The 57,671-nt window shown below is 37.5% G+C and carries 63 protein-coding genes, 2 pseudogenes and 2 other annotated features (1 of these 67 running past the window's edge); of the genes and pseudogenes, 44 read left to right on the forward strand and 21 right to left on the reverse strand.

Translation table 11 applies throughout. The annotated features are described in order from the left end of the window. The first annotated feature begins 684 nt into the window (after window positions 1-684). The 15 genes from FEZ33_RS04185 (at window position 685) to FEZ33_RS04250 (ending at window position 13,012) form a co-directional block, all read left to right on the forward strand. The gene (locus tag FEZ33_RS04185) at window positions 685-1,323 is read left to right on the forward strand and encodes a DNA alkylation repair protein (RefSeq protein ID WP_138404149.1); all 639 of its coding nucleotides are present in this window, start codon (window positions 685-687) and stop codon (window positions 1,321-1,323) included. Between the two features lie 419 nt (window positions 1,324-1,742). After that, the gene (locus FEZ33_RS12975) at window positions 1,743-2,024 is read left to right on the forward strand and encodes a putative immunity protein (protein WP_438943003.1); all 282 of its coding nucleotides are present in this window, start codon (window positions 1,743-1,745) and stop codon (window positions 2,022-2,024) included. Then, window positions 2,021-3,382 (forward strand): aldehyde dehydrogenase, encoded by a 1,362-nt coding sequence (locus tag FEZ33_RS04190; protein ID WP_138404150.1) that lies wholly within the window; start codon window positions 2,021-2,023, stop codon window positions 3,380-3,382. Before FEZ33_RS12975 ends, FEZ33_RS04190 begins: the two co-directional genes overlap by 4 nt. 15 nt (window positions 3,383-3,397) lie before the next feature. Beyond that, a complete protein-coding gene (locus tag FEZ33_RS04195; protein ID WP_138404151.1) occupies window positions 3,398-3,940 on the forward strand; it encodes a DUF1697 domain-containing protein in 543 nt (180 codons plus the stop codon). A 16-nt stretch (window positions 3,941-3,956) separates the two neighbouring features. Then, window positions 3,957-4,829 carry a Rossmann-fold NAD(P)-binding domain-containing protein gene (locus tag FEZ33_RS04200; RefSeq protein WP_138404152.1) on the forward strand — a complete coding sequence of 291 codons (873 nt, stop codon included), beginning with the start codon at window positions 3,957-3,959 and terminating at the stop codon, window positions 4,827-4,829. 6 nt (window positions 4,830-4,835) lie between these two features. Next, window positions 4,836-5,168 (forward strand): putative quinol monooxygenase, encoded by a 333-nt coding sequence (locus FEZ33_RS04205; protein ID WP_138404153.1) that lies wholly within the window; start codon window positions 4,836-4,838, stop codon window positions 5,166-5,168. A 717-nt stretch (window positions 5,169-5,885) separates the two neighbouring features. After that, complete coding sequence (locus FEZ33_RS04210; protein ID WP_138404154.1) at window positions 5,886-6,689, forward strand: ATP phosphoribosyltransferase regulatory subunit; 804 nt, start codon at window positions 5,886-5,888, stop codon at window positions 6,687-6,689. After that, complete coding sequence (hisG, locus tag FEZ33_RS04215; protein WP_138404155.1) at window positions 6,686-7,294, forward strand: ATP phosphoribosyltransferase; 609 nt, start codon at window positions 6,686-6,688, stop codon at window positions 7,292-7,294. The genes FEZ33_RS04210 and hisG overlap by 4 nt, the downstream gene beginning before the upstream one ends. Beyond that, window positions 7,295-8,536: a histidinol dehydrogenase gene (gene hisD / locus FEZ33_RS04220; RefSeq protein WP_235888767.1), complete on the forward strand. Its 1,242-nt coding sequence runs from the start codon at window positions 7,295-7,297 to the stop codon at window positions 8,534-8,536. After that, window positions 8,533-9,522 carry a pyridoxal phosphate-dependent aminotransferase gene (locus FEZ33_RS04225; RefSeq protein WP_138404156.1) on the forward strand — a complete coding sequence of 330 codons (990 nt, stop codon included), beginning with the start codon at window positions 8,533-8,535 and terminating at the stop codon, window positions 9,520-9,522. Before hisD ends, FEZ33_RS04225 begins: the two co-directional genes overlap by 4 nt. Then, the gene (hisB, locus tag FEZ33_RS04230) at window positions 9,515-10,099 is read left to right on the forward strand and encodes an imidazoleglycerol-phosphate dehydratase HisB (protein WP_138404157.1); all 585 of its coding nucleotides are present in this window, start codon (window positions 9,515-9,517) and stop codon (window positions 10,097-10,099) included. Before FEZ33_RS04225 ends, hisB begins: the two co-directional genes overlap by 8 nt. A gap of 14 nt (window positions 10,100-10,113) precedes the next feature. After that, on the forward strand, window positions 10,114-10,815 hold the full coding sequence (locus tag FEZ33_RS04235) for a HisA/HisF-related TIM barrel protein (RefSeq protein ID WP_138404158.1): 702 nt from the start codon (window positions 10,114-10,116) through the stop codon (window positions 10,813-10,815). A 1-nt stretch (window position 10,816) separates the two neighbouring features. After that, a complete protein-coding gene (gene hisF / locus FEZ33_RS04240; RefSeq protein WP_138404159.1) occupies window positions 10,817-11,575 on the forward strand; it encodes an imidazole glycerol phosphate synthase subunit HisF in 759 nt (252 codons plus the stop codon). Then, window positions 11,568-12,194, forward strand: coding sequence for a bifunctional phosphoribosyl-AMP cyclohydrolase/phosphoribosyl-ATP diphosphatase HisIE (gene hisIE, locus FEZ33_RS04245; RefSeq protein ID WP_138404160.1), 627 nt, complete (start codon window positions 11,568-11,570; stop codon window positions 12,192-12,194). The genes hisF and hisIE overlap by 8 nt, the downstream gene beginning before the upstream one ends. Window positions 12,195-12,205: 11 nt before the next feature. Further along, window positions 12,206-13,012 (forward strand): PHP domain-containing protein, encoded by an 807-nt coding sequence (locus FEZ33_RS04250; RefSeq protein ID WP_138404161.1) that lies wholly within the window; start codon window positions 12,206-12,208, stop codon window positions 13,010-13,012. A gap of 163 nt (window positions 13,013-13,175) precedes the next feature. Here the strand turns inward: FEZ33_RS04250 and FEZ33_RS04255 are convergent, their stop codons facing one another. The 5 genes from FEZ33_RS04255 to argF form a co-directional block, all read right to left on the reverse strand. Continuing rightward, on the reverse strand, window positions 13,176-14,366 hold the full coding sequence (locus tag FEZ33_RS04255; protein ID WP_138404162.1) for an aspartate aminotransferase family protein: 1,191 nt from the start codon (window positions 14,364-14,366) through the stop codon (window positions 13,176-13,178). A 4-nt stretch (window positions 14,367-14,370) separates the two neighbouring features. Then, entirely contained in the window at window positions 14,371-15,270 is a 900-nt protein-coding gene (argB, locus tag FEZ33_RS04260) for an acetylglutamate kinase (RefSeq protein WP_138404163.1), read from the reverse strand. Window positions 15,271-15,280: 10 nt separating this feature from the next. Beyond that, window positions 15,281-16,495, reverse strand: coding sequence for a bifunctional glutamate N-acetyltransferase/amino-acid acetyltransferase ArgJ (gene argJ / locus FEZ33_RS04265; RefSeq protein WP_138404164.1), 1,215 nt, complete (start codon window positions 16,493-16,495; stop codon window positions 15,281-15,283). A 22-nt stretch (window positions 16,496-16,517) separates the two neighbouring features. After that, window positions 16,518-17,555 carry an N-acetyl-gamma-glutamyl-phosphate reductase gene (gene argC, locus FEZ33_RS04270; RefSeq protein WP_138404165.1) on the reverse strand — a complete coding sequence of 346 codons (1,038 nt, stop codon included), beginning with the start codon at window positions 17,553-17,555 and terminating at the stop codon, window positions 16,518-16,520. A gap of 48 nt (window positions 17,556-17,603) precedes the next feature. After that, window positions 17,604-17,818: a binding site (T-box leader), on the reverse strand. Between the two features lie 2 nt (window positions 17,819-17,820). Further along, a complete protein-coding gene (argF, locus tag FEZ33_RS04275; protein WP_138404166.1) occupies window positions 17,821-18,825 on the reverse strand; it encodes an ornithine carbamoyltransferase in 1,005 nt (334 codons plus the stop codon). A gap of 55 nt (window positions 18,826-18,880) precedes the next feature. After that, window positions 18,881-19,092 (reverse strand) — a binding site (T-box leader). Window positions 19,093-19,458: 366 nt separating this feature from the next. Between argF and pyrR the strand changes: the two genes are divergently transcribed. The 4 genes from pyrR to FEZ33_RS04295 all read left to right on the forward strand — a co-directional run bounded on the left by pyrR (window position 19,459) and on the right by FEZ33_RS04295 (window position 23,178). Beyond that, complete coding sequence (pyrR, locus tag FEZ33_RS04280) at window positions 19,459-19,965, forward strand: bifunctional pyr operon transcriptional regulator/uracil phosphoribosyltransferase PyrR (protein WP_138404167.1); 507 nt, start codon at window positions 19,459-19,461, stop codon at window positions 19,963-19,965. A 112-nt stretch (window positions 19,966-20,077) separates the two neighbouring features. Further along, entirely contained in the window at window positions 20,078-20,974 is an 897-nt protein-coding gene (locus FEZ33_RS04285; RefSeq protein ID WP_138404168.1) for an aspartate carbamoyltransferase catalytic subunit, read from the forward strand. After that, window positions 20,971-22,236 carry a dihydroorotase gene (pyrC, locus tag FEZ33_RS04290; protein WP_138404169.1) on the forward strand — a complete coding sequence of 422 codons (1,266 nt, stop codon included), beginning with the start codon at window positions 20,971-20,973 and terminating at the stop codon, window positions 22,234-22,236. The genes FEZ33_RS04285 and pyrC overlap by 4 nt, the downstream gene beginning before the upstream one ends. Before the next feature lie 12 nt (window positions 22,237-22,248). Next, on the forward strand, window positions 22,249-23,178 hold the full coding sequence (locus FEZ33_RS04295) for a dihydroorotate dehydrogenase (RefSeq protein ID WP_138404170.1): 930 nt from the start codon (window positions 22,249-22,251) through the stop codon (window positions 23,176-23,178). Window positions 23,179-23,874: 696 nt separating this feature from the next. Here FEZ33_RS04295 and FEZ33_RS04300 read toward each other — a convergent pair. Next, window positions 23,875-24,183: an MGMT family protein gene (locus FEZ33_RS04300; protein WP_138404171.1), complete on the reverse strand. Its 309-nt coding sequence runs from the start codon at window positions 24,181-24,183 to the stop codon at window positions 23,875-23,877. A 133-nt stretch (window positions 24,184-24,316) separates the two neighbouring features. Here FEZ33_RS04300 and FEZ33_RS04305 point away from each other — a divergent pair, with 133 nt between their 5' ends. Both FEZ33_RS04305 and FEZ33_RS04310 read left to right on the forward strand, forming a co-directional pair. Further along, a complete protein-coding gene (locus FEZ33_RS04305; RefSeq protein WP_138404172.1) occupies window positions 24,317-25,198 on the forward strand; it encodes a macrolide 2'-phosphotransferase in 882 nt (293 codons plus the stop codon). Between the two features lie 41 nt (window positions 25,199-25,239). Then, on the forward strand, window positions 25,240-25,524 hold the full coding sequence (locus tag FEZ33_RS04310) for a DUF1294 domain-containing protein (protein WP_171031278.1): 285 nt from the start codon (window positions 25,240-25,242) through the stop codon (window positions 25,522-25,524). Window positions 25,525-25,588: 64 nt separating this feature from the next. On the opposite strand, the gene FEZ33_RS04315 is transcribed toward FEZ33_RS04310, so the two are convergent. Next, complete coding sequence (locus tag FEZ33_RS04315; protein WP_138404174.1) at window positions 25,589-26,287, reverse strand: PspA/IM30 family protein; 699 nt, start codon at window positions 26,285-26,287, stop codon at window positions 25,589-25,591. Between the two features lie 24 nt (window positions 26,288-26,311). After that, window positions 26,312-27,376 (reverse strand): hypothetical protein, encoded by a 1,065-nt coding sequence (locus FEZ33_RS04320; protein ID WP_212746666.1) that lies wholly within the window; start codon window positions 27,374-27,376, stop codon window positions 26,312-26,314. 177 nt (window positions 27,377-27,553) lie between these two features. Between FEZ33_RS04320 and FEZ33_RS04330 the strand changes: the two genes are divergently transcribed. The 5 genes from FEZ33_RS04330 (at window position 27,554) to FEZ33_RS04350 (ending at window position 31,589) form a co-directional block, all read left to right on the forward strand. Next, on the forward strand, window positions 27,554-28,381 hold the full coding sequence (locus tag FEZ33_RS04330; protein ID WP_138404176.1) for an exodeoxyribonuclease III: 828 nt from the start codon (window positions 27,554-27,556) through the stop codon (window positions 28,379-28,381). 136 nt (window positions 28,382-28,517) lie between these two features. Then, window positions 28,518-29,288 carry a M15 family metallopeptidase gene (locus tag FEZ33_RS04335; protein WP_138404177.1) on the forward strand — a complete coding sequence of 257 codons (771 nt, stop codon included), beginning with the start codon at window positions 28,518-28,520 and terminating at the stop codon, window positions 29,286-29,288. Between the two features lie 31 nt (window positions 29,289-29,319). Further along, a complete protein-coding gene (locus FEZ33_RS04340; RefSeq protein WP_138404178.1) occupies window positions 29,320-29,667 on the forward strand; it encodes a zinc ribbon domain-containing protein YjdM in 348 nt (115 codons plus the stop codon). Window positions 29,668-29,733: 66 nt separating this feature from the next. Next, entirely contained in the window at window positions 29,734-30,666 is a 933-nt protein-coding gene (locus tag FEZ33_RS04345) for a serine hydrolase (RefSeq protein ID WP_138404179.1), read from the forward strand. Window positions 30,667-30,716: 50 nt separating this feature from the next. After that, window positions 30,717-31,589 (forward strand): DMT family transporter, encoded by an 873-nt coding sequence (locus FEZ33_RS04350; protein WP_212746665.1) that lies wholly within the window; start codon window positions 30,717-30,719, stop codon window positions 31,587-31,589. 488 nt (window positions 31,590-32,077) lie between these two features. On the opposite strand, the gene FEZ33_RS04355 is transcribed toward FEZ33_RS04350, so the two are convergent. Next, a complete protein-coding gene (locus FEZ33_RS04355; protein WP_138404180.1) occupies window positions 32,078-32,728 on the reverse strand; it encodes an SDR family oxidoreductase in 651 nt (216 codons plus the stop codon). A gap of 604 nt (window positions 32,729-33,332) precedes the next feature. Between FEZ33_RS04355 and recQ the strand changes: the two genes are divergently transcribed. Continuing rightward, the gene (gene recQ / locus FEZ33_RS04360; RefSeq protein ID WP_171031279.1) at window positions 33,333-35,486 is read left to right on the forward strand and encodes a DNA helicase RecQ; all 2,154 of its coding nucleotides are present in this window, start codon (window positions 33,333-33,335) and stop codon (window positions 35,484-35,486) included. 196 nt (window positions 35,487-35,682) lie between these two features. Beyond that, complete coding sequence (locus tag FEZ33_RS04365) at window positions 35,683-35,841, forward strand: zinc-binding dehydrogenase (RefSeq protein WP_138404181.1); 159 nt, start codon at window positions 35,683-35,685, stop codon at window positions 35,839-35,841. 26 nt (window positions 35,842-35,867) lie between these two features. On the opposite strand, the gene FEZ33_RS04370 is transcribed toward FEZ33_RS04365, so the two are convergent. Next, window positions 35,868-36,611 carry a cyclase family protein gene (locus FEZ33_RS04370; protein ID WP_138404182.1) on the reverse strand — a complete coding sequence of 248 codons (744 nt, stop codon included), beginning with the start codon at window positions 36,609-36,611 and terminating at the stop codon, window positions 35,868-35,870. Between the two features lie 105 nt (window positions 36,612-36,716). Between FEZ33_RS04370 and FEZ33_RS04375 the strand changes: the two genes are divergently transcribed. Then, a complete protein-coding gene (locus FEZ33_RS04375) occupies window positions 36,717-37,028 on the forward strand; it encodes a YqfO family protein (protein WP_138404183.1) in 312 nt (103 codons plus the stop codon). A 110-nt stretch (window positions 37,029-37,138) separates the two neighbouring features. Here FEZ33_RS04375 and FEZ33_RS04380 read toward each other — a convergent pair whose 3' ends face one another. Beyond that, window positions 37,139-37,579 carry a YtoQ family protein gene (locus FEZ33_RS04380; RefSeq protein WP_138404184.1) on the reverse strand — a complete coding sequence of 147 codons (441 nt, stop codon included), beginning with the start codon at window positions 37,577-37,579 and terminating at the stop codon, window positions 37,139-37,141. Window positions 37,580-37,799: 220 nt separating this feature from the next. On the opposite strand from FEZ33_RS04380, the gene FEZ33_RS04385 reads away from it, so the two are divergent. From FEZ33_RS04385 to FEZ33_RS04405, 5 genes are all read left to right on the forward strand, one after another. Further along, a complete protein-coding gene (locus FEZ33_RS04385) occupies window positions 37,800-38,582 on the forward strand; it encodes an IclR family transcriptional regulator (protein ID WP_138404185.1) in 783 nt (260 codons plus the stop codon). A gap of 318 nt (window positions 38,583-38,900) precedes the next feature. Continuing rightward, a complete protein-coding gene (locus FEZ33_RS04390; RefSeq protein WP_171031280.1) occupies window positions 38,901-40,130 on the forward strand; it encodes a hypothetical protein in 1,230 nt (409 codons plus the stop codon). 174 nt (window positions 40,131-40,304) lie between these two features. Next, window positions 40,305-40,937: a replication initiation protein gene (locus FEZ33_RS04395; RefSeq protein ID WP_268951500.1), complete on the forward strand. Its 633-nt coding sequence runs from the start codon at window positions 40,305-40,307 to the stop codon at window positions 40,935-40,937. Between the two features lie 55 nt (window positions 40,938-40,992). Next, window positions 40,993-41,178 carry a hypothetical protein gene (locus tag FEZ33_RS04400; RefSeq protein ID WP_138404188.1) on the forward strand — a complete coding sequence of 62 codons (186 nt, stop codon included), beginning with the start codon at window positions 40,993-40,995 and terminating at the stop codon, window positions 41,176-41,178. Window positions 41,179-41,238: 60 nt separating this feature from the next. Beyond that, on the forward strand, window positions 41,239-41,466 hold the full coding sequence (locus FEZ33_RS04405) for a hypothetical protein (RefSeq protein ID WP_138404189.1): 228 nt from the start codon (window positions 41,239-41,241) through the stop codon (window positions 41,464-41,466). A 474-nt stretch (window positions 41,467-41,940) separates the two neighbouring features. Here FEZ33_RS04405 and FEZ33_RS04410 read toward each other — a convergent pair whose 3' ends face one another. Next, window positions 41,941-42,489: a chloramphenicol acetyltransferase gene (locus FEZ33_RS04410; protein ID WP_138404190.1), complete on the reverse strand. Its 549-nt coding sequence runs from the start codon at window positions 42,487-42,489 to the stop codon at window positions 41,941-41,943. Between the two features lie 70 nt (window positions 42,490-42,559). Beyond that, a pseudogene (locus FEZ33_RS04415) lies at window positions 42,560-42,694 on the reverse strand (site-specific integrase); the annotation flags it as partial. 125 nt (window positions 42,695-42,819) lie between these two features. On the opposite strand from FEZ33_RS04415, the gene FEZ33_RS04420 reads away from it, so the two are divergent. The 6 genes from FEZ33_RS04420 to FEZ33_RS04445 all read left to right on the forward strand — a co-directional run bounded on the left by FEZ33_RS04420 (window position 42,820) and on the right by FEZ33_RS04445 (window position 47,409). After that, on the forward strand, window positions 42,820-43,431 hold the full coding sequence (locus FEZ33_RS04420; protein ID WP_138404191.1) for an ECF transporter S component: 612 nt from the start codon (window positions 42,820-42,822) through the stop codon (window positions 43,429-43,431). A 12-nt stretch (window positions 43,432-43,443) separates the two neighbouring features. Next, window positions 43,444-44,211, forward strand: coding sequence for an energy-coupling factor transporter transmembrane component T family protein (locus FEZ33_RS04425; RefSeq protein WP_138404192.1), 768 nt, complete (start codon window positions 43,444-43,446; stop codon window positions 44,209-44,211). Further along, window positions 44,208-45,053: an energy-coupling factor ABC transporter ATP-binding protein gene (locus tag FEZ33_RS04430; RefSeq protein WP_138404193.1), complete on the forward strand. Its 846-nt coding sequence runs from the start codon at window positions 44,208-44,210 to the stop codon at window positions 45,051-45,053. The genes FEZ33_RS04425 and FEZ33_RS04430 overlap by 4 nt, the downstream gene beginning before the upstream one ends. After that, window positions 45,046-45,849, forward strand: a complete 804-nt coding sequence (locus FEZ33_RS04435; RefSeq protein WP_138404194.1) for an energy-coupling factor ABC transporter ATP-binding protein — start codon at window positions 45,046-45,048, stop codon at window positions 45,847-45,849. Before FEZ33_RS04430 ends, FEZ33_RS04435 begins: the two co-directional genes overlap by 8 nt. A 414-nt stretch (window positions 45,850-46,263) precedes the next feature. Further along, entirely contained in the window at window positions 46,264-46,473 is a 210-nt protein-coding gene (locus tag FEZ33_RS04440) for a hypothetical protein (protein WP_138404195.1), read from the forward strand. 378 nt (window positions 46,474-46,851) lie between these two features. Next, the gene (locus FEZ33_RS04445; protein WP_138404196.1) at window positions 46,852-47,409 is read left to right on the forward strand and encodes a GNAT family N-acetyltransferase; all 558 of its coding nucleotides are present in this window, start codon (window positions 46,852-46,854) and stop codon (window positions 47,407-47,409) included. 867 nt (window positions 47,410-48,276) lie between these two features. On the opposite strand, the gene FEZ33_RS12705 is transcribed toward FEZ33_RS04445, so the two are convergent. From FEZ33_RS12705 to FEZ33_RS04460, 4 genes and pseudogenes are all read right to left on the reverse strand, one after another. Beyond that, window positions 48,277-48,411, reverse strand: coding sequence for an ATP-binding protein (locus tag FEZ33_RS12705; RefSeq protein WP_235888768.1), 135 nt, complete (start codon window positions 48,409-48,411; stop codon window positions 48,277-48,279). 68 nt (window positions 48,412-48,479) lie between these two features. After that, a pseudogene (locus FEZ33_RS04450) lies at window positions 48,480-48,707 on the reverse strand (tyrosine-type recombinase/integrase); the annotation flags it as partial. 1,380 nt (window positions 48,708-50,087) lie between these two features. After that, window positions 50,088-50,492 (reverse strand): nucleoside-diphosphate kinase, encoded by a 405-nt coding sequence (gene ndk, locus FEZ33_RS04455; protein ID WP_138404197.1) that lies wholly within the window; start codon window positions 50,490-50,492, stop codon window positions 50,088-50,090. Window positions 50,493-50,554: 62 nt separating this feature from the next. Beyond that, window positions 50,555-51,151 (reverse strand): rhodanese-like domain-containing protein, encoded by a 597-nt coding sequence (locus FEZ33_RS04460; protein WP_138404198.1) that lies wholly within the window; start codon window positions 51,149-51,151, stop codon window positions 50,555-50,557. Between the two features lie 244 nt (window positions 51,152-51,395). Between FEZ33_RS04460 and FEZ33_RS04465 the strand changes: the two genes are divergently transcribed. The 4 genes from FEZ33_RS04465 to FEZ33_RS04480 all read left to right on the forward strand — a co-directional run bounded on the left by FEZ33_RS04465 (window position 51,396) and on the right by FEZ33_RS04480 (window position 55,193). Continuing rightward, window positions 51,396-53,201 (forward strand): alkaline phosphatase, encoded by a 1,806-nt coding sequence (locus tag FEZ33_RS04465; protein ID WP_138404199.1) that lies wholly within the window; start codon window positions 51,396-51,398, stop codon window positions 53,199-53,201. Window positions 53,202-53,282: 81 nt separating this feature from the next. Continuing rightward, window positions 53,283-53,900, forward strand: a complete 618-nt coding sequence (locus FEZ33_RS04470) for a hypothetical protein (protein ID WP_138404200.1) — start codon at window positions 53,283-53,285, stop codon at window positions 53,898-53,900. Between the two features lie 26 nt (window positions 53,901-53,926). Then, window positions 53,927-54,976, forward strand: a complete 1,050-nt coding sequence (locus FEZ33_RS04475) for a hypothetical protein (RefSeq protein ID WP_138404201.1) — start codon at window positions 53,927-53,929, stop codon at window positions 54,974-54,976. Between the two features lie 25 nt (window positions 54,977-55,001). Beyond that, on the forward strand, window positions 55,002-55,193 hold the full coding sequence (locus tag FEZ33_RS04480; protein ID WP_138404202.1) for a hypothetical protein: 192 nt from the start codon (window positions 55,002-55,004) through the stop codon (window positions 55,191-55,193). Window positions 55,194-55,531: 338 nt separating this feature from the next. On the opposite strand, the gene FEZ33_RS12400 is transcribed toward FEZ33_RS04480, so the two are convergent. The 4 genes from FEZ33_RS12400 to FEZ33_RS04495 all read right to left on the reverse strand — a co-directional run. Continuing rightward, on the reverse strand, window positions 55,532-55,681 hold the full coding sequence (locus FEZ33_RS12400; RefSeq protein ID WP_171031281.1) for a hypothetical protein: 150 nt from the start codon (window positions 55,679-55,681) through the stop codon (window positions 55,532-55,534). Between the two features lie 172 nt (window positions 55,682-55,853). Beyond that, window positions 55,854-56,501 carry a tRNA (guanosine(46)-N7)-methyltransferase TrmB gene (gene trmB, locus FEZ33_RS04485; protein WP_138404203.1) on the reverse strand — a complete coding sequence of 216 codons (648 nt, stop codon included), beginning with the start codon at window positions 56,499-56,501 and terminating at the stop codon, window positions 55,854-55,856. Between the two features lie 14 nt (window positions 56,502-56,515). After that, window positions 56,516-57,304 (reverse strand): phosphotransferase family protein, encoded by a 789-nt coding sequence (locus FEZ33_RS04490; protein ID WP_138404204.1) that lies wholly within the window; start codon window positions 57,302-57,304, stop codon window positions 56,516-56,518. Window positions 57,305-57,392: 88 nt separating this feature from the next. After that, a protein-coding gene (locus tag FEZ33_RS04495) for a hypothetical protein (RefSeq protein ID WP_138404205.1) crosses the window boundary here: on the reverse strand, window positions 57,393-57,671 show its 3' portion. 90 nt of this gene lie beyond the right edge of the window; only the last 279 of its 369 coding nucleotides appear in the window; its start codon lies beyond the right edge, outside the window; it ends in the stop codon at window positions 57,393-57,395.

The following is a 57,671-nucleotide window of genomic DNA, read 5'->3' on the forward strand; positions in this document are numbered from 1 at the left end:
ACCAATGTCTATCCTTTAGCAGATATTTATTCAACACCTGCATTACCGCACATCAGAACGATTGAAATTGAAGAGTAGCTGCACTCAAAATGTGGCTCAAATAGTCCTTGACTATAGGACCAGTTCACTCATTCGTCTTTAGTTTGCTTAACTCAAGCCAAATGAAGTTGTCATTCGTCTTTAGTTTGGCCAACTCACGCCAAATGGAGTTGTCATTCGTCTTTAGTTTGGCCAACTCGAGCCAAATGGACTTGTCATTCGTCTTTAGTTTGCTGAACTCGCGACAAATGGAATCGCCATTCGTCTTTAGTTTGCTTATCTCACGCCAAATGGAGTTGTCATTCGTCTTTAGTTTGGCTAACTCAAGCCAAATGGAGTTGTCATTCGTCTTTAGTTTGCTTATCTCACGACAAATGGAGTTGTCATTCGTCTTTAGTTTGCTTAACTCAAGCCAAATGAAGTTGTCATTCGTCTTTAGTTTGCTTATCTCACGCCAAATGGAGTTGTCATTCGTCTTTAGTTTGCTTAACTCACGCCAAATGGAGTTGTCATTCGTCTTTAGTTTGGCCAACTCGAGCCAAATGACACACATTTGTCTCAAGTTCACATTTTAAATGAGTTGGTTTTGAATATGATATAATTAATTCGCGAGAACAAAGAATTCAAATACAAAGGAGTCGAATTATGACAACTAAAGCTAAAGAATTACTAGCTGAAATAAAGCCGGATACGAAACTAGGCGACTTAAGAAAAATAGCCAAAGAAATAAAAAAAGATCATGATTTAGCACTAGAATTATGGGAGAGTGAAGAGTTTAAGCCAAGACTTTTAGCCATCCTCATTATGGATAAAAAAGAACTTTCAGAAGAAGCCTTGGATGCTCTATGTCAAGATATGGCAATACATACTTATGATGAGCGTAATAATTTAATGGACTGGTTAATGACAAATCACTTAACAAAAACTAAGCGAGAAAAAGCCATCTTAGAATCTTGGAAAGACAGTTCGATTGTCCTGCAACGCCGCGCTTTCTGGAGTTATCAAGGGCGTCAACGCTGGACAGGAAAGAATATGACGGATGATACTGAAGCGCTGCTAGATGATATCGAAGAAAGAATTATGGACGAAGAGCCAGAAGTTCAGTGGGCGATGAATTTTACTGCAGGTTGGATTGGTGTTTATGATGAAACCTTGCGTGACCGTTGTGTTTCTCTAGGTGAGGAGACAGAATTATACAAAGGCGATTTTGTTTCAAAAGGATGTACACCAAATTACTTACCTGAATTCATTCGTATTGAAACGGATAAACGTGCAACGAAGTAAACGTCCAATCAAATTAATGCTTTAAAAATTTATCGATGGAAAATCATATTTTTAGAAATACAATTAAACAATTATTGGAAAAAATATAATCGAAGTTACTGGTAAAGGTCGATCAACTCGGTATATTTTAAAGTTATCATCAACTGAACAATCATTTAGAATGAAAAAATTATTGAGATCACTAGAAGGTAATATTCTGTATCAAGAGTCAGCTGACTTAAGACTTGAGTTAGAGGAATTACTCGAGAAATACCTCAAAAAGATTTAGCAACATGGGCAATCCAAAATTCAAAAGACTTCCTCAAATACATTGATATCGAAGATGAGAGTTTAAAAGACAGTATCATCACAGAAGCAAGTAAAGTGCGCATCAACTGTGTCAGACAGGCTTTCTCGCTAACAAGCTAGGCCAACAGTCCATTAATTACATCAGCAAGTTTTCAGTCAGAGTCTTTGCTCAAGTCGTGGCAACCGGACATATGCAAGGAGACGCGATAGTCTCTTCAGATTATGCGATTAAAGTAGTCAATATACTCTATTACCATGATGAACAAGCTGCCATTAACGAAATTATTTTGATAAATCTTTTTACAGGCAAGATCTCTAGAAGGGTTTTTATTTATTTTCAAACAATCCACTCACATGTTTGGAGGTTAATTTCGGTCAATGATATACTTTTAACTGAAAGGGGCGTTTCATGATGCAAGTTAAAGCAGAACAAGAAATGTTTTTAAGAAGTGGCATAACCTTGGATGTGAAATTTAGAATTAGACAATTAAAACGATTAAAAGAGGCAATTAAGGCGCATGATGTTTTGATTTATGATGCGCTGAAAAAGGATTTAAATAAACCCGTATTTGAAAGTTATGTGACAGAGTTAGGCTCGGTCTATGGTGAAATTGATTATATGATTAAACATGTAAAAGATTGGGCTAAACCTAAACACGTTCCAACGTCTCTGGCGCATTTTTATTCTAAAAGCCACATATATCAAGAACCATATGGGCGTGTCTTAATTATTGCACCATGGAATTTTCCTATTCAGTTAAGTTTCGTACCACTTGTTGGGGCGATTGCGGCAGGGAATTGTGTCGTATTAAAGCCTTCCGAATTAGCACCACATACAGCTATGGTAATTCAACAAATTATTGAATCAGTGTTCGCACGTGAATATGTTGCAGTTGAACAAGGTGATGGGAAAGTATCTCAGCAATTACTCAAAGAAGGCGTCGATTATTGTTTCTTTACTGGAAGTACTCAAGTTGGAAAAGTAATTATGGAGACAGCGAGTCAAACATTAACGCCAGTAACACTAGAACTTGGCGGAAAAAGTCCAGTCATTGTCGCAAAAGACACCAATATCAAACATGCTGCTCAACGGATTGTTTGGGGGAAATTCACCAATGCTGGTCAGACTTGCATCGCGCCTGATTATCTTCTCGTTGATGAAGCGATTCGTGATGACTTGATCAGCGCCCTAATTGAAGTCATTGAAGAATATTACACGAAGAAACCTTTAGAGAATTCAGATTATTCTAAGATGATTAATAAAAGCCACTTCAAGCGTGTGAAGAAATTAATGAGAAATCAAAGTGTTATTTATGGCGGAGGCAGTAATAAAGAGATGCTAACTATTGAACCCACGTTAGTCTTGGAACCGGAACTCGATACAGAATTAATGCAAGAAGAGATCTTTGGTCCGATATTACCGATATTAACTTATAGAGAAGTGAGTCAAGCAGTAGAATTTATTCGTTCGAAAGACAAACCGCTTGCTTTATATTTATTTACGCAGGATAAAGCTTTGAAAGAGTATATAATAAAAAATCTATCTTTTGGTGGCGCAGCGATAAATGACACGCTGATTCATCAAAGTAATTACAATCTCCCATTTGGGGGAGTTGGCGCGAGTGGGATGGGGCAATATCACGGCAGATATAGTCTCGAAACCTTCTCACATCCAAAAAGCGTGATTGAGAAGACTGACTTGTTTGATATTAAATTACGCTACCCGCCCTATAAAGATTGGGCCCTAAAATTAATTCAAAAAATTATGTAAAAAGGAGTCCAAACTATGCGCTATGTACTTTTACTCAGAGGAATTAATGTCGGTGGTAAGAATCGAGTGGTGATGGCGGAACTTAGGGAAAAACTAGAAGCGCTTGGATTTACCGAAGTGACTTCCTATATCAATAGCGGTAATCTTTTCTTTAATAGTGAGGAAGATATCAATTCGATTAGAGAAAAAGTTCAAACTCATTTAAAAGAGTCATATGATTTTGATTTACTTTCAATTATTATTAGCGTTGAAGCTTACAAAGTAGATTACTTAAATTTACCGGCGTGGTGGAATGAGGAATTTGCTCGTCGAGATGTTTTATTTTATACAGAAGCTGTAGACCGAGACGCTTTTAAAGAAGAAGTAGCAAGTATGAGTTTAGGGAATGAAGAAATTCATTTTGGTGAGTTAGCAGTTTATTGGGGGAAATACGACGAAGCCAATTACAAAAAGACGGCGTATGCAAGATACTTAGTGAAGTCTCCATTTTATAAGCAAATTACTGTTCGAAATGGAAAAACATACGAAAAGATTTATCAAAAACTAATGGATAATTAAAGAAGGCAGGTACAAAATGAAATTATTAGTATTAGGTGGAACCAATTTCTTTGGAATGAAGGCAGTACAACAATTATTAGATAACGGTCATGACGTGACGATTGCAACACGTGGAAATAAACCAAATCCCTTTGAAGGTAAAGCTATGCACATTACTCTAGATGCGCGCGATGCGAGCCACGAAGGATGGACTGAAGTGACGGACCAGCAATGGGACGCAGTCTTTGACAATATTTGTTATACGGCAAATGATGCGCGAATTATTATGGATAAATTCAAGGATTCTATTGATCATCTTTACTTTACTTCGTCTATGGCGGTTTACAATGGGGATATTGATGGCTATTCTGAAGCAGATTTTGATCCTTTAACTTATCACATTGACCCAAATATCGAAGTGAATTATGGCGAAGGAAAAAGGCAAGTTGAACAAGTATTATATACTGAGGCACCGTTTAAGCTCACAGCATTTCGCTTCCCAATTGTCCTAGATTTAGATGATTATACTGAGCGACTGCATTTTTATGTTGAGAAAGTAATGAATGACGAAGTTGTTTACTTTATGGATCCAAAGAATAAAGTAAACTACGTCAAAGGAATGAAAGCTGCAGAGTCGATTGTGTGGGCGATTGAGAACCAAAAAGAAGGCATCTATAATATTAGTTCACGCAACGCAATCACTGTCGAAACTTTTATAGCTTGGTTAGAAGAGATGACTGGTAAAGAAGTGAAGGTTGAATATACGAATGACCGGACACATGAATCACCATTTAGCACCGTTCACGACCAATACTTGCGTTCAGATAAGATTGAAGCTGAAGGTTTTGAATTAAATAATCTTGAAGACTGGCTGAAACCTCTAATGAAAGAAATTGCACAGGAAGGGTAGAGTTGCATGGCAATTACAATTAATATTTATTACACAGGCAAGGAAGGCAATGCTCTAAAATTTGCGAAAGAGATGATGTCAAAAGGTGTTGTTGATAGAATCCGAAGCGCTGAAGGGAATTTAAAGTATGAATACTTTGCGCCATTAGAGGACAAAACGACCATTCTATTAATTGATAGTTGGACCGATCAAGCAGCCATTGACCGACATCACGCCTCTTCAATGATGCAAGAAATTACAGACTTGCGCGAAAAATACGACCTCACTATGAAAGTTGAACGCTATGTGAGTGATGAAGATGGTGTGCCTGAGACAGATCAGAAATTTATTAGAGAATAGAAGAAAGTAATAAAGACGTAAATGCGAGCTTAGAAGCTACTTGCATTTACGTCTTTTTTAAATTATTGAAATGTTAATAGTTCTAGACTCGAACATTTTAATAAATTAGACATTCACAAAAATACGAATTAAAACAAATTAACTTGACTATATTATTAAAATTAGATAAGATAGATTAAAATAAGCTGATATATGCAAGGACAAAGACTAGTTAAAGTGACGACAGAGAATTTGCGGTTAGCTGAGAAGCAAAGCATCATAGACTAGTTAGACACACCCTTGAAGAGTGGTTAGCACCCGGTAGTCCCGTTATCGCTGGAGTATTTATACTCCTTGAGGCTATAATTGTGAGATTATAGTGAACAAAAGGTGGAATCACGTCGCGACGTCCTTTAATCCTACATGGATTTTAGGGCGTCTTTTTTAGCTTTATAATTAAAATGTATCTAGAGACAAATGATAACTGGATCATATTAAAGAGAGTTTACTAGGTGGTGAGAAGTAAACATATGATAGTTATCATGACACAACTCTACGGCAGATGAATGGAAATCCGGTAGCCCCGTTATCGCTTCAGTAGTCAGTGACTACTGTCAGAGATAGGTGTTGTGAAATACCTGTAAACGAAGGTGGCACCACGTTGTGAAACGTCCTTTCAATCCTTTTTTAGGGTTGAAAGGTTTTTTTATATGAAGTGAATAGAAAGTGAGGTTTCTAATGGAGAATACATCGATTTTAAAACGAATTAGCTTAGCGAATGACTACTTACAACTTATTGATGAAGCGGGGTATGAGTTGATTGATTTGAATATGGTGGAACCATTCAAGATGGAGAATAAAAACTATCATCCGGATAGTATTGTTTTTGAACGGAACCATCAATTATTCGCAATGCGTAGTGATTGGACGCGAAGTATTTTGAATTATAATAATACCTTTCAATTATCGCAGCAAAAATTTGGTTATTTTGGTCCTGTATTAAGGCAGTTCAATACACAGTATCAAGCGGGCGTAGAGCTATTCCAACCATCTGTGACAGATATTATTGAGAGTATAGAGTTGCATCTTAACTTTGTTGAAAAGATAAGTGAGTCACCCTTTACAATTCTAGTAGTCAATAATGACGTTTTATTAGATATGTATATTGAATTGTATGATTTACCAGATCAAGTTAAGTCTTATGTGATTGATAAGAACTTATCAGCTATGCGAGACATGTTGGGTGAAGACCATCCTTTCTATCAATTGATGATTCTCCCTGTGAGTCAGCAGTTCGATCGTGTTGATGAGCAGTTTGGCGAGAGTGAACCTATGCAAATTATTCACCGTCTTAAAGACAAGTTGCCAAGTTCACAGACCCGATTTGTTTTAGACTTATCTTTCCGTTCATCACAGTTATATTATAATGGGTTTTATTTTCAAGCCTTTTTAACTAGTAATACGCCCATCCTTTCTGGTGGTCAGTATGCGGAAGGTGCCTTTGGAATAGGGATTAACTTATCAACGGGAGGGTTATTATGATTACAGTTGCTTTATCTAAAGGTCGTCTCTTCAAAGATTTTATAAAGTTTTTAAGTACTAAGGGGTTAAACCACTATGCGAGTCCATTGCAAGAGAACGGGCGATACTTATATAAGATTATTGGCGATGTAAAGTTTATCTTCGCTAAAGGATCTGATGTGCCTACTTACGTCGAGCAGGGGATTGCTGATTTGGGGATTGTTGGGCAGGATATTATTACAGAGAATTTTTTTGATGTGTTGAATGTATCTAAGTTGCCTTTTGGTCAGTGTCGTTTAGCAATTGCCAGTTCGCCTAATCTTAATCAACATGAGTTTAAAGTAGTAGCAACCACTTTCACTAATATTACGCGCCAGTACTTTAACAAACAAAGGCAAGATGTTGGGCTTATTCATCTTCACGGATCGGTGGAATTAGCGCCCATCTTAGGTTTAGCGGATGCCATAGTGGATATTGTTCAGACGGGGACTACCTTAAAGGAGAATAACTTGGTGGAATACAGTACTATCATGAATATTCAAGCGCGACTGATTGCTAACAAGCAGTCCTTTTATATTAAGGACGAAGCGATCTATCGATTTATTAAAGAGATTGGGGTGATATAGTTGGATGCTAATGAATTTATTAAGCAAAATAAAATAAAAACTAAAAGCTCCAATGTCGATCAGATGATTGCTGTGCAAGCAATTATTGACAAAGTTAAAGTAGACGGCGACCAGGCATTGTACTCCTTAACTAAGGAGTTTGATCAACAAGACTTAGACGATTTAAGAGTTGACCCAGCTTTATTGAAAGCAAGTTGGGATGCTTTAGAGCCTGACTTACAACAAGCATTGAAGCTAACTAAGCAACGCATTGAAGATTATGAGACAAAGATACTGTATAAAGACCACCAAGATGATGAGTTAAGTTACGTCTATCGTCCTCTTGAGCGAGTAGGTATTTATGTTCCTGGTGGCACAGCACTCTATCCATCAAGTGTGTTGATGACAATTGTGCCAGCTTTAGTAGCTGGAGTTAAAGATATTATTGTTACGACACCTGTCTTTCAACCGAACAATATCACTTTTGCGGCACTTTATCTATGTGGTGTGACTGATTATGTGTTCACGGTTGGAGGGGCTCAAGCCATTGCAGCGCTGGCCTATGGAACTGATTCCATTCCTAAGGTCGATAAAATTTGTGGGCCAGGGAATGCTTATGTAGCAATGGCCAAGCGACTAGTCTTCGGGGATGTCGGAATTGATAGTATCGCAGGTCCAAGCGAGATTTTATTATATGTAGATGAATCAACACCAGTTGATGCTGTTGTCTATGATTTATTTGCCCAAGCTGAGCACGACGCTAATGCTCGCACTTTTCTACTGAGTGAGTCACAAGAATATGTGGATAGAATCGAAGAACGAATGGAGGAACTAGTAGAAAGCCAAGTGCGTGAGGATATTATTAAAGCATCGTTGGCCAATAATCACTTTGCCATTGTTGACAGTCGCGATAAGTTATTAGAAGTGATTGATTATATCGGGGCTGAACACGTATCAATTCAACATAAGGATCAAGATAGCATAGTTGATTCTATAAATTATGCGGGTGCAGTCTTCAAAGGCTTCTATTCTATGGAAGCTATTGGAGATTACGTAGCGGGACCGTCCCATGTTCTACCAACCAATCGTAATGCTCGCTTTAGTCATGGACTTAATGCCAATGATTTCAGAACAAGTCACGCCATTATTAGTATTAATGAAGCCACTTATAATCAGATTGCTCCTGCGGCTGAGAAGATTGCAAAGAGCGAAGGATTATTTGCGCACCAAAGATCTGTATCGATTAGGAGGGAAAGTTTATGACAGTATTTATGAACCGTAATATTAGTCCTAAAAGGCCTCTCAATGATGAGCAATTAATAGAAGTAGTTACCCAAACTGCCTTTCATGAATACCCTGAAAAAGAGTCCACTCGCTTTAAAGAATTATATGCTAGCTATAATCAATTGGATCTTAATCAGATTGAATTAGCTAATGGAGCGGATGAGTGGTTGCAGAAGCTGATGATTCAATTCGGGCAAGAGGGTGTCTTGACTATTAGTCCAGACTTCTTTATGTATGAAGATTACGCTCGACAAATTAATCGCCCCTTTTGGAAAGTGGAGAGTGACGAGAACTTTGACTTTGACTTAGAAAAGGTCTTAGAAGAGATTCAAAAACTTCGACCGTCATTACTTCTAGTGTCGAATCCACAAAACCCAACGGGTAAGCAATTTAGTTATGAATTTCTGCAAGCTATCGCAGATGGGATGGAAAGTATAGGAGGATATTTCGTTATTGATGAGGCTTATGTGGAGTTTGGTGACGATTATCATAGACCATCAAATGATAATGTTATTATCATTCGCACACTCAGTAAGATATATGCTATGGCAGGACTGAGAATTGGTATTGCTATTGCTAAGGGAGAAACCTTCGCGAAGTTAATTGATATTAATCATCCTTATCCTGTTAGTAACTTAGCTTTGAATGTGGCCAATGCCATGTTCTCTAATAAGGAACAATTGGATGCATGGGTAGCTTATCAAAAAGAATGTCAATTGAAGCTCATTCAGGCGCTTACCTTAGTGGACGATGTCATCAAGGTAAAGCCTACTCAAAGTAATTTTATTATGACTTACGGAAAATCTGCACGTGATCTTGGAGAATATTTGAGTGAAAATGGCTTTGTAGGTAGAACATATGATGCAGATCACTTAAAAGATGTTGTTCGTTATTCAATCTTAGATATAGATAAATACGACGAATTTGAAGACTTATTAAAGACTTGGAGGAAACAAATTGATTAAAAAAGACCGACAAACATTGGAAACTCAGATTAAGTTAGAACTTGCCCAAACTCTTGGAAGCAACGATGTAGACATGGGTATTGAGACAGGAGTAGGATTCTTTAACCATATGTTAACTTTATTCAAGTTTCATTCTGGACTCTATATTGGGGTAGAGGCTCAAGGAGATACGGACGTGGATGACCATCACACGGTTGAAGATATTGGGATTTTACTCGGGGAAGCGATTCGAGACTTCTACCAATCCCTTAATAGTTATCAGCGCTATGGCTCATTCTACTTGCCTATGGACGAATCCTTGGCACGTATTGTCTTAGACTTATCAGGTCGTCCGCACTTGAATTTTAATGCTGACTTTTCAAAAGGGAAGGTAGGTTCTTTTGATACAGAATTAGTGGAAGAATTTTTCAATGCGATAGCTATGAATGCACGAATGACATTACATATAGATTTATTGAAGGGTGGCAATACCCACCATGAGATTGAAGCGATATTCAAGGGCTTTGCCAGAGCCTTAAGTATTGCTTTAACAGAGACTGAGGGTGGCGTACCATCATCTAAAGGACTTATTGCATAAAGGAGAAGAAAACAATGAAAATTATTCCTGCTATTGACTTAATTGATGGACAAAGTGTACGACTGTCACAAGGAGATTATGATGAGAAGATTATCATGCCAAAAACGCCACAAGAAGCTGTCATGTATTATAGCCAATTCCCACAAGTATCCCGGATTCATGTCGTGGATTTGATAGGAGCAGCAGAACAAGAGTCAGTGGAAGCGCCATTGATTGGACAAATAAAGAAATTAACTAATATTCCGCTTGAATTAGGGGGCGGCTTAAGATCGCTTGAAACGATTGAACTATACGATGACTTGGGTATCGATTACTTTATATTAGGCTCGCGAGCCATCCTAGATGTTCCTTGGTTGATTGACGTAGTCGAAAAGTATCCTGGCCGTATCTTTGTTGGGATTGATGCGCGGGGTGAGGACATCTATGTGAATGGATGGAAAGAAAATAGCCAGCGCCAGATTGAAGAATATGTTAAAGAAATTGAGTCGTTGAATCTAGCTGGAATTATCTATACGGATATTAACAAGGATGGAATGGAGCAAGGCCCTAATGTGAATCGTACGGCTCAGCTAAATAACTCAACCCGCCACTTGGTTGTTGCAAGCGGGGGCGTCCGCGGTCAAGCTGATTTAAAGCAATTGGAAGCGGCAGGGATAACAGAAGCAATTGTTGGAAAAGCTGCTCAGAATGATTCATTCTGGAAAGGATTGAGTTAATATGAAGAAAATAATTCCATGCTTAGATACAAGAGACGGCAAGTTAGTTAAGGGTGTCAACTTTGTGAATGTCAAAGAATTAGGTGACCCGGTTGAATTCGCTGAACAATACGATCAAGAAGGAGCCGATGGTTTAGTAGTCTTAGATATTACTAAGACCTTGGATGGCCACGAATTACGTACTCAGATGATTGAAGCTATCGTAGCTAAGATTTCTATTCCTTTAACCGTAGGTGGTGGGATAGCCAGTCTTAATGACATCGAGGCGGTCTTAAAAGCTGGCGCGAGTGGCGTAGGAATCAATTCAGCTGCTGTAAAGAATCCTGATTTGATTAATCAAGCTTCTGAAGCTTTTGGATCAGAAGCAATTACAATTGCAGTAGATGTGGCTTATGATGATGAGCAGGAGGATTACTTTGTTTATACACAAGCAGGTCAACACCAAGAACCAGTCCCCGCCTTTGAGTGGATCCAAGAATGCCAACACCGTGGTGCTGGCGGGTTATTGATTACAAGTATTGACCATGATGGTGTCAGAGGAGGCTTTGATATACCATTTCTAAAGCAAGCAGCAGAATTGGTAGATATTCCAATTATTGCAAGTGGAGGTGCTGGGAATAGCCAACATTTTATTGATTTATTCAAAGAAACAGCGGTAGACGCAGGGTTAGCCGCTTCTATCTTCCACCAAGGTGAAGTGACAATTAAAGAACTGAAAGAAGCGATTAGTGTAGAAGGGATTGAGGTAGACATTGACTAAAATTGATTTTGAAAAGGCAGGTGGCCTAGTCCCTGCAATATTACAACATCACCAGACTGGGCAAGTCTTAATGCTTGGTTATATGAACCGAGAATCCTTTGATAAGACTCGTGAAGAAGGTGTGGCATGGTTCTATTCTCGTTCCAAAGAGCGTCTCTGGAAAAAGGGTGAAGAGAGTGGTAATGTGCAGAAGGTTGTAGACATTGCATTAGATTGCGATCAAGATACAATCTTGCTTCAAGTTGATCCTCTAGGGCCAACTTGCCATACAGGTCAGACAAGTTGCTTCGGTGAAGGTCATTTTAACCTTTCTGTCTTAGAGCAGACAGTTTCAGAAAAGATTAAACACCCGCAAGAAGGTTCTTACACTAAATATCTAATTGATGAGGGCCAGGATAAAATCATCAAAAAATGCGGTGAAGAAATGACTGAAGTAATTATTGCGGCTAAAAATAATGATAAAGAAGAATTAATTAATGAAGCCAGTGACCTTGCCTACCACTTATTAGTATTGCTTCAGCAGCAAGGTGTTAGCCTTGCTGAGGTAGAGGCAAAGTTGGGTGAGCGTCATGGACAAAAGCAACACTACTCCATTCGTTCAGAAATTAATGAGTGGTAAGGAGGGAGAACATGAATTTTTATGATCAACATTGTCATACACACTTATCTTTTGACAGCGAAGAAAGCATAGATAATTACTTAGCTTTAGGGCTAGAAAAATTAACCTTCACGGAACATCTAGACTTAGACAATCCAGTGAATGGTGGGCACGATGATATTCCCGACTTTGATCAAGCCGTTATTTGGCAACAGGAAATGAAAGAAAAGAACGATGTAGACTTATTATTAGGTATGGAAGTAGGTTATGTTCCTGGTCAAGAGGATCGCCTCAATGAGATATTATCTAGCTATGATTTTGATATTAAACTCTTAAGTTGTCACCATAATCGCATCTATGATTACATGGACACAAAGGAAACAAATGCAAAGGTAGAGTCCAGCGAGCAAATGATGGATCAATATGTCGATCAATTATTAGAAGCTGTAACTCATATGACCGATGTTCAAATTATGACTCACTTTGATTATGGCTTTAGAGTGCATGATGCCAGTTTGGAGACCATTCAAGAACGATACACTGAGAAAATCACTGAGATTTTCCAGCAAATTATTAAGCATGAGATTGCTTTTGAATTAAATAGTAAAAGCATCGTAAAGTATAAAAACTTAGACTTATACAAATGGGCAATCCCCCTTTACTTATCCTTAGGTGGGAAGTTATTCACCCTAGGTTCAGACGCGCATCTTGCGAGTGATTATATGCTGGCCTTTAATGATTTGAGAAAGTTATTGCAGCAGTATGGTGTGGATGAAGTAGCTCTCTATGAGAAAGAGCAAGCTAAGATGGTAAAGCTATCTGAATTATCATTTGTTTAATGAGACTAGCTTTTTACGGACTTAAATTAGAAACACTCAACAATTATTTGGTCATTAACCAAATTGTTGAGTGTTTTTTACTTTGAAAAGAATGAATTGAATGATTGAAACAAAAGATATAAATATCCCAAAACAAGTGAAAAATACAGCTTATAGCCTGAAGTTATTGCGTTGAGAGAACCGCCCCAAAAATATCTAGCGCCTGGCTGATTTCTTCTTCTGAGACATTCAACGGCGGCAGGAAACGAATAACATTTCCCTTGGCGCTAATCACTAATAAGCCCTGGTCGAAACAATCATTAATGATGTCATCTACAGCCTGGTCAAATTGAATACCAATTAATAGACCGCGACCTTTAATGGAACTAATCGTGGGATGCTTAGCTTGTAATACTTGTAGTCCTTCAACCAATTGTTTGTGGCGTTGGTTGACATTATTTAGTAAGTTGTCTTCATTTATGGTGTCTAAGACAGTATTAGCACAGGCAGTTGCTAGTGGATTGCCTCCGAATGTCGTGCCATGATCACCCACTTGGAAGTGAGTAGCTAAGTCATCTTTGGCGAGGAAGGCGCCAATAGGAAAACCTCCACCCAGACCTTTAGCAAGAGTTATGATGTCAGGGTCTAAATCGAATTGTTCATAGGCAAAGTAGCTTCCTGTTCGTCCAATTCCTGTTTGGACTTCATCAATGATAACTAGAACTTGCTTTTCTTGTTGAATCTCATTAATGGCTTGGACGAAGTCCTCAGAGAGCGTATTGACACCACCTTCACCTTGAATAACTTCGATAAGTACGGCACAAGTCTGGGGTGTAATTGTTGCCTTCAATTGGTCAATATCATTGAAAGTCACATAGTCAAAGCCAGGTAAGTTCGGTGCATAATCTTTATGCATAGCCTCTTGACCCGTGGCTGCCAATGTTGCCATAGTTCGACCGTGAAAGGATTTCTTCATTGTAACAATGGTTGTTGCATTAGGGCCTTTAACTTCTCGCCCCCACTTCCGAGCAAGCTTGATGGCACCTTCATTGGCTTCAGCTCCTGAATTGGCAAAGAATACTTTACCTAAGCCAGAGAGTTTTGTTAGTTTCTCAGCCAGTTGAATAGAAGGAGTATTCCAAAATAAGTTGGAACTATGAATGAGTTGTTGACCTTGATTGACCAGTGTTTCTACTAATTTCTCATTGGAGTGGCCGAGTGAGTTGACGGCGATACCTGAGATAAAGTCAAGGTAAGTTCGGCCCTCTGCATCAGTCAGAAAACTACCTTGACCAGAGACCATTACCTTACCATCGCGTTTGAATGTATTCATAAGTACGGCTTCGCCACGTTGTGGCCAGTTGTGTTTTTCCATGATATTAAACCTCCTTATTATCGTCATTACTGTGAGCTAACATCGTTCCAATTCCCATGTCGAAGAATAATTCTAGCAGAAGGGAATGACTCATACGACCATCAATGATATGAACTTTATCAACTCCGTTAGTTATAGCCTCTAAGCAACAATTTATCTTAGGTATCATGCCTTCAGTAATAACTTTGTTCTCAATGAGTTGATTGGCTTCGTCTATACTTAGTTTAGAAATAAGACTGTCAGGGTCTTGGCTATCAGCTAAGAGTCCCGGGGTGTTAGTTAAAAATATTAACTTGCTGGCACCTAAGGCAATGGCCACAGCGCTTGCAACCTCATCTGCATTGATATTATAACTATGACCGTCACTACCAATTCCCACTGATGAGATAATTGGGACATAATCTGCCTGGATAAGGTTGGTTAATAATAAGGTGTTGACTGATTCGACATTACCTACGTAGCCCAAATCAACTTGAGTCTCAGAATCTGGATCAATCACTTTCTTTTTAGTGACAGTAATAAGGTGGTCATCTAAACCTGATAAGCCAATGGCATTTCCACCTAAATGGTTGAAAGTTCGTACAATATCATTATTAACTGAGCCTGATAAGACCATCTCTGCCACCTTCATGGCTTCCTCACTGGTAGAGCGAAGTCCATCCACAAAGTGACTTTCAATGGATAAATTATCTAACATCTGTGAGATGAAGGGACCACCACCGTGAACGACAATGGGGATCATACCAACCGACTTCATCATAAGAATATCTTGCATGACCGAGTGTCTTAAGTCGGCATTAATCATGGCATTACCACCGTACTTGATGACGATGATATGTTTTCTAAACCGATTGACGTAGGGTAGAGCCTCAATGAGAACGTTTATCTTTTCTGTATAATTCATTCAATCACTCCTAAGTGTGGTAGTCAGCATTAATTTCAATATAATCATGCGTTAAATCACAAGTCCAAACAGTAGCTTGACTTGTGCCTTGGTTGAGTTCGACAATCATTTCAATATCAGTGGCAGTGAGAATCTTTTGGGCAAATTGAGGATCAAAGGGATGATAAGCGCCGTTACGGCACGGTTGAATAGAACCGATGTCAGATTTAAATATGATATCGATCAGCCATGGATCAAGAGTTTCAACGCCACTATTACCAATGGCTGATAGGGCGCGACCCCAGTTAGGGTCTTGCCCAAAAAGTGCTGCCTTCAGGAGGTTGGAAGTGGCCAGGGACTTAGCGACTGCTTTGGCATCTTCTGTTGATTGAGCCCCACCTACAGTTATTGTAATGAATTTCGAGGCACCTTCTCCGTCTCTGGCAATCATTTGAGCTAAGTCTTGGCTGACTTTTGTTATAAGGGATTGGATTGTTGCAAGATTGTGGTCTGTTAAGTCAATTGAGTTTTCCCCTGTTGCACAAAGTAAGACTGTATCATTGGTACTAGTATCGCCATCAACAGTCATGCTATTGAAAGATACGTCTACCGCATTCTTTAATAGTTGGTTGAGTGTCACTTGATCACAGGCGATATCGGTAACAATATAAGCTAACATAGTGCCCAAATTAGGATGAATCATGCCTGAGCCTTTAGCCATTGCGCCGATGTGAACAGTCTGTCCATCAATCTCCAATGAATAAGCAGTTTCTTTTGCGACAGTATCGGTAGTCATAATCGATTCACTGACCGCTTGACTAGACTCTGACTGCAAGGAATTCACTAATGTTGGTAGTGCCTTTTTAAAAGGAAAGAAATCAAGAGGAGCCCCGATGACCCCCGTAGAACTCATCAGTATCTCTGACGGTTTAATCGCGCATAAATCTGCTAATTCTTGAATGGCTTGATGCATCGTTTTCTCACCATCTGGACCATTACAAGCATTGGCATTGCCACTATTAATCAGAATCGCTTTGAAGTTAGAATGATGCTTCAGACTCGCTTGACCGTGAATAACTGGCCAAGCTTTGACTAAGTTTTGGGTAAAGACACCTGATACAGTAGCCCCAGTGGGGAAATAAATTAAAGCCAGGTCATTGTGGGCGGCATCACTTTTAAAGCCAGCATGTAAGGCTTGCGATTGTATATTGGCTACAGCATGAATACCTTTGTCTAATTGTTTCATATGCTTCTCCTTTGTATAGAAATTATGGCATCACGCCAGATTGACTTAAGCCTAATGATTCATCCAATCCCAACATCACATTCATATTCTGAATAGCTTGGCCGGAAGCGCCTTTGACTAGGTTATCAATGACTGAAAAGATAATGATGCGACCTGTTCGTTGGTCTACCTTAACTTGGATGTGACAATGGTTGGAACCACGGACCGCTTTGGTTGTAGGAAGTTGCTCTGGATCCAATAGATGGACAAAAGCTTCCTCGGCGTATTTATCTTTATATAATTGGCGTAATGCTTCTTCACTTATATTACTCCTTGGTTGAACATAGATAGTTGAATATATGCCGCGTTCTGTAGGTAATAGATGCGGAGTGAATTGAATTTGCACTGTTTGGCCAAAGCGTGACAACTCCTGTTCGATTTCAGGGATATGACGGTGCTGGAGTGGGTTGTATGCTTTGAAGTTATTTCCTGCTTCACTAAGTAAATTATCTACATTGGCACTTCGACCGGCACCGCTGATTCCTGATTTGCTATCAATAATAATTGATTCAGAGTCAATCAGATTAGACTCAACTAGAGGAGAAAGAGCTAAGAGTGCATTGGTAACAAAGCAACCTGGATTTGCAATCAGCTGAGCTCCTTTAATGGCCTCACGATGGTATTCCGTTAGGCCATACACTGCTTTCGCTAATAAGTCTGGTGCTGTTTGCGGTAATTTATAAAAAGCTTCATAAGTATCTGAATCCTCTATCCGAAAATCAGCGCCAAGGTCAATGATTTTAATATCCTCGCCTAATTCTTTAGCTAAGGTCATTGCGTGACCGTGAGGTAGACAAATAAAGACGATATCGCTATCTTGTTTAATTTGCTCTATATCTAAGGTGACAAAGCACTTATCTTTTAAGAAAGATGTGAGGGAAGGGAAAGTATGTGATATCTTCTGTCCAGCTAATTTCCGTGCAGTTAGATGTTTGAGGGTTACCTCAGGGTGATTGACCAATAAGCGCATCAATTCAGAACCTGTATAGCCTGTCGCGCCAATAATACTAACATTAATCATATGTTTTCCTCCTAAAAATATGTATATAAAAAGCACACTCATCTCATTGATAGAGACGAATGTGCTTCGTGGTGCCACTCTAATTCAAAGATTATTTGACATAATCTTTCTTTAGTGAATGTTAACGTTATTCCAACGAAGATACTTAGTAATTCTAATATCTTACCTCAAAAGTGCGATTCAACTTAGTATATGTATCGGCCTTTCACCACCGCCGATTCGCTGAAATTCTGATAAGTTTACTTTCTTTTGATAGGTTATGTATTTAATCTAATTGTTTGATGAATAGGTTACCATTGGTTGCTGCCATAATGGCTTTAATTGAGTGAAGGCGATTCTCACCTTGGTCGAATTGTTTAGCATAGTCTGAGCGGAAGACCTCATCAGTCACTTCCATCTCTGTAATATTATATTTGCTTGCAATCTCTTGACCTATATTAGTCAAAGTATCATGGTAAGCAGGTAGACAATGTAGGAAGATAGCATCTTCATTGGCTAAATCAAATAATTCTTGAGTCACTTGATAAGGCATTAACTGCTTTATGCGCTGATCGAATAATGCTTCTTCTCCCATTGAGACCCAGACGTCGGTGTAGATAGCATCTGCGTTTGTGACTGCTTGCTTGATGTCTTCTGTCAGAGTGATGGTTGCACCTGATTTCTTAGCGTAGGACTGAGCCAATTCAACTAGGTCTGAATCAGGGAATAATTCCTTAGGACTAGCTACTGTATAATTGACACCTAAGATGGCACTTGTAATCATCAAGCTGTTGGCAACATTATTACGCCCATCACCACAATAGACTAAGTTAAGTCCAGACAGACGATTGAAGTTTTCTTTCAATGTCATAAAGTCGGCAATCATTTGGGTAGGATGCCATTCATCTGTTAACCCATTCCACACGGGAACGCCAGCGTGAGTAGCCAATGCTTCCACATCCGATTGCTTATAGCCTCTAAACTGTATACCGTCGTACATACTACCTAATATTTTGGCAGTATCTTCAATGGATTCCTTTTTACCCATCTGCATATCACTCGCACCAAAGTAATCCGCCGTTGCGCCAAGATCGCTGGCAGCAACTGAGAAGGCTGCACGTGTTCTTGTTGATGTTTTCTCAAAGATTAAACAAATGGACTGACCTTTAAGGTATTCGTGGGGGATACGTTGTTTTTTTAATTGTTTAAGATGAATGGCAAAGTCAATTAAGTAATTGAGTTCGTTTTGTGTAAAATCTATTTCTTTAGTAAAACTTCTTCCTTGAAACATAGTATCGATCCTTTCTAAGGGTGAATTAAGCGACAAAAAAAGCCCGCCTCTAATTATTAGAGGCGGACGAATCCACGGTACCACTCTAATGACGTCATAAACTTCTAGACATCACTCAAAGTGTTAACGCGACTAGCGTCTTGAACTACTCATTTCATTCAAGAGTCCAAACAATGCGGTTCACAAACTCATTAAGGTAGATCTTTCAGCTAGCGTCTACTCTCTGTTCATAAATAAGTGTGCTACTCTTTGTTTCATTGACTTTTATATTTTCAATTATATTAAAGAATAAAGATTTAAAAGTCAACCTTTAAATTAAAATAAGATTATTTTTCAGATAATTCCTCATCTATATTTAATGTTAAGCGGGCACATAAATGCTAGAGTGTCTTGATTTTGAAAGGCTTATTACGTGAAAAATTTAGAATAATGAAGCATTAAATTCGAAGAGCCCTAATTTTTACAGTTGCTTAATAAAAAATATAGTATATAATGTAGCTTAATAAGTATCCTTTAATTGGCGTCCTGTGAGACGAAGAAGGTAAGTACAGTCGGAAACTCTTTATTTAGAGACCTCTTCTTTCGCATGCCCGCGGTTAAGGAGAGGTCTTTTCTTTATCAAGGAGGTAAACAATGGAAAAAGTTGTAATGAATGAGATGGAAATGAAACGTGCTCTGACCCGGCTAGCTTATGAAATTATTGAACATCACAAAGGTATTGAAGATATTGTCCTTATGGGGATTGCGACGCGCGGTGCACCTCTGGCTGAGCGCCTAGGTAAAAAAATTGCTGAGATCGAAGGACCCGTGCTAGTTGAGTCAATGAATATCGAAGCCTACCGCGATGATATGAAGTATACCGACCAGAGACCAGAAAATTCTAGTGATCTATCAGGTAAAAAAGTCATCTTAGTTGATGATGTGCTCTATACAGGCAGATCCATTCGTGCGGCAATGGATGCCTGTATGGATCGAGGACGCCCTGCCGAAATATCTTTGGCTATATTAGTAGACCGAGGACACCGTGAATTACCAATTCGCCCAGACTATGTTGGGAAAAATATTCCTACTTCTAAACAAGAACGTGTGCGAGTTCAAATCAAAGAAATAGATGGCAAGGATGCTGTCACACTATCATAAATTATTAATCAGTTTTTGACTTTAAATAGATCCGAGAGATCATAAGCGAAACTATCCTTATTTAGGTGCGTTTAGTCTCGAAGATTAAAGGCGCTTTTTTGTTAGGAGGAAGATGATTGTGAGAAATTTTTTATCTGTAGAGCAATTTGATAATGAAGGGTTACTGAATTTATTGAAGACTGCTATCGACTTTAAGGAAGGTCGTAGAACTTATCAGAGTGATGCAACAGTGGTGAATATGTTTTTTGAGAATAGTACCCGGACTAAGCATAGTTTTGAGGTGGCTGAGCATAAGTTAGGCATGCATCAAATTAATTTTGATGTCGGAAGTTCGTCAGTCAATAAAGGTGAGAGTTTATATGATTCTGTTCTAACTATGCAAGCGATAGGGGTAGATGTAGCTGTCATTCGCCACCCAGATCGAAATTATATGGACCAACTTATGAACTTAAAGATTCAAATTATTAATGCGGGTAGTGGTAACGGACAGCATCCGTCGCAATCTTTATTAGATATTATGACTATTTATGAAGAGTTTGGTGATTTTAAAGGGTTAAAAGTTGCGATAATTGGAGATATAGTTCATTCACGCGTTGCCATGAGTAATATGACATTGCTTAATCAGTTAGGGGCTGACGTTATCTTTGCTGGGCCGAATGATTACTTTGACATAAGCTTTGAGCAGTACGGAGCGTTTAAAACAGTGGATGAAGCAGTAGCGGAGGCAGATGTGGTGATGATGCTTCGTGTTCAATTGGAGCGCCATGGATCAGAGGATATGCATTACGTAAAAGAAGACTATCATGCGATGTATGGATTAACTCGTCAACGTCACCGAACAATGAAGGATACAGCCATTATTATGCATCCAGCACCAGTGAACCGTGATGTTGAGTTGGCGGATGAATTAGTGGAATGTGCACAAAGTCGAATTGTTACTCAAATGTCCAACGGGGTCTATGCACGTATGGCAATTCTAGAGTGGGTCTTAAAAGGGAGAGTAGAATGAAACTAATATTAAAGAATGGTCAAAGAGTGGTAAAAGATAATGAATTAGAGTCCATTGATATCGCGATTGAAGATGGAGTGATTGTTGAATTAGGGCATGACTTAGATGGTGAGCGAGTGATCGATTTAAAAGGAAAACTCATCACACATGGTTTAGTTGATATTCACGTTCACTTTAGAGAACCTGGCTTCACTGATAAAGAGACTATCTTAAGTGGATCCAAAGCCTCAGCTCGTGGCGGTGTTACAACAGTTTGCGCGATGCCTAACACCAATCCTGTTCCAGATACACCTGAGAAGTTCCAGGCTATTCAAGATATTATCGAGCGTGATTCAGTTGTTAAGACTTTTCAATATGCGCCGATTACTGAAGAATTACGAACAGATAAATTAGTTGATATGGTAGCCATGGATTCCTTCGCATTCACTAATGATGGCGTGGGCGTTCAAACAGCTGGGATTATGTATGAAGCGATGAAGTTAGCTGCGAGTCTTGATAAACCCATCGTCGCCCACACTGAAGACGAGAGTCTACTTTACGGAGGGGTCATGCATAATGGTATTCGCAATAAAGAATTGGGTTTGCCAGGGATTATGGGGATTGTTGAAAGCAGCCAGATTGCTCGTGACATTCTCATCGCTAAAGAAACTGGCGTCCATTATCATGTTTGTCACGTCTCTTCGAAAGAATCCGTCGATGCCATTCGAGAAGGTAAGCGACAAGGAGTAAATGTTACTGCAGAGGTGACACCACATCATCTAATTCTTAATGAGATGGATATACCAAGTGATGATGCTATCTTCAAGATGAATCCACCATTACGTGGCAAAGAAGATCAACGCGCACTAATTGAAGGACTAGCTGATGGAACGATCGACTTTATTGCGACTGACCATGCGCCCCATACTATGGAAGAAAAGTCTGGTGGATTTATTGATGCTCCATTTGGAATAGTGGGTATCGAGACGTCCTTTGCTTTAATGTATACTCACTTTGTTGAAAAGAATTTGATGACTTTAGAATTTCTAATTGATCGCATGAGTCACCTGCCAGCCCGACTCTTTAACTTACCTATGGGTGAATTGAAAGCGGGTGGTGTTGCAGATATTGCTGTTTTTGATTTAGAAAAAGAGTATGTAATTAACTCGGATGATTATTTATCTAAAGCTGCTAATACGCCTTTTAATGGCTATAAAGTCAAAGGTATGTGTGCTTTAACTCTAGTTGATGGTGAGATAGTGTATAACGCACTTGAAATTTAAGGAGAGAATATAATGAACAGACTAAAAGTAAATCTTCCAGGTATTGAATTGAAGAACCCTATTATGCCAGCTTCAGGTTGCTTTGGTTTCGGTGAAAGTTACGCAAAACACTATGACCTAGGTTTATTAGGTGCCTTAATTACTAAAAGTACAACGCTTGAAGAACGTGTGGGTAATCCTGCACCACAATATGTGCATAGAGAAAGAGATGTATTGAATTCCGTAGGATTAAAGAATCCAGGCGTAGAAGCCGTTCTATCTGAGAAATTGCCTTACCTTGAAGGCTTTGATGTACCAATCATTGCGAGTGTCGCAGGGTCTACCGAAGAAGATTACATCGAAATGTGCCGTCAGATTTCTACAGCACCCAATGTCAAAGCAATTGAATTAAATATCTCCTGCCCGAATGTTAAAGAAGGTGGTGTAGCTTTTGGTACGAATCCAGAAGTGGCCGCTCGCTTAACTAAAGCTTGTAAAGCTGTGACCAGTCTACCTATCTATGTGAAGCTAACGCCCAACGTAACAGATATTGTAGAAATTGCCCAAGCGGTAGAGGCAGCGGGAGCCGACGCCATCTCAATGATTAATACGATAACAAGTATGGCCTTTGACTTAACGACTGGCCAGCCTATCTTAGGTGGGATCACAGGGGGGTTATCAGGTATCGCACTCAAACACGTTGCCCTAAGAATGGTCTATCAAGTTGCGAATGCCGTGACTATACCGATTATTGGTATTGGCGGCATCAAGACGGTTGATGACGTGTTAGAAATGTATATGGCGGGTGCCACAGCCGTTCAAATAGGAACAGAGAACTACAATAATCCGATGGTTTGTCCAGAAATTATTCATGACTTACCAGCAAGAATGGATGAATTGGGGATTGAGTCAATTCAAGCTCTTATTGATCAAGTTAAAAGTAACCGCGCTTCTAATAAATAGAAAAAATAAACATTTGAGTGAATTCAAGCAAAATGACATCGCCGTTTGTCTTTAGTTGCCCAAACTCAAGCCAAATGACAACGCCGTTTGTCTTTAGTTGCCCGAACTCAAGCCAAATGGAATCGCCGTTTGTCTTTAGTTGCCCAAACTCAAGCCAAATGAAACCACCGTTTGTCTTTAGTTGATCGAACTCAGGACAAATGGAACTGCGGTTCGTCCTTAGTTGAACGAACTCAAGCCGAATGAAACTGCCGTTTGTCCTTAGTTGTCCGAACTCAGGACAAATGGAACTGCGGTTCGTCCTTAGTTGGTCGAACTCAGGACAAATGGAACTGCGGTTCGTCTTTAGTTGGTCGAACTCAAGCCAAATGAAACCGCCGTTTGTCCTTAGTTGTCCGAACTCAGGACAAATGGAACTGCGGTTCGTCCTTAGTTGCCCAAACTCAAGCCAAATGAAACCACCGTTTGTCTTTAGTTGCCCAAACTCAAGCCAAATGACATCGCCGTTTGTCTTTAGTTGATTGAACTCAGGACAAATGGAACTGCGGTTCGTCCTTAGTTGATTGAACTCAGGACAAATGACATCGCCGTTTGTCTTTAGTTGCCCAAACTCAAGCTAAATGAAATCGCCGTTTGTCTTTAGTTGCGCAAACTCAAGCCAAATGGAATCGCCGTTTGTCTAAAGTTAAGGCGAAATCACATATCCCACTGGAAATTTTTCATGTCCACATGTGTTGGTTTTTTAAATTCAACGCCTTCATCAAGTAACAAGTCCTTTTGGTTAGGGAAAGTTGGGGCGAGTCTCCCCGCATGATTCACCACACGATGGCAAGGGTAAGCGACGTAGTAACTAGCCTGGCTGAGTACTTTTCCGACGAGGCGAGCGTTTTTTGGGCGGTCAATGAGTTTAGCAATTTGTCCGTACGAAGCGACTTTTCCTTTAGGAATCTCGTCAACGACGGAAAGTATTTCATAGATTAAGTCTTCTGATAATTTTGCGACCATGAAAAGCCCTACGATCTTACATTTTATATATAATATACCATAGAGGGCATTTGGTATTCGCTACTGACTAAGTTATAATTAGAGGACAAGATTTGAAGCAGTTATTATAGAGGGCCAACGAAAGGGTGATGACATGATTGAATTAGCTAAGAAAAATGGCATCCAATTAAAAGAGGAAACCTTACAAGACGTAAATATTGGCTTAGATTTTAAAGTTGTGATCGCAGAAGATATCAATGGGCAAGAGTGGATATTACGCGTGCCAAGACGAAGGGACGTTTTTCTAAAAGCGCAAGCCGAAAAGAAAATATTAGAACTCGTCAATGAAAATACAAAGTCGATCCAAGTCCCAAATTGGGAGGTTTTTACTGAAGAATTAATTGCCTATAAGTCACTGGAAGGGCAGCCGGCTGTCACGACTGATTCGGTAACTCAAGAGACAAGTTGGGTTTTTGATGTGAATCAAGTACCAGCTGAATTTACAAAGAGTCTAGCTAAAGTAATGGTAGAAATTCACAGCATTTCCAAAGAAAAAGTGGTAGAAGCGGGCTTGCGAGTAGACTCAAAAGATCAGTTACAGGAGCTGATGCGCGAGAGGATAAATCGGGTCAAAGAAAACTACGTGGTTCACGAATCACTATTGAATCGGTGGGAAGCTTGGTTAAGTCAAGACGACTTGTGGCCAAAAGAGACGGGCTTTATTCACGGCGATTTATATCCTGGCCATATTCTAATTGATTCAAATTCAAACGTCATAGGAATTATCGATTGGACCGAAGCGAAGCATACGGATATATCCAATGATTTTACAGCACATTATTTATTGTTTGGTGAAGCTGAATTGGAAAATTTAATTCAGGAATATAAGGCAGCGGGCGGATATACTTGGCCAAAGATGAAAGAACATATTATTGAGCTTTTGTCGACGCAAGCCATTACGATTGCGGAGTTTGCGGAAACTTCTGGAAGTGAAGATTATAATAAAGCAGCTCAAGATATGTTGAGTCAAGGCTAAGTTACAATAGAAAGAGTGAATAAATGCAAGAGTATATTAGAATGATAGAGATGATCGTCATCTTATTTATTGGTTTAATGAATGTGTACACGTGTCATCTTTACTACCGTGATAAACAATATTCACGAACTGGGCAATACCGAATTTCAGAAAGAAAATTACTACAAGCGAGTTTTCTGTTTGGAGGTCTAGGTGCTTTCTTAGGCATGCGTTTCTTTAGACATAAGACGAAGCATCGTAAGTTTCAATTTTGGATTCCAATTACTGCAGTGTTCACTGTAGGAGTGTGGGCTTGGCTCGTTTCGGAAGTACTACAGTCTATATAAGTATGTACAAAAAACGCCTTTCTTTCAGTTACAAGCACTGAAAGAAAGGCGTTTATATTTATTATTAAGATTCTGTATCTGTTGAATCTAGACCCATTTGTTGTTTAAGGCGAGATAATTCATCTTCAACAGCAGCGGAAGTATTTGAAGCGTATTTTTCTTCTAAAGCTTTGGCTTCGTCAATCGGTTCCGTATTTAATTCTGACATAGCATTTGCTTCGTCTAGCATACGGTTTGCTTTATCTTCCATTCTTTCGAAGTTTCCAATTGCATTCTCAGATTGAGTGATGTTACCAGTTGCGTCATTAATTGTTTTTTGAGTATTTGCCACTGACATTTTACCTTTAATCATCGCACGACGTTGTTTTAATGTGTCGATATCTTTAGCAAGCTTGTCATGCATTTGACGCATTTTAACGGCATTTTCATGAGCTGCAGCGTAAGCTGTTGCGTAACCGGCACCGATATTTTCAACTTCTTGTTTTTTAGTTAAGAAGATACGTGCGTCAGCTTCGTTGTTAGCTTCTAAAGCTTTCTTAGCTAATTCTTCGAATTTCTTCACTTCTGCTTCGTTCTCATCGACTTTACGTTTGCTGCGAGTTTCTTCAGCCATCACACTTGCGGTACTTTCTTTTACTTCAGCTAAGTCTTCTAACATATCACGTAAGTATTGGTCGATCATTTTCTCAGGATCTTCCATGCGGTCAATAATTGAGTTGATATTTGCACTGATAATGTCTTTAAATCTATTTAGTATAGCCATAATGTAATTCCTCCAAATTATATATTATTTGTCTTCGTATTTTTTTGCTAAATCGTCTGCTTCAGAACTTTTTCCGAAAGTGTCAATCGGTTTACTCAACATATCTTCGGTACGTTTGGCTTCAATCGCTTCTTGTTGCTTACGTTTACGCCACCATAAGAATAGGATTCCAACGAGAATCACGCCACCTATTACTAGTAGTACAGGTATCCAAGGTGAGGTTGTTACGTCCATAATTCGATCAGCTGCATCTCGGAATGATTTACTAAAGAACTCAGAAGTGTTGAGATTCATGTCATAGTAATATCGATCAATGTAATCTAATAATATGTCTGCTGCTTCTCTATCAATCACTTGGTCAGCTTGGGAACCCGTAACATAATAGGTTGTGTAATTACTTGGTGTTCCTTCATAAAACATTAACAATAAGTGAGCTTCATCGGTGAATAATTCATCGTAAAGTTTATTGGCATATTCCTCTACTTCCGACATTGATGCATTGTTTGAACCATTAATTTCAGTTGTAATATAGACGTGAGGTTGCACACCTGTTTTTTCATAGAAATGACGTAATCCATCATTCATAACAGTTTGGTTTTCAACCCAGTTAGCGTCATCGGTGTAATAATCCGTTTCATTGACTGAACCTGCTGGTAGTGGCTCACGTTCAACGGTTGAGCGCGTTACAGAAGTTTCAGAGCTGGATGAATTATTATTCGAACTCCCACCCATACCACCAAATATCATTGGTAATATGAACATGATGATTACACCAATAATAACTATTGAGATGAGTGTGCTTGAACAGCCACCGCCACCTCCGCCTCTATAAGGTCCTCCACCAAAGGAGCTTCTTCTGCGACGAGAACCCCATGAGTTAAAGATTGGTCCGGTTCGAATGACTGGACGAGAATTGTAACCTCCGCCGCCCCAAGAACCGCCACCACCCCAAGAGCCTCCGCCACGACTACCACCGAATGATCCGCCACCGCGTCCACCAGAACTACTGCGACCACCGCCACCACGAGACCCACCAAAGCCACCGCTGCGACCACCGCCGCCACCTCCGCGGCCTCCTCCTCTTGCCATAGACATCCCTCTCTTCCATTATTTCCATCATCGTTGTCTTGATTTAAATATATCATAAAGCGCTATCATCAATCAATTTTGAACTCCTTTTACAAAGAAATTGTCACAATGTTTGACCATCCAATCAGTTAAATATAAAATGAATAAGAATAAATAAAGTATACGAGGAGAATGACAGTGAAATTAATTTCATGGAATATCGATTCACTTAACGCAGCTTTAACAAGTGACTCAGCGAGAGCAGAATTATCAAGAGCTGTACTAAAGACAATTAAAGATGAAGATCCAGATGTAATAGCGATTCAAGAAACTAAATTATCAAGTAAAGGGCCAACTAAAAAGCATTTAGAAATCTTGCAAGAAGACGTGCCAGATTACACCATCGCTTGGAATAGTTCAAAAGAACCGGCCCGTAAAAGTTATGCAGGGACAATGTTCTTATTCAAAAACTACCTTTCACCTAATGTTACATATCCAGAAATTGGTGCACCAAGTACCATGGATGCGGAGGGGCGTATTATTACACTTGAATTTGATGATTTCTTTATTACACAAGTTTATACACCGAATGCTGGTTCGGGCTTAGTTCGTTTAGAAGAGCGTCAACAATGGGATATTAAGTATGCGGATTACTTAGCGAGCCTTGATAAAGAGAAACCTGTCATAGCAACAGGTGACTATAACGTCGCTCACAAAGAAATTGACTTGAAGAATCCTAAGAGTAACCGTCGATCAGCTGGCTTTACGGACGAAGAGCGTGAAGGGTTCACAAATCTATTAGCTCGCGGTTTTACAGATACATTCCGTTATATTCACGGAGATGTGGAAGGCGTTTATTCATGGTGGAATCAACGCGCGAAGACTAGTAAAATCAACAACTCAGGGTGGAGAATTGACTACTGGTTAGTAAGTAACCGAATTGCGGATAAAGTTCAAAAATCTGAAATGATTGATTCAGGAACTCGTCAAGACCACACGCCAACCTTGTTGGAAATTGATATTTAAAATGTATTATAATGACACATCAGTTTGTTTTATATTGGCTGGTGTGTTTTATTTTAAAAGCCTATTGAAAAAAGGTTGTCTTAATGAGAAAATTTGAGATAATAGATGAGTAATCTTAATTAAGGAGCTTAAATTAATGAAATTTAAAACAAAATGGCGATATTTTTTAATGACAATGGTTGTCTGGTTAACTTTACCCGTTAAAACCATTGGAGCGATTGAGTTGATTGATACCGAACTCATTGAACCATTTAAATCTGATTTAACAGTAGAAGAATTAGTTGAAGCCTTGCCAGAGGATGCGTCTTTAGACGATCCAGCACTCATGCTGATCAACCGAGAAAACCGTTTGGAAGCAGATTTAGACATGGAATTTGCTTGGACAGGGACGGGGCACGCCTACAATGCGAATATTTTCGAAGAGTTTAATGCTTTAATTACTGCAGCAGAACAAGCTGGATACTACTTTGAAACTGTCTCTGCTCACCGGACAATTGCCTATCAAGCGATGAACTTTGATAGTCGTTATAATATGTATATTGCGGATGGTTATAGTGATGCGGATGCCTTTTATATGACGGACATGTTTGTTGCCCCAGCAGATGCGACTGAACATTCGACTGGATTGGCTTTTGATTTACTTGGAACGGATTGGCAAGAATACGGACGTGATTTACACCAAGCTTACGGCCAATACGGTTCTGCGATTTGGTTAGCTGAGAACGGTCATGATTATGGGTTTATCTTACGCTACTTAGAAGGCAAAACACATATCACTGGTTACGAATACGAACCTTGGCATATTCGATATGTAGGAAAAGACCACGCGACATTTATGTATGAACATGGTTTGACTCTTGAAGAGTACTTAGCTTTAATCAATTTAAGAGATACAGCTGAGGAATGATTATTTTCAATAAAAAATAAGGAGGTGCAGAATGGAAAACGTACCTAATTGCCCACAATGTCAGTCGGAATACACGTATGAAGATGGTGCATTATTCGTCTGTCCGGAATGTGCTTACGAATGGACTGCAAGTGAACAAGCAGACATCGAGGCTAGCGAAACAATTACAGATTCGAATGGGAATGAGCTTGCGGACGGTGACACAGTTATCGTTGTCAAAGATTTGAAAGTAAAAGGCTTCAAATCAGCGATTAAGCAAGGAACGAAAGTAAAAAATATTAAGTTAATTATTGATCCAGCCGATGGACATGACATTGATTGTAAGATCGACGGTTTCGGAGCGATGAAGTTAAAGTCTGAATTCGTTAAAAAAGCATAAAGTTAAGCTTTACCTCACTGTTTAAAGTGGGATATTTATTTAACAAAAAATAATGAGGTGAGCAAGTTGTTAAAGAAAATATTATTATTCGTTTCCGTGTTTTTATTGGCGGCGTGTAGCACATCTGAAGAATCTGTGCCAGTTATGGAAGAAGAAAAGACGACTCAAAGTGAGTCTGTTGAGAGTGAGACAGAGGAGTCTGTGACAGAAGAATTATCAAAAGACTATAGTCAATTCACCTCTATAGAAGAATTATTGACTGCAACAATCCAAGAATTCGGTTTGAATCCAGAGGCCGTTTCAGTTGCGTATTATAATTACCAGACTGATACGGATTTTTTCTATAATGAGCGGTCACCAATGCTTGTTGGAAGTGTGACGAAAGTAGGTGTCGCTAGACTTTACGCTGATTTAATTGCCGATGGTGTGATGTCTTTTGAGACAGAGTTACCTTATAGTGACGCTTTGTTCGAGGAGGGTGCCGGTCCAGTGACGAATGGTGAGAAAAAGGCGTCTTATCCTTTATATGAGTTGTTTTACAATTCATTAGCTCTGTCAGATAACACCGCTTTTAATATGCTTTTCTCTTATTACCAGCAAATTTATGGAAATGTGCAAGAGTCACTTTTAAATTTAAGCGGACTGTCGTTTGATCAAGCTGAGTATACAACGAATAATATGGCTGACGCCCAGATGATTTTGAATATTTTACTTCCCGTCGCCACTGAAGATAAATACAGTTATATTTTAACGTCACTTAGCGGGAACACCGAGGCAGAATATTTTAAAAAATACGTCCAAGAAGGTATGTTCACAAAATACGGTAGTATCGGCGGGTCTCTTCACGACTCTGGTATTTATATGGAGGACGGCGAACCGGTCTATGCTTTAGTTGTCTTAACGAATGGCCAAGGAAATGTAGATGAATTTCTAGCGACGATGAACCTTAGAATGAATGAATGGGGCAAATTCCAACAACAAAACACCCAAACAGATTAGAATTATGTTAGAATACTATTAAAACTTTTAAAGCTGAGGGGGATTGTGTTTTGGATAAAGTTAAATTAATTGTCGCAATGTTAATCGTAGGGTCAATCGGGATTTTTGTTCATTTTATTCCGCTGCCATCTGCTGTGATTGCGATGTTTAGAGCTGTTATTGGAACGCTTTTCCTCCTCGGTGTCATGATTTTTAAGCAAACTAACATCGATTGGGCTGTCGTTAAGAAAAATGCGAAATACTTAATTCTTTCTGGAACCGCGATTGGTTTTAATTGGATTTTCCTATTTGAAGCGTATCAATATACAAGTGTGGCCGTTGCAACTTTGTGCTATTATATGGCACCAGCCTTTGTGGTATTGCTAGCACCTTTCGTTTTAAATGAAAAAATGACGATTTATAATCTCATGAGCACAGTTGCTGCCTTGTTCGGAGCGGTCTTGATTTCAGGTGTGTTTGGTGGGGTGCAAGTTAACTTAATCGGCGTCGGATATGGAATCGGTGCAGCAGTTCTGTATGCGTGGATTATGATTTTAAATAAAAAGACTAAAGGCTTACCAGGTTTAGAACTGACCTTCTTCCAATTGTTAGTTTCAGCAGTGGTGATGGTTCCATATGTGTTCCTGACCGAGGATTTAAGTAGGTTGAGCTTTACACCTTCAGTGCTTGGCCTATTACTGATTGTCGGAGTTATTCACACAGGCTGGGTTTACCAACTCTTCTTTGAAGCTTTGAATAAATTACCAGCTCAGACGTCCTCACTCTTGAGCTACATTGATCCAGTTACAGCTATTATCCTATCGGCAGTATTGCTACACCAACCTTTAAGCACGATACAAATTGTTGGGACGCTGTTTATTCTAGGCTCGGCGGTCATGAATGAAGTGTTTAATTATAGAAAGCGGTCTGAAGTCGTATTATAGAAGATGGTTAACACTATTCTTGAATGGATAGTGTTTTTTTGATGCTTAAGGTGCGTCGTGAATTGGCACGACACTCTGTATTTTCGTTTGCGGTTCATCGTGTTGACTCACGACACCCCGTATTTTCGTTTGCGGTTCATCGTGCCGACTCACGACGCCCCGTATTTTCATTTGCGGTACGTCGTGCCGACTCACGACGCCCCGTATCCTCATTTTCGGTTCATCGAGCTGGCTCACGACGCCCCGCAAAGTCAAAATATCACTCGATTCACCAGTTTCAACTACTGACTATTCTTACAATAAAAACTAGTATTATTTAAGTTGGCAATTAAATGATACATGGGAAACACAATATATAAAGAATTTTAGAGTTTACAAATGCAGCGGGTACACTAATACATAATGATGAAGATAATGAATAAATCCATAAAAATAACCGAGTCAGTCACTTTATAATGTGATCTGACTCAGTTATTATTCGTTATATATTATAGTGATTTAACAGCGTCATTCACGGCTTTGTCGCCAGCTAACACTTCAAATTCTTTCTTAATTGTGTTGTCGTTTTCTAATACGGCAACTAGTGTGCGAGCAACATCTTCACGTGGAATCTCATTGATTTCAAAGTCTGTTCCTACTTTAATGTTTCCAGTACCGCTTTCGTCTACAAGAATACCTGGGTGAACGATAGTCCAGTCTAATTCTGTACGGTTTTTCAACCATTCATCTGCATAGTTCTTAGTGATGGTGTATACTTGCAGGGAATTTTCTTTTTCCATTTCTTCGCGTCCAGTACGGAATGTGCTGACCATTACGAAGCGTTTAACACCAGCTTGTTCGGCAGCTGTCATTACTTTGATTGCGCCGTCTAAGTCGATTTTCACTGTCTTGTCTAAGCCTTTTCCTCCAGCACCTGCACTGAATATTACTGCGTCCATGCCTTTAGCGGCTTCGGCTAATTCGTCGATTGAGTTCTTAGCTAAGTCGAGTAACACTGTTTCAATGCCTCGTTCTTCAAAGAAACTTTCTTGTTCAGCCTTACGTATCATGGCTGTTTCTTGAATGTTTTCATGGTCTTTAACTATTTCAGCAAAATGTCTAGCGACTTTACCATTTGCTCCTACTACTAATACTTTCATTAAAAAACTCCTTTCAAAAGCTTTTAACCTAATGTATCTTCTACCTAATCTTAACAACAACGCTTTTTGTTTACAAAGAATTGGATTGTGAGGGGGAGTTGGTTTGAGCTGATTGCAGAGAGAATGATTCGGTGACCGTAGTGGAACGCCTTCAGCTAATCACTTCGGCTAAAGCCTTGTGATTAAGCTTCCGTCTCGCTCTGCTACTGAATCCATACGTCGCTACCGCTCCTATGGCTTCATGTGCGCACAGTCGTCCTAATACTACGGTACCTCATCATTCTCTCTTTCATCAGCTAACTAAATTATATTATTTTAACATTAAGCTAAAGCTATATATGAATTGATATTGAAGTGACAGAGGAAATTCATGTGCCATGCAAAAGGACGATCTACCGCATTAGATTCTGTGCGAACGTTAGTGAGCTACAGAAGCAATAAGTAGGCGAGTCGGAAGCTCATTTGTATAAATACGATAGTGTTTATACAAAAAGCTACAGACGTTCCCATGGCTACAATGAATTTCCACTGGAACGAAAATATCGATGAATCACCTCATGTTCTAAATAATTCAGTTGTATGTTAAACTATTTAAGGATAAAAAATGATTTTAGAAGAAAGGGCGTATTTTGTGCAGTTAGAAGCATCATTACAGGAGCATTTTGGGTATTCTTCCTTTCGCCCTGGGCAAAAAGAAATAATAAACACAATATTATCTGGACAAGACACATTAGGGATTCTGCCAACCGGGGGAGGTAAGTCAGTTTGTTACCAGCTCCCGGCTTTAATGTTGCCTGGCTTAACCGTAGTAATATCACCATTGATTTCCTTGATGAAAGATCAAGTGGATACGTTGACACAACTAGGAGTACAAGCAGCTTATTTGAACTCGACTATCAGTAGTGAAGAGTTCCAAGATATAATACAACAACTGCGCCAAAGAACATTGAAGATGTTATATGTGGCACCTGAACGGTTAGAGAATCCGAGTTTTCAGGAATTCTTAAGCAAACAAAATATCTCACTATTGGCTGTGGATGAGGCGCACTGTGTGTCTCAATGGGGCTTTGATTTCAGACCAAGCTACCGAAACATTACACAATTTATTAACCAATTGCCTCAAAGACCGAAGATGGCAGCCTTCACCGCAACAGCAACGAAACGTGTTCAAGACGATATTGTGGCTCAATTAGAATTAGAAGATCCAGGCGTCTTCATTAATTCCTTTGACCGACCAAATATTAAATTTTCAGTCGTCGAACCTAATAATCGCTTAGCGACTTTGCATAGTTTAATTAATCACGACGAGGCGATTATTATTTATGCCAGCACGCGTAAACAAGTCGACAAGTTGCATATAGAATTAAAGCAAGAAGGCTATGCCGTGAATAAATATCACGCGGGGATGGAACACGACCAAAGACAACAATCTCAGTCTGAGTTTATTAATGATGAGTGTAATATTATTGTTGCTACAAATGCTTTTGGAATGGGAATTGATAAGACGGACGTTCGGAAAGTGATTCATTTTAACTTGCCGAAAGATTTAGAAAGTTATTATCAAGAAGCAGGTCGTGCGGGACGAGACTCATTAGATGCGGAAGCGATTCTTTTATATCACTCACAAGATATTATGACCAATAAGTTCTTAATTGCGCAAAGTAATGATGAATTAGCTCACCGCCGATTAGAAATGATGATAAAATACGCAAGTTTCACGGGTTGCTTACGGAATTTTATCTTAAGATATTTTGGCGAATTCCCTAATGAACCGTGTGGAAATTGTTCAAACTGTATGGGTGAAATGCGTCAAATCGATGTGACAAAAGAAGCTCAGATGATCTTATCGTGTATGCTTCGAATGAAGCACCAATTTGGGATGACGATGATTATTGATGTTCTGCGTGGAAGTCAGAATCAACGAGTCTTAGATAATCGCTTTGACGAGCTATCGACTTACGGCATTATGAAGACTTATTCCGTTCAACAAATTCGCGATATCATCTCAGCCTTATTGGCGTATCAATATATCAGCGTAACGGAACATCGCGGTTTATATGCGACTGAAGCGTCTAAGATGCTTTTGATGGGTCAAACGTCTTTAACGATTAAAGAACGTAAATACTTGAAAGCTTCAACGAGCCGCAGACGAACAGTATCTAAAAATGTTAACCCGGATCTGTATGAACAATTACGTCAAGTTCGGGCACAATTGGCCAAAGAAGAGGGGATGCCGGCTTATATTATCTTCTCTAATAAATCCTTGGAAGATATGGCGAGTCGTATGCCGAATACTTATGAAGAATTCCTTGATGTTGAAGGGGTTGGATCGGTTAAAGCAGAGAAGTATGCGGGCTATTTCTTACCTGCGATTCAAGAATATTCTTCTTCGAATCCGAATACGACAGTCGAAGCCGAACCACACCGTGAAAGTGTTGATCTACAAAGTAGTGGTGGACAATCAAGTTATTATATTAGTGCTCAGTATGCAGAACGTGGCCTGACGCCATTGGAGATTGCGATTGAACGTAATATGACTGAAGCCACTATCTTGTCGCATCTGACACAAGCTGCGGAGCAAGGGGATTTAGAAGTGTTTGACGCGGATGTGTCATCATATATTAAGAACCAAATCAAGCAAGCGATTCGAAAAGTTGGGACCGACTCACTGAAAGCGATTAAAGAAGCTTTGCCTGAAAAGATTAGTTATGATGATATAAAATACGTCCTGATTGATTATTTAGTAAATAATATTTAATAAAAAGCATGCATCTAAGGATCAGTCGTTAATTTTTATAGATACAAAGAGTCTGTAGGTCGTATTGAAACATGAATACTATTAAAACGTTGAATCATATTATTGTGAGATGGCTTACCAAGTGCCGGCGTTGTTGCATATCAAAATACTCATTTGTTGAAGCACGTCGAACCAGGAAAGTCAGTCCAAGTTATCGGTGCGGGTGCTCACACAAGGGCCAATATTATCTAAACTTTGGAACCGAAAAATTCAACCAGTTATTGATCGTGTGATACCATTTGAGGAAGTCAATGATGACTTGAAAGCTTTAGAAGGCGGGCAAGTCTTAGGAAAGATTGTTGTGAAAATGAATTAACAAAAAAAGAGGCATAAGCCTCTTTTTTAATTATTCGGAATTACCGCAAAAACTTCAGCTGGGAAACCAGGTGAGTCTTTAATATGTGGAACAGCAACAAAGATAATGCTACCGACGGCAGGGACTTGATCAAGATTAGCTAGTAATTCTACTTGGTATTTATCTTCGGCCAACCAATAGTATTGTGCATCTAAGAAGCCTTGTTCAGCTGCGTCGACACCACTATCCGTGTTTAATGTCTCATGTCCGATGGCAGTGACTCTACGTGTGCGACTTAAGAATTCTAAAGCCGGAATTGACCATCCAGGTGTATGCTCTACACCTTCTTTGTCTTTATTGACAAAAGCATCAGGGTCATCAAAGCGTTTATACCAACCACTTGAGAAAGCTACAAAGCTGCCTTCAGGAATTTGACCGTATGTTTCTTCAAAGTCTTTAATGTCTTCGACAGTCACTGCGTACCCTGGATCGTCTTTAACTTTGTCTTCTAGATGAATGACATAAAGAGGTAAGACACGTTCATTTTGTGGGATGTCTTGTAGTGTTCTTTTTCCTTCAGCAAAATGACTTGGCGCGTCAATATGAGTTCCATGAGAAGAACCGATAGTATACTCAAGTGAGTGCACGCGGTCTTGTTCCATTTTTGAAATTTGTTTCTCTTGAAGTGGATTAAATGTATGATAAATTGGAATTTGATCATTCACTTCATGAGTTAGGTTCACCCATTTGTAACCTTTTAAATCTTGTAGTAATTGATATAATGCATGCATTTGTTTCACTCCTGTAAATGTTATTTACCTAATTTTAGTTATTAACTAAGATAAAAGCAACGCAAACCACTATTGTAGAGAATTTTAAGAAGGGAGGGACTTTATATGTCCTATGTAAAAGTTGAAATATTTATACCAGCAGAAAATACTGATGATTTAATCGCTGCCTTGAATGAGGCAGAACTTTTGAAAGCCGGTAATTACGATTATTGTTATTCAACCATGCCTGTAAAAGGCCACTTTAGACCACTAGATGGGGCGAATCCATTTATAGGTGAGGTTGGCGAGATTGAAGAAGTGGATGAGTTGAAAGTTGAGTTCAGAATAAAAGCAGCAGATAGAAAACTTGCCGAGGCGATTATCTTTGAGAAACATCCATATGAAACGCCGGTAGTTAACTTTATTGGGTTGGTTTAAAGGATATTAAGAATATATTCGCGTTTCCTGTCCCTGAAAAAATCACTAGGACACGAAAAAGCTCAACAACTTGGAACAATCTCCAAAATTGCTGAGCTTTTTTTATTTCATTATTTAAATACGTAATCTAATACTTCCACCGCTTGGTCCAATGTCTCGACTGTCACATTCGCTTTATTTGATAACTCTTTGAGAGCATGAATTAATTCAGTTGGACGTACGATAATCAGTGGCTTGTTGTGGTTGATGGCAGTTGTTGCGTCCATTGCTGTATTCCATTGACGATATTGGTCGCCGAACAGTGCAATAACAAGATCCGCTTTATTCATCAATATTTGAGTGCGGAAATTATTAATATCAGAAGCAGCATCGTCACGATAGTAGTTATTAGGTTGTTCACCTAAAATTTTCTCACCAATAGCATCTGAAGCATCGTGGTTTGTTTGTGGAGCCACGAAGTCGATATCTAACCCATTTGCAGCAACTTTCTCTTTTAATTCTTCGCGCCAATTATCATGAATTTGACCCGCTAAATAAACAGTTAATTTCATATATAAAACCTCCATTTAATTCTATCATATCGAAATAAAGTGAGGGTTACTAATAATATACTCAGTTAAGTGTTTAAAATAAGTGAACGATTGCATTTGCTATGGAATAGTGATTTAGTACAGGAAAAAAGCAATCATTTTCATAAAAATGATTGACAACAAAAGGTTGGGACTGATATGATAAAGATATTAAGTTTCTAAATAAGAAAGAGGGATTAGGTTGTCCGAAGTTGGTAAAAAACCATATGGTACTGTTTTAATAAAAGCTGATCAAATACTTGGGGTACTGTCACAATCAGGCGAACCCTTAACAATGAATGATATATCGAAGCATGCGGATATCACGTTATCAACGACTTCCAAAATATTAGACACACTAATATTACTTGGTTATGTGCGCCGTGACGAGACAACGAAACGCTATGCTTTAGGAGCAACGCTACTTCAGTTAGCGAATGCTGCCTTCATGCATTTTGACATTGTTAGAGAATCACATCCAGCTTTAAAGCATTTATATGAGCAATTTGGCGAAACGGTTCACTTAGGACTTTTTCGAGACAATCAAATCTTGTATATTAATAAAATTACGAATCCAAGTAGCAAACACCAAACGCTCTCAAGGATTGGTAATACACAACCTTTATACTGTTCAGCTATGGGGAAGGCGACTTTGGCTACATTCGATAAGACAGTTCAAAATCAATATTTTGATTCTGCTATCTTAACGCCACGAACACCTTATACATTAACTGATCCAGCTGATTTAATGGAGCAAGTGGAAGAGTCTGAAAAAAATGGCTATGCTATTGATGATCGTGAATCAGAGGAAGATGTCTTTTGTGTAGGTGCAGCGATTGTGAATCCGATTGACCGCAATCATTATGCGTTCAGTATTAGTATTCCTTATTATCGTCTGACTGATCAGTTGAAGGAAGATATGATTGCAGCTGTGATGAAGACTAAAACAATTATTGAGTTCCAATTAGACTCTTACACCGATTAAATAAAGATAGAAACTGTACAGAACATGTACAGTTTTTTTGTGTTGTAATTTCCCATATAGAAAGCACAAGCAAATTAATGGTAATCTCGACTCTTTTTTTATAAAATATTATCCAGACTAATCTGTTTATTGAAGAGCAATTTATTTAAAAAATAAAGTTACTTTCATATTAACATAGCTAAGATATAATAAATAAAAAGTGATAGGGGATGAGATATGGTGAGTCGCAGAGAAAATATTAGTTCGATTTTATTTGGCTGCTTTTTAGTTATTTTTGGACTTGCGCTTGTATTTTTTAGAGCTTCATTTGTGCTCCTATTGGCTGAAATTATTCAATTCATTTTAATTGTCATAGGTCTTTGGAAATTATTCTATACCTTAGTACTCAAACGAGGAGAAGATGAGATTCTACCTAGGCTAATTGCATTAGGAAAGGCATTGTTGTATGTAATCTTCGGTTTAATTTTGGCTGATCGAGTTGAATTTACAACCGGATGGCTAATCTTCTTTATTGGTTTGTATCAGTTTGCGGTCGGTATTATTGGTTTCACTTCCTATATTTTATTAGCGCGAGATAAAGTGAGAAATATAAAGAGTCAATTATTTATTTCATTGATCCATTTTTTATTTGGCGTCACGAGTATGTTTGGTTCGGAGCGTATTACGAACACATTATTTCGACTTGGAGTCTACTTAGTGTTTATCGGTTTTACTTATGTTAATGACGGAAGGCAATTAATTACACGGAATGAAAAAGCCAGGAAACTAAGAAATCGGATACGGATACCTTTACCAGTCTTTATTGATGCGATTATTCCGAATAATGTGTTGATTAAATTTAATGAAATGTTGGTAGGTAATGAAGATACGGTTTCGGAAAGATTTTCTAATAATCTGCCAGCTAAAAATTACGATGAAGATTCAATTGTCCATATTTTAATTCATGTTGGAAAGACTGGCTTTGATAAGATAGGACACGTGGACGTCAGTTATAAAGGAAAAGTGTACTCATACGGAAATCATGATATTGAAGCTCACATAGCTGCAGGGGCAATAGGGGACGGCGTTCTCGTCGTTGCGGATGAGAAACCTTACTTGGATTTTCTAAAAACGAGAGGAACGAGTGTGTTTCGCTTTGGAATTGGACTGAGAGATAAAGAGTTAGAAGAGTTAAAATACGAGCTCGAGCATATTCTAAAAGATGTGACGCCTTGGAAGGCAACGACTGAAAAACAAAAGAAAAGTTATATCGGCAAAGTACTTGAAGCGACGAAAGGGCAAGCCTTTAAATTTAAACGCGGACGTTATAAAACTTATTTTGTTTTAGGAACCAATTGCGTGTTGCTGGCAGATGAATTACTTGGAAATAATGGAATTAATCTGATTAATGTCACAGGAATTTTAGCTCCAGGAACTTACTATGACTACTTTAATAAGCTTTTCCATACATACGGCTCGAATGTCATTTCGAAAATGTTAGTCCATCCGCAATTTCAAGAACCATTGGTTGAGGTTAAACCGGTTACAAAAATAAAAAAACGCACTTAGAAAAGTGAGGGGTACTCCATTTCTAAGCGCATTTTTTATCTTCTAGACTCGGCATATTCAACAAAATTCAAATAATTGGCTTTAGCGAGTTGGTCTTTATACTCACTAAAGGGCACAGATTGGTGATAGAAGAGCCTGCCGTTATTGTAAAAGACAAAGCTCACTTCTTTTTCGATTAATAAAGATAACCAAACTATGATAGTTTCTGTTAATAAAAGGTTTGATTTTTTTCTAAATGAATTAACCAGTAACTTTACACGTTTTGAATTAGAAGAATTTACTAATTTAGAAAGTAAGTATTCTAAAGCAATGTATCGATTATTAAAGCAATGGAGAACTGTTGGTAAGAAGGAATGGAGTATTGAAGATTTTAGATATTTATTAGACATACCGAAAAGCTATCAATTGATTGATATTGACCGAAAAGTCTTGAATCCTATAAAAAATGAATTGTCTTCTATATTTAAAAATTTTAGTATTAGAAAAATTAAACAGGGACGTGGTGGAAAAGTTGTTGCACTAGAATTTACATTTCAAAAAGAAATTATTCCTAAACCTTCCAAAAAAGGGAATAAAGCAAGCATTAGAAGAGAAATTTTACCTGATTGGGCAAAAGACGACTATATACCGCCTAAACCAAAACTAATGGATAAGAAGACGTACGAAGACTTTGCAACGAAAATGGCAGACTTTGGAAACAAAATTGATTCATATGAAAGTACAGTTAAACAATATGAAAAAGATCTAGCTCATTGGGAAAAAAATATCAGTAAAATTATGTATATATCTATAACGGCATTGAACTAAGTATAAAAAGAACGTAAAATATCGTTATATCATACATTTTGGAGTGATCTTGATTATGAAAATGTTAGAGAACGTTACAGAATACATAACGCCTAAAGATGTTGCTAAACAATTAAAAATGGCTCCAGAAACCCTTAGGAAGTATGCTAATTTAGTTGATAAAATAAATGGAGAAAATTTCTTTACAAGAGATAATAATAATTCTGGGATGTATTCAAAAAAAGATATAACGCTTTTGTAACGTGTTATTGAACTAAAAAAAAACGCAGGTATAACGCTAGAAAAAGCTACTTATAAAGCTTTGGAAGAAATAAATGAAACGTCTGTAACAGATACCGTTTCAAACGAACAAAACGGTGCTAATGAGTATTTGGGAATCTTAATAAAAGAACAGAAAGAAACGATTGCTCGTTATGAAGTTTTAGCTGCTAGTTTATTTGAAAGCAATAGGATTTTAACGGATCAAGTACAAAATTTAATTGATACTCAAGAACAGCTTGCAATAGAAAAAAAGAAGAAGAGAAAGTAGTAGTAGATAAAATTTCTGAAAAAAAAGTTTTTTTTAGTCGTTTTCTGAAAAAGTTAAAAGCTTGATTTAACGCGATTGGATAAAAAATTGCATATTCTTCACAAGTGAGCAATCGAAAAAAAACGCCACAATAAGGGTGGCGGGGCTACTTGGCTTAATCGGTTTTATGTAAACTTTATATGTCTTCAGATAAAAAATATTATTTCTGTTTTTTTATAAAAATAAATTGTTGATCCTATTATTTGAATCATTAAACCAACTAAAATAAAATAGCTACCTTGATTGAAATTTCCAGTTGCTGATACTCTAATATATCCAATTAAAATAATGCTTAGTCCACTAAATTTATAAAAGTTTTATGACTTAAACATAAAGAAAATCTCTTTATGATAGTAGATTATTATCATCACTAAAAGATAAGCAGGAGAATACTTGCTCGCATTTCTGACTTAATACTAAACTTAAAAACCTAACCTAAAATTTAATAAGGTTTTTTGCATTATTATTTGCAAGCCAATTTGTTACATTATCAAGTAATTCTACTGAATCAAAATTTACATGAGAAGGAGAAATATTATCTGTTATCGATATAATATTCTCTTGAATACTATTTGCAGCTATCAATTGAACATAATCAGGTATAAAGTAGTTTAAAGATTTATAATAACGTTGGTGAGGCTCTACTATTTCTAAATGTCTTTCGAAATTACTTCTTTTTCTTGTGCTATCATTTTCCTTACGGTATTTTAAATTTTCATGGTTAGTGTATAAATAAAAATATTTATCAGGAAATTTTACTTTTCCATCCTTAATTTCACTTCGGAAAAACTCAGAAATAAAGTTTAAACTCTGATTATACATATTAAAATCAAAACACCAGTTATAACTCAGTGGCTGGAAAATGTCACCGTCAAGAATAACGTTATTATAGGTTTTAAGCTTTTCTTGAGCAATCTGCCTACGTTCTATCTGGCGTTCTAAGTACCATGTTTTTGATTCGGTTTTGCAGGGGTGAACAGACATGACTAAAACACTGTTGTATCAACCTATACAAGGCTTGTCTTTTTAAAGTTGTCCCATATGTTGTCTCAAATCATTCATTTTCCATGTATTTTGCGAATAAATCAGCTGTTTCCTTTTTTCGTTCTTTAGTCACATGCGCATAGATATTCATAGTAGTATGGATATCCCTATGACCTAATCGTTCTTGAACTTCTTTAAGTGTTGCATCTCATTTTACAATACACCAAGATAATCTATAGTTATTCTTCTATAAATAATTATACAAATAAGTTATACTGTGTATAATAGAATTGAGAACGGTTTTTAAATAAAGTCCTAGGAGGAATTATTATGAGAAATAACAATCAGAAAAGTATGTGGTCTTTGAAGTTTTCAACAGCAGCTATTGCACTAATACCGGCTGCTATTGGAATTAATTATTTAGGTAAATTATTTGCTGGATTTTTACGTTTGCCACTCTGGTTAGATTCGATTGGAACTGTACTTGCAAGTATAATTGCTGGACCAATTATTGGAGCACTGTCTGGAATTATTAATAATGTTATTTTTGGGTTAACGGCGGACCCAATCTCAACTGTTTATGCGATAACAAGCGGAGCAATCGGCTTAGTGACAGGGATAATGGCTTATAAAGGCTGGGTATCTTCAATAAGAACAGCCACAATTACAGGGCTTATTGTAGGGTTAGTAGCAGCGATAGTGTCTACGCCATTAAATATTATTTTTTGGGGTGGTCAAACTGGAAATGTGTGGGGGGATACTTTCTTTGCGTATTTAATAAATAACAATGTTCCTATGTGGTTAGCTTCATTTGGGAATAGTATCGTAGTAGATGTTCCAGATAAATTAGCAACAGTTATTATTAGTTACTTTATTTTTAGAGCTTTACCAAATAACTTTAAAAATATGTTCCATGGAGGCCAAGGCATCGAAGAATTATAAGAGGTGTATAAGATGGATACAATGACATTATATGTAGATAAAAAATCACCTATTCATTCAATTGATCCACTAACAAAGTTGATATATGCGATGGTAAATATTGCCATCGCTTATATTTTGAATCGTTTAGTTCCAATTTTCATTTTAACTTTATTGACGTTTTTTATTTTATTTTTAGGAAAGGTTTTTCGAAGAATTGTACCTATTTTAGGTTTAAGCTTACTGTTAATCTTTTCAATTGTAATTGTTCAAGGTTTTTTTAATCCAGAAAATCAAACGGTGCTATTTGAAATAGGTGGGATCATTTTTTATGAAGAAGGAATGCTTGCAGCTTCTATGTTTACTTTACGTATTTTAAATATGATTGCTTCTTTTGGTGTATTGATTTTGACGACTAGGCCAGATGAGTTGGTTGAAGCCCTTATACGAAGAGGATTTTCTCCCCGATTTGGTTATGTAATCTTAGCTGTTTTACAGCTTATCCCACAAATGCAAGCAACTATGGGAAAAATTACCGACGCACAGCGCTCACGAGGAATGGAAACAGAAGGAAACTTAAGCACACGTATTCAAGCTTTTTTCCCGCTCATCATTCCGGTCGTATTAAACTCTTTAAACGATACTCGAGAACGGGCGATTGCACTTGAAATTAGAGGCTTCGGTTCAAAATCGGCTCGAACCTTTTTAAATGAGAAACAAGAGTATCCTTATAAGCATATTTTACGTGGATTCATTCTTGTGGGACTTATTGGAGCGATTGTCTGGAGGGTATGGCGATGAGTATTATAGAAGTTAAAGGATTAAAATATAGATATCCAGATACAGAAAAACTTGCTTTAAACGATCTATCATTCACCATAAATAAAGGTGAATTTATCGGAGTAGTTGGCAGAAATAAAGCAGGAAAATCAACATTGTGTTATGCATTAGCAGGACTCGTCCCTCATTTTTTTAGAGGTGCTTATGGTGGAAAAGCAATAGTAAATGGATTAGAAATTCGTGCACATGAAGTCGAGGACATTATTGTAGATGTTGGTTTGGTGTTTGAAAATCCATTTTCTCAAATGACTGGATCAAAGTTTACAGTGTTTGAAGAAGTTGCTTTTGGTTTAGAAAATAAAGGGATTAACCGATTTGAGATGATTTCGCGAATCGAAGAGAGCTTAAAACTTTTAGATATTGAAACGTTAAAAGATAAAAATCCATTCAGCTTATCTGGCGGGCAAATGCAGAGAGTAGCCATTGCTAGTGTAATTGCTTTGAAGCCCGAAGTACTTATTTTAGACGAACCAACTTCACAATTGGATCCTCAAGGTTCTGAAGAAGTTTTTCAAGTCGTAGAAGAACTAACAAAAGAGGGAATCACAATTATCATGGCAGAGCATAAAATTGAGAAGATTGCTCAATATTCCGATCGTGTTCTTTTACTTAATGATGGAAAACTCATCGACTTTGATACACCAGAGAAAGTCTTTTCAAGAGCTGATTTAAATGAGCATGGTGTTTCAGCTCCTACTGCCACTCGTATTGCGAAAGAATTGGATATTACAGTAAAGCAGACAGGCTTATATCCCATTACTATAGCCGAATTAGTTGAGGAAAGGAGAAAGCTAGATGATTAAACTAGAGACAAAGAATTTATCCTTTTCTTACACACCTGAAAAGATTATTCTACATGAGTTGAATTTGGTTTTAGAAGAGAAAACAACAGGGATTATCGGTCAAAATGGTGCTGGAAAAACAACCTTTGTAAAATTACTAAAAGGTTTACTACGTCCGAGTAAAGGCAGTATTTTATTTAATGGTGAGGATATAGAAAATAAAACGGTCGCTGAATTGTCAAAAAATATTGGATTAGTTTTTCAAAATCCTAATGATCAAATTTTCAAAAACACAGTTATTGATGAAGTTATGTTTGGTCCATTGAACATCGGTTATAGCCAATCAGAAGCAGAAGGACTTGCAGTTCAAGCATTAAGTAGAGTTGGGTTAGAAGAAGTTCAAACGGTTAATCCGTACGATTTGAGTTTGTCGGAACGAAAACTTATTTCAATTGCTTCCATTTTAGCTATGGATACAGAAGTTATTATATTCGATGAACCAACAATGGGACAAGATTATGAAGGAAAAGAATTACTTAAAAAAATTATCCAAGAAGAAAAAGAAAAAGAGAAGCTCATTTTATGCATTCTTCATGATATGGACTTTGCTGCGGAAGTTTTTGAGCGAATGATTGTATTGAACCAAGGAAGAGTGTTATTAGATGGAGCAGCACGTGATGTATTCTCCGAAAAAGAAATACTTGAAAAGGCCTTTTTAGAGCAGCCGTATGCTACTCAGATAGCGGATGCGATGGATATTTCTGGTACTTATTTAAATGATAAAGAGCTTATACAAACAATCAGTAAATCTAGATAATCTAAAAAAAACATTATTCAATGGATAAGAAAACATTGGATAGTGTTTTTAATTGTGAATAAAATTATCCAATATGTGTGTAAATACTATAATGACGCTATTCATGAAGGGTGTACGCTTACTAATTTGTGAAATATGTGTTAAGATAGGTATAGTGAATCTTCTAGCAGACTAAAGTTTTATGAGTGAAGTTCTTTGCGGAGAAAATATTCTTATATGGAGGAAAAATATATTGGCAAAATCAAATATTATTGAATTAGAGTGGGACAGTTTACTTATACCTGAGGTTCTATCATCAGAAGAGGAAAAAATCATTCAGCAGTTGTTACTAAACATCTTTCGAATCTATTAACAAACCAATCGTCTGATTCTGAAGAGCTTAACAACATCACAGGAATTACGGTTGATGATTCTTTGTTAGAGTCTCAAAAATTAGAGCTTGATACAATTTCTAATGATGAATTATTTAATTACTTCCAAGAAGAAAAAGTAGAAATTCATCCAAATATTCTTTTTCCAAAAATTAAAAGAATTAATGTCTTGTTTTGGTTTTTGCATAATTTAGGACAATTAGATATCAATGAATCAAACATTGTAGTCCTGAATAATTCATACTTTTTCTAAAACTGTTAGTTAACCTTGTACTTATAATCTTTATAATATTCTATCTCATCACCCATTGGGTGATAAATTAAATGAAAAAAGAACCCCTTTCTGATATGGTTAATTCTCGATAAACAACCAATAGGAAGGAGTTCTCTCAATGTTTACTTTACAAGAATCTGCAGTGAAATTCAATAATAATCTACATGTCTCTCATACAGGTGTCTAGAGTTTGCAAACATATGTTACACAAGTCATTAATTAAGAAGCTCGGTATCCTGACTAATAAAAGTTTTCCTAAAATTTATATTAACCTGAATAATTCATAGCTTTTTAGAAAAACTATGAATTATTCAGGTACAATAATAAAACAACAAAGTAAGACAAAGGAGGAAGATTATGAATCATAAAGGAACAGAAACCTTAGAATCTAATCGACTGATTTTAAGGAAATTTAAATCAGAAGATGCTGATATGATGTTTCAAAACTGGGCAAACGACCAGCAGGTGACAAAATTCTTAACTTGGCCTACACATAGAAATGCTCAAGAATCCCGTTCTATATTAGATTTCTGGATATCTCAATACAAAGATCTTGAAACATATAGATGGTGTATTGTTTTAAAAGATAATAAAAACCCGATTGGTAGTATTAGCGTCGTTTCATTTAATCCTCATGTAGAATCTTTAGAAATCGGTTATTGTATTGGGAGAAATTATTGGAATCAAGGTTTTACAACTGAAGCAGTTCAAACGGTTGTAGATTTCTTATTTTCTCAAGTATCTGCAAATCGTATTGAAGCGCATATTGATCCACAAAATGAAGGTTCAGGCGTTGTATCAATTAAGTCCGGTTTTAAATATACAGGTTTAAGAAGACAAGTAGCAATTAATAATACAGGTATATGTGATGTCATTACTTATGAAATATTGAAAAGCGACTATTATTCTTTTTAAATTTATTACCAACTTTTCAATTCTATTCCGCAAAAATCGTTAATGAATTTGGAATATTTTGTAATAAATCTTATCATTAAATTTCGACGTGTAAAATCTTTTTTATGGGATTAAAACGAAATACTTTTTAAGGCTTGCAAAAGTTAGATTTAAAATATTCAGTCATCTATATATGTTGCAGAAAGTCTTATTAAGGAAAAAATTATTCAGGTTACTATATAGTTATAATACTGACTTGAAGGGGTTCAGATGAACCCCCTTATCTCATGGGTTTTAATTGCAATAATCAAATGTATGAATATATTCTTCTCTTCCTATATTACTTAAGCATCTACTTACCACCGGTCTACCACCGAAACTATAATTGTTTAGGCCTGTATATGTTTAGTGTGTAGAGTTAGATGTTGGATTGATAGGATTGTGAGTGCCTCTCTGTTCATATGGATTAACTTTACTATAATGGTAATGAAGATATCATGGATCTATAGTAACTGTTATAAATATGATTTCTATAACAAGGAGATAAAAATATTTTTTAGAGCAATTAAAGATACAGAACAATAAATTGCTTGACTTTTAATATAATATAGATGTTAAGGGCGATTATTTGAGGCCCTTACCTCGATAAATCAAAAGCACAAGTTTAGTAGTTTTTCATCTACTAAACTTGTGCTTTTTTTATGTAATTTGAGTTCTTCACAAATCATTTTGTGTCTTTTACAAAACTCACCATGCGACTATAGTTATTTAAAATAGTTGCCCCAAAAGTTGTCCCATCTTGGGACAAAGACAGAAATTCACAGTAATCTATTTTCTGGAAAACACTCCTATATCAATGTCAGGTAATTCATAGAAGGTATCAGAAATTTAAATATGGACCTTGGGACGCTCGAATAAAAGATTTACTTCTGGAATTACATAAGTATTAGTTATTCTAGCAATTTCATTAGCAGTTGTTGTTTTTCCTACTGCACTTGCTCCTTCTAAACAAATTAATGACATCTTATCACCCCTTATATTTTTCAATAAATATATATTTTATTCGACTAATATTCTATCATTTAGTTATATTAAAATCCTAATCTAAAATTTAATAAGGTTTCACTTATTTCGTCTTCATTGATCCCGATATAGCGCTTCGTGATTTTTTCGCTGCTATGACCAAATATTTCCATCAGTGTGGCCACATCTTTGGTTTTCTTGTAATAGTGGTAACCAAACGTCTTACGCAGCGTGTGCGTGCCGATATCGTCTCTTCCTAACAGCTGAGCGACCTTTTGAAACATCTGATAGACCGTTTGAGCACCCGTTGATGGATTAATTGTTGGAATGGCAAGTTGATATCGGTCACTTGGAGTGCTCCAAAATTGAGATACCGCAATAATATTCGGATTCAAATCAACAAATTGACTGACCGAATTATATTGATAAAAATCATTATCAATCGGCTTAAACATTTCAGGTGATACTTCATAGAAAATCAAAGTTGCTCCCATCGCAAAAACATCGTGAATGGGATAAGATACTTGCATGAATGATTCTGTTCCATTCGGTCTGTAATAAGGATACGAAATAATGTAATTATTACGGAAATCAAGTTGAAGTTGTTCAGAAACCGTGTAATCAGAGCGATCTATCATTGTTTGCAGTTCTTCGTATTTCGTATCCTCACCTCCAATATTTCCAAAACTAGCATTCTCAACAACATATCTAAAATCACCATAAGCTTCTAAAGCCTCGGGAGAGATAATCCAATTGAATGCTTCAAACGCTTGGTGGAGCTCAATGACATTTTGATAACTTGATGGTTGACTTGTCGATTCAGTTGACAGCTTTTGAAAACGAGTTAGGTTTACATTAAAAGTAATGTCATCCATTGAATTACTTTGTGTCTCGTAAAAGCTCACTAAATCATAGGAATCCTGGACGTCGTTATAATAAAAATAAAGATTCGTGTCTAATTTTATCATATTTGACTGCTCACCGATGTAGTTTTGATATTGATAAGATGCGTATCCCAGACCATCAGTTCCTTGATGATCAACAATTCCATCACGATTAAAAGTTAGTTGATGGGAAGTATCAGGTTTAAAAGAATCAGAAACTGTGACTTTATTTGAAAGAAAGAACACTAAACTTTCCTCTGACCTTTCCAGATAATTATCGTAAGGCATAGTTACGTTTTGTAAACTAATGCTTTGAACTGCACCAGTAGATTGATAATTCCCAATAAAATCCTGATAAGGTAAGGATTCTGTACTGGCATTCGAAGCGTTATCTCCAGCAGGACTAGCATATTGTGCTAAGTATTCACGGGCATATTCTGTTAATGACATCTCTGTTGCATGGTCAATCCACCCTGGATAACCATCTTCCAAAGTGTAAATAATATCTCGAATTTGAGCATCACTTAAAGTTGTTCCACTGATAGCAGAGTTGAATAATGCATCATCAAAATCATCCATATATTGTCCGCCATCTACCCAACCATTGCCAGATGATAGTGAAGAGCTTAAATAATCAACGAACTCTTGTCGTCCCATTAAACCTTGCGCAGAGACGGGTTGTAAGTTAATCATTGCGAGAGAAGTCGCGAGTAACAAGCCAGCTTTTAAAATTTTAAACATAAAATACTCCTATTATTTGATAAGTATATTCTTAATTTGAACTCACGCAAACTAGCCAAAAAACTGCTTGATTTCAACTTCAGCAGCTTCAGGTGAGTCTGAGCCATGAATCGTATTATAAGTTAAATCAGTCGCAAAGTCTCCACGAATTGTTCCCGGCATTGCTGCAAAGACATTTGTCGGCCCCATCAATGTCCGCATACCTTGAATAGCTTCTTCGCCTTCAACAATCATTGCAAATACTGGTCCGGATAACATATAAGCTTCCAGTTTAGAATAGAAATTCTGTTCTAATAAATGAGCATAATGATTCGCAATTATCTCTGAATCAAGATCCATTAACTTTGCTTGAACGATCTGGTAGCCTTTTCTTTCAATTCGACTAATAATCTCACCCAGTAACTGTCGTTGGATAGCATCAGGTTTCAACATGATGTAAGTCTGTTCTACCGCCATGATCTCACTCCTCTATAGTATTGTTAATTTCATTTTATTTGAAAATAACTATAATCGTATTTTCACTTACCAGTAGCCTTATACTTGTCTTCATCTTGGATAGCTTTCATACCACCTTCGATAATGATAGGTTGAAATCCTAGTGTCTCAAGGTACGAAGCAGCTGCTGTTCCTCGGTTCCCAGAACCGCATAAAGTATAGATGTGTTTACTGTTATTAAGGGATTGATGAGACGTAGGTAAATCTTCAAACGGAATGGATTTAAGATTATTTTTTGGTGCGATACGTGTAATTTCGGACGGATTTCTAACATCAAGAAGAGTATAATCGCCTTCAAGATCTAAGAAATCCTTAGCAGAGATTGTATCACTTTGTCTGAGTTCTGAATTAGGGATTTCCTCAAACAAAATATAACCAGACAACTCTGTAAAGCCTAATTCTTTTGCTGATAATTGAAGATCGTCTAAGTGTTGTGAACTTTTATCATCAGTGACAAAGACCATGGGCTCATTAGTCGGAAAATAGTTGATGGCGTACTTTTTAAAGTTAGCTAAATTAAGATTCAGTGCCCCAACAATATGGCCAGCTTGAAATGAATGTTGCGAACGTGTATCAATGATGTGTTGTCCATTAAGTGAGCTGTAATTTAATTTTTGCATATAATCATCCTCCGATTATTCTAATTATAGTAAGTATATGGTATTAAAATTAGCGAAGCAAAGGATTATTGATATTTAAAAACAATGCATGAATGCTTAATATTTTGAGGGTTAAAACTTTACACAAAATTTACGTAAACTTTACATTAAAACTGCCAAATTTACATCAAATTTACATTACATTGCTATAATAATTCTTGTAATACAATACAAATAATTTATGGAATAGGGGAATTTTGAAAAAATGAAGAAATCTCTTTTAGTATCATTATGTGCTTCTGTATTATTATCAGTCGCATCACCTACATTTGTTTCTGCGAGACAAGAAGAAGGTCAATTTGCTGATCTACCAGTTGTTACTTTAGAAGAAGGTCGCGCTTTAACTGAAGATTTATCACTAGTAAACGAAAACCAAGCCAAATACGTATTCTTATTCATCGGTGACGGAATGGGGAACATCCCTGTATCTGCGGCAGAATATTACTTAGGCCCAGATAATGGTAATGAAGGAAATGGTGTAGCGCAAGCACAACCTTTAAACTTCTCACAATTTCCAGTAATTGGTTTACAAAACCCAACGGATGCAGACCACTATGTGCCAGACTCAGCAGCAACAGCAACTTCATTCGGTAACGGTGTAAAGATTGATTCAAATGTGATTGGTTTAACTCCTGGCTTCACTGAACAAACAGAATCAGTAGCTGAAAAAGCACAAGCTGAAGGTAAATCAATTGGTATTCTTTCAACTGTTACATTAAACCACGCAACACCAGCAGCATTCTACTCAAACGTTGAGCACCGTAATAACTATTATGAAATCGGTGAACAAATGGCTTTATCTGACTTCGATTATTTCGCTGGAGGATCTCTAGGAGGTCGTACGGGTGAAGAAGGTCAACCTGACTTATACGATGTAATGGAAGAAAATGGCTATACTGTTGCAGATACACAAGAAGAATTTGATGCAATTACTGCAGATTCAGGTAAAGTATATGCTCCAGCAGCTGTATTATCTGAAGCAGATGGTTCTTCAATGAAATACGCAATGGACCGTGACGAAGGTGAGCAAACATTAGCAGACATGGTTTCTAAAGGGATTGAAGTATTAGGTTCAAACGAAGAAGGATTCTTCATGATGACTGAATCTGGTAAGATTGACTGGGCAGAGCATGCGAATGATGCAGCTGCTACAGTTCACGAAGTTATTGACTTCCAAAATGCTATCCAAGAAGCAGTTAACTTCTACTATGAGCATCCAGAAGAAACTTTAATCGTTGTTACAGCTGACCACCCAACTGGTGGATTTACAGTAGGTAACTCAGAAACAGGATACAACAGTTACTTCCACTTAATCGATAACCAAGCTGTTTCTCAAGAAGAATTCGATGTTATCTTTGCTGAAGCATTAGAAGAAAATCCAGAAATGACTTTCGAAGATTTTGTTCCAGTATTAGAAGAAAACTTTGGTTTCATCATTGATTTAGAAGCAACTGAAGAAGTATTAACACAAGCAGAAGCAAGCGAAGCTGAAGCAGAAGAAACTGATTTAATGGCAGTATCTGCATTAGACTTAGAAGAATTACGCTATGCATTTGAGCAATCTAAATTAGAATATGGTGACCGTAACGCTGGTCAAGCTGACGTTATCAAAGGTTACCACTCATACTTACCAATCTCTATTGCATCAACTCGTTTAGTAGCTCGTAAAGCTGGTTTTGGATTTACAACGGTTGACCACTCACCAGAGCGTGTTCCAGTTTATGCAATCGGATCAGGCGCTGCAATGTTCGAAGGAAACTTTGAAAACAACGACATTGCTTACAAATTATTAGCAGCAATGGGTATGTACGAAGGTGGCGACACAGCAATTGCACCAATTGAAGTAACTGGTAAAGCTTCTGCTGACGAAGCAACTGAAGAAGAGTCAACAGAAGAAACAAATGAAGAGTCTGCAGAAGAAACTTCAGAAGAATCAACTGAAGAAACTACTGAAGAAGAGACAACTGAGGAATCAGCTGAAGAAACAACTGAAGAAGAATCGGCTGAATAATCTCTGAGGAATTTAATTAAACAATTTCTTAGCGCAGCGATATTTATTTAACGTTGCGCTTTTGAATTTTAGGAGACATTTATGAAAAGAAATTTATTATTATTTATTGGACTATTTTTCACTTTAATTGGCCCTAAGAGTAGTGTACTGGCTCAAGTTGAGGAACTGACTTTGTCTGATGTACCTTTTGTAGGATATTATATAGCACCAGAAGATCATGCGATAGAGGGCTTATTATTCGAAGAAAATCAACTTTTAATTTATATTAAAGACCAACACGATTTAACTGACCAAGCAACTGGGCTAGAAAAGAGTCAATGGTTAGCTGACTTTCATTCTTTTCCATATCCAGAATTATCAAATTATTCTGAAAGTGTCCGTGAACGTTACTTAAGCGAAGATAATTTACCATATGATTTACAAGCAGATTATAGAGAAATTGTCTCTATGATTACACCTGAAATGTCACAATTGGACATTTTAAATTTAATCAATAACCGTATTCCGGGCATTTACTATACGGAAAAAGATGGGTATGCTTATTATACAATCGCAAGTCCGACTGTGTTTGAAGAAGAGGATGCGTGGAACATTCAACTATTCGGTGAAGAATTATTCGTACTTGAAGAAGTTGATGGAAAGTTGCAAGATCAAGATGGAATCACTTATAAGTATCTTGCTGGAATTACGCCAAATTAATTAATAATTGAAAGGATAAGAAGCCATTGAAAAAATGTTTGACGCTACTTTTAACCACTACTTTATTGCTATCACTGAATCCAGTGATGATTTTGGCAGAAGAAGATCATGACCATGATGCGACTGAAACTTTAGCAGCAGACCATCATCATGAACATGGAACGAATTATGCCAATTTCATACCAGCTAATATACTAAATCCAGACGATAGCGTCTATAAAGCACCAGAAGCTACTGATGATTACGTTGGTCTTTATACTGCCCAAGCTAGAGTTGAAGATTTGGATACTGATTTAGAATTAATTCTATCGATTGGCGATGACGGCTTGTTCAACTTAGCCTATTATTTTGTGAATATCCCGGAACAACGTGGCGTTAGATTTTATGCAAATGAAGAGGGTGAAGTTGAAAGTACTGAAGCAATCTATCAAGATTTAGTCATTCTTACAGGCGCTTTACGAGAGGGCGAAGGTGGTTTGGGTACAGGCTTAATTGGTAAAACTCTATCACCGGTCGTTCTTTTAGATGAGAACGGAGAAGCAGACCGTTTATATCCCTACATGAATTTAGCTTTTGATTTGAGAGAGAATCACCAGAACGCACGTGTATACCAAAATGTTGGCCTATACTTAGCTGATGATGTGGTTGCTGTAGATGTGAATCATTTAATCGGACTAGATAGTGAAGAGCAGATTATGACGCAGTTTTCATCGGTTGAAGAAGGGCATGAAGATGAATTCTTAGTAGAAAGCCACACATATGAATTACTTCAAGAGAGTTTTGATAATGATTTAATAGAGCATAATGATTTCAAGATGGCTTACCAATCTGAGAATGAATTTATGCAACTTGTCCTAGCCATGCATCTAAGAACTAACACAAGTTTTCCACAGGATACCGAAGTTGAATTGATTGACCCTGAAAGTGTTCAACTTAATGATGACTTGAATCCTCAATACGCGATGTTAATTAATGACTCTGTCATATATGTTTTTGATGGAGAAAGCTTGTTTATGGCCGAAGATGTTGAAGAAATTGATGGTGAATATACTGCTGAAAATTGGGTAACAAATTAATTAATCGCCTGGAGGTGAAGTATAAATGGCTTTTGAAAAAGATTCTGAAAAAGAAGTAAAACGCGAAGTTTATAATGACCCGCATCACCCAGATCATCCACATAACCGTGATAAAGATAGCTCAGATAAGCAAGAGGAAGAAAAGCTTGAAGAGTCTCGCGAACAAACTTATGGTGGCGACCCTCATCATCCGGATCATCCGAGAAATCGTAAGTAAGCAAAATGCAAGAGAAGAACCTAATCAGAAATGTGATTAGGTTCTTTTTTGTTGGCTAAAGACAGACTGCAATTCAATTCGTCTCAAGTAGCCTCAACTCAAGCCAAACCACCATCCCATTTGTCTCAAGTAACCTCAACTCAAGCCAAACCACAATTCATTTGTCTCAAGTAACCTCAACTCAAGCCAAACCACTATCCCATTTGTCTCAAGTAACCTCAACTCAAGCCAAACCACCATCCCATTTGTCTCAAGTTGCTTCAACTCAAGCCAAACCACAATTCATTCGTGTCAAGTTACCCCAACTCAAGCCAAACCACCATCCCATTCGTCTCAAGTTACTCCAACTTAAGCCAAACCACTATCCCATTCGTCTCAAGTAACCTCAACTCAAGCCAAACCACAATCCCATTCGTCTCAAGTTGCCTCAACTCAAGCCAAACCACCATCCCATTTGTCTCAAGTTGCTTCAACTCAAGCCAAACCACATTTCATTCGTCTCAAGTTACCCCAACTCAAGCCAAACCACCATCCCATTTGTCTCAAGTTGCTTCAACTTAAGCCAAACCACTATCCCATTTGTCTTAAGTTCCATCCCCACAATAAATAATCGCTAAAAAAAACCTAACCAAACAAAATTTGGTTAGGCTTTTTTCGCTTTTACTTATTACTGCGAAAAACAGCTTCTAGGCGATAAATGCGATTACCTCTAGATGAGAATTTTTCTTCATATTCTGTCATGACGTTGCCTTCGAAATCTGACTTGTGTAAATCAAGCCAAACTTGCTTAAAGTACATGCCGTATTCAGACATGCTCTCAAGTGAGTGTTCAAATAGACCTTGGTTATCAGTCTTAAAGTGAACTTCTCCGTTTTCAGGAAGGATAGTTTCATATTGTTTTAAAAATAAGGGTGAAGTTAGACGTCTTTTAGCATGACGTGTTTTTGGCCATGGATCACTAAAGTTTAAGTAAAGTAAGCTGATTTCAGCAGGTGCGAAATATTCACTTAAATCACTGCCGTCACCATGTAGGATTTGTACATTTGGTAGGGCATCTTCAATTTGTTTCTCCAAGATTGTAACAATCACACTTGTTTGGATTTCAACGGCGATATAATTTATTTCTGGGTGGGCTTTTGCCATATTCATAATGAATTGTCCTTTTCCTGATCCAACTTCAATATGGATAGGTTGCTTTTTTTCAAAGCGGGACTGCCATTTACCTTTGTACTCAGTCGGTTCAGCTGGTACGTATTGTGGATATTCATTTAATTTGTCTTGTGCCCAAGGTTTGTTACGTAAACGCATAATTTAATTGCTCCTTAATTGATTAAATCTTCATAGATAGTTTTAAGTAAAATAATGTATTCATTGGTTTTGTGTTGACGGCCTTCAAGATAATATTGCTTAATTAAATAAAGGCAATTCATCATACTATACCAACGAACGCGTTTGTAGAAAGAATTGTTAATAGGGTAGTTATATAACTCAAACCAAGCCATCCATTCACTCGGGGAAAAATAATGTACGAGTATCATTGTAATATCACTTAAAGGATCAGCTACTTTAACACTTTCCCAATCAACGAGATAGAGATGGTCATCATGGCTCTTCAAAAAGTTATTATGATTTAAATCTCCGTGGCATACTGTCCGGCGCAAATCATAAAAATCATTATCAATGGCATCTTCCATATGTCGAATGACTTCGTTTAAGAAATGATTCGAAGCAAGTGTAGGAGACAAATCCACAAAATATTGATTAATAAAATCCAAAGGATAAAAATTACGCTCGCCCATTCGTTTGAGCATGAGTAATAAATTATCTGAGCCATGTATTTGACGGATTAATTCAATGACTTCTTTTGAACCCATATCTTCTTTCTTTAATAGACGTCCATCTTTCCATTCCTGGGCGGTAAATGTATCACCGGAGAAAGTTCTTTGCGTCCACATTAATTTGGGGGCAATGCCTTCAGCAGATAATGCTGCGATAAATGGAGAAGTATTTCGTTTAAAGAATACTTTCTCGTCTGATTTTACGCCCATATAAGCATCACCAGATGCACCTGCAATTGGGTGAAGTTCCCAATCGCCTTGTTGGTCATACATAGATTTTTCTGCCTCCCCCCAAAAACTAACTTAAAAAAATCACAATATCAAATATTTTACCATGATAAGAATTTGGGTCAATCTTTTTTTAGTTATTTTGATTAATTAAATAATAATCGATAAGTTCACCCGTATAAATATCACTTGCGAATTGATATTGTAAACGACCTTCAGCATTCTCAACAGTTACGCCACCAATGTAAACAAGGGGCTTGTCTTCAAATAAATCATATTCAATTGAATCGTAGTCGATCCATGAGCCAACGACGTTTCCATTTTGTCCGAGGCGGTTTTTTGCAGTTTCTAAGACAAGGCCTGCTTTTTTAGGACGGTTTTCTTTAATTAATAATGTCGCTGCCGCTCCGAT

Origin of the sequence: Ruoffia tabacinasalis, assembly GCF_005864045.1 — a bacterium.
Lineage (GTDB): Bacteria > Bacillota > Bacilli > Lactobacillales > Aerococcaceae > Ruoffia > Ruoffia tabacinasalis.

Coding starts and splice junctions, on each gene's coding strand:
- FEZ33_RS04205 (WP_138404153.1), top strand. CDS start 4,836: ATGGCAATTACAATTAATATTTATTACACAGGCAAGGAAGGCAATGCT.
- argJ (WP_138404164.1), bottom strand. CDS start 16,495: ATGAAACAATTAGACAAAGGTATTCATGCTGTAGCCAATATACAATCG.
- FEZ33_RS04190 (WP_138404150.1), top strand. CDS start 2,021: ATGATGCAAGTTAAAGCAGAACAAGAAATGTTTTTAAGAAGTGGCATA.
- argF (WP_138404166.1), bottom strand. CDS start 18,825: ATGTTTCAAGGAAGAAGTTTTACTAAAGAAATAGATTTTACACAAAAC.
- FEZ33_RS04420 (WP_138404191.1), top strand. CDS start 42,820: ATGAGAAATAACAATCAGAAAAGTATGTGGTCTTTGAAGTTTTCAACA.
- FEZ33_RS04200 (WP_138404152.1), top strand. CDS start 3,957: ATGAAATTATTAGTATTAGGTGGAACCAATTTCTTTGGAATGAAGGCA.
- recQ (WP_171031279.1), top strand. CDS start 33,333: ATGATTTTAGAAGAAAGGGCGTATTTTGTGCAGTTAGAAGCATCATTA.
- pyrR (WP_138404167.1), top strand. CDS start 19,459: ATGGAAAAAGTTGTAATGAATGAGATGGAAATGAAACGTGCTCTGACC.
- FEZ33_RS04185 (WP_138404149.1), top strand. CDS start 685: ATGACAACTAAAGCTAAAGAATTACTAGCTGAAATAAAGCCGGATACG.
- trmB (WP_138404203.1), bottom strand. CDS start 56,501: ATGCGTTTACGTAACAAACCTTGGGCACAAGACAAATTAAATGAATAT.
- FEZ33_RS04465 (WP_138404199.1), top strand. CDS start 51,396: ATGAAGAAATCTCTTTTAGTATCATTATGTGCTTCTGTATTATTATCA.
- FEZ33_RS04305 (WP_138404172.1), top strand. CDS start 24,317: ATGATTGAATTAGCTAAGAAAAATGGCATCCAATTAAAAGAGGAAACC.
- FEZ33_RS04480 (WP_138404202.1), top strand. CDS start 55,002: ATGGCTTTTGAAAAAGATTCTGAAAAAGAAGTAAAACGCGAAGTTTAT.
- FEZ33_RS12705 (WP_235888768.1), bottom strand. CDS start 48,411: ATGTCATTAATTTGTTTAGAAGGAGCAAGTGCAGTAGGAAAAACAACA.
- FEZ33_RS04460 (WP_138404198.1), bottom strand. CDS start 51,151: ATGCAAAAATTAAATTACAGCTCACTTAATGGACAACACATCATTGAT.
- FEZ33_RS04430 (WP_138404193.1), top strand. CDS start 44,208: ATGAGTATTATAGAAGTTAAAGGATTAAAATATAGATATCCAGATACA.
- FEZ33_RS04225 (WP_138404156.1), top strand. CDS start 8,533: ATGACAGTATTTATGAACCGTAATATTAGTCCTAAAAGGCCTCTCAAT.
- FEZ33_RS04320 (WP_212746666.1), bottom strand. CDS start 27,376: ATGGCAAGAGGAGGAGGCCGCGGAGGTGGCGGCGGTGGTCGCAGCGGT.
- FEZ33_RS04410 (WP_138404190.1), bottom strand. CDS start 42,489: ATGTCTGTTCACCCCTGCAAAACCGAATCAAAAACATGGTACTTAGAA.
- FEZ33_RS04470 (WP_138404200.1), top strand. CDS start 53,283: ATGAAAAGAAATTTATTATTATTTATTGGACTATTTTTCACTTTAATT.
- FEZ33_RS04380 (WP_138404184.1), bottom strand. CDS start 37,579: ATGAAATTAACTGTTTATTTAGCGGGTCAAATTCATGATAATTGGCGC.
- FEZ33_RS04435 (WP_138404194.1), top strand. CDS start 45,046: ATGATTAAACTAGAGACAAAGAATTTATCCTTTTCTTACACACCTGAA.
- FEZ33_RS04340 (WP_138404178.1), top strand. CDS start 29,320: ATGGAAAACGTACCTAATTGCCCACAATGTCAGTCGGAATACACGTAT.
- FEZ33_RS04355 (WP_138404180.1), bottom strand. CDS start 32,728: ATGAAAGTATTAGTAGTAGGAGCAAATGGTAAAGTCGCTAGACATTTT.
- ndk (WP_138404197.1), bottom strand. CDS start 50,492: ATGGCGGTAGAACAGACTTACATCATGTTGAAACCTGATGCTATCCAA.
- hisG (WP_138404155.1), top strand. CDS start 6,686: ATGATTACAGTTGCTTTATCTAAAGGTCGTCTCTTCAAAGATTTTATA.
- FEZ33_RS04370 (WP_138404182.1), bottom strand. CDS start 36,611: ATGCATGCATTATATCAATTACTACAAGATTTAAAAGGTTACAAATGG.
- FEZ33_RS04315 (WP_138404174.1), bottom strand. CDS start 26,287: ATGGCTATACTAAATAGATTTAAAGACATTATCAGTGCAAATATCAAC.
- FEZ33_RS04195 (WP_138404151.1), top strand. CDS start 3,398: ATGCGCTATGTACTTTTACTCAGAGGAATTAATGTCGGTGGTAAGAAT.
- pyrC (WP_138404169.1), top strand. CDS start 20,971: ATGAAACTAATATTAAAGAATGGTCAAAGAGTGGTAAAAGATAATGAA.
- FEZ33_RS04295 (WP_138404170.1), top strand. CDS start 22,249: ATGAACAGACTAAAAGTAAATCTTCCAGGTATTGAATTGAAGAACCCT.
- FEZ33_RS04425 (WP_138404192.1), top strand. CDS start 43,444: ATGGATACAATGACATTATATGTAGATAAAAAATCACCTATTCATTCA.
- argB (WP_138404163.1), bottom strand. CDS start 15,270: ATGAATTATACAGAAAAGATAAACGTTCTCATTGAGGCTCTACCCTAC.
- FEZ33_RS04445 (WP_138404196.1), top strand. CDS start 46,852: ATGAATCATAAAGGAACAGAAACCTTAGAATCTAATCGACTGATTTTA.
- FEZ33_RS04250 (WP_138404161.1), top strand. CDS start 12,206: ATGAATTTTTATGATCAACATTGTCATACACACTTATCTTTTGACAGC.
- FEZ33_RS04255 (WP_138404162.1), bottom strand. CDS start 14,366: ATGGAAAAACACAACTGGCCACAACGTGGCGAAGCCGTACTTATGAAT.
- FEZ33_RS04210 (WP_138404154.1), top strand. CDS start 5,886: ATGGAGAATACATCGATTTTAAAACGAATTAGCTTAGCGAATGACTAC.
- FEZ33_RS04310 (WP_171031278.1), top strand. CDS start 25,240: ATGATAGAGATGATCGTCATCTTATTTATTGGTTTAATGAATGTGTAC.
- FEZ33_RS04335 (WP_138404177.1), top strand. CDS start 28,518: ATGAAATTTAAAACAAAATGGCGATATTTTTTAATGACAATGGTTGTC.
- FEZ33_RS04300 (WP_138404171.1), bottom strand. CDS start 24,183: ATGGTCGCAAAATTATCAGAAGACTTAATCTATGAAATACTTTCCGTC.
- FEZ33_RS04400 (WP_138404188.1), top strand. CDS start 40,993: ATGAAAATGTTAGAGAACGTTACAGAATACATAACGCCTAAAGATGTT.
- FEZ33_RS04235 (WP_138404158.1), top strand. CDS start 10,114: ATGAAAATTATTCCTGCTATTGACTTAATTGATGGACAAAGTGTACGA.
- hisF (WP_138404159.1), top strand. CDS start 10,817: ATGAAGAAAATAATTCCATGCTTAGATACAAGAGACGGCAAGTTAGTT.
- FEZ33_RS04285 (WP_138404168.1), top strand. CDS start 20,078: ATGATTGTGAGAAATTTTTTATCTGTAGAGCAATTTGATAATGAAGGG.
- FEZ33_RS04490 (WP_138404204.1), bottom strand. CDS start 57,304: ATGTATGACCAACAAGGCGATTGGGAACTTCACCCAATTGCAGGTGCA.
- FEZ33_RS04375 (WP_138404183.1), top strand. CDS start 36,717: ATGTCCTATGTAAAAGTTGAAATATTTATACCAGCAGAAAATACTGAT.
- argC (WP_138404165.1), bottom strand. CDS start 17,555: ATGATTAATGTTAGTATTATTGGCGCGACAGGCTATACAGGTTCTGAA.